At 59.7% G+C, this 55,897-nt stretch carries 55 protein-coding genes and 2 tRNA genes (2 of these 57 cut by a window edge); 21 read left to right on the forward strand and 36 right to left on the reverse strand.

The window, feature by feature from the left end; genetic code table 11:
* Positions 1-850: the 5' portion of an RNA polymerase sigma factor RpoH gene (gene rpoH, locus BMZ35_RS09070; RefSeq protein ID WP_093093170.1), read on the reverse strand. It extends 47 nt beyond the left edge of the window; 850 of the gene's 897 nt are visible here — the first part of the coding sequence; its start codon is at positions 848-850; the stop codon falls past the left edge of the window.
* 303 nt (positions 851-1,153) lie between these two features.
* Here rpoH and BMZ35_RS09075 point away from each other — a divergent pair, with 303 nt between their 5' ends.
* Positions 1,154-1,645 (forward strand): hypothetical protein, encoded by a 492-nt coding sequence (locus tag BMZ35_RS09075; RefSeq protein ID WP_093093172.1) that lies wholly within the window; start codon positions 1,154-1,156, stop codon positions 1,643-1,645.
* 23 nt (positions 1,646-1,668) lie between these two features.
* On the opposite strand, the gene BMZ35_RS09080 is transcribed toward BMZ35_RS09075, so the two are convergent.
* Positions 1,669-2,706: an RluA family pseudouridine synthase gene (locus BMZ35_RS09080; protein WP_093093174.1), complete on the reverse strand. Its 1,038-nt coding sequence runs from the start codon at positions 2,704-2,706 to the stop codon at positions 1,669-1,671.
* On the opposite strand from BMZ35_RS09080, the gene BMZ35_RS09085 reads away from it, so the two are divergent.
* Positions 2,705-2,998, forward strand: a complete 294-nt coding sequence (locus BMZ35_RS09085) for a DUF6476 family protein (protein WP_093093176.1) — start codon at positions 2,705-2,707, stop codon at positions 2,996-2,998. The two genes, BMZ35_RS09080 and BMZ35_RS09085, sit on opposite strands and share 2 nt — an antisense overlap.
* A 255-nt stretch (positions 2,999-3,253) precedes the next feature.
* Here the strand turns inward: BMZ35_RS09085 and BMZ35_RS09090 are convergent, their stop codons facing one another.
* The 4 genes from BMZ35_RS09090 to BMZ35_RS09105 form a co-directional block, all read right to left on the reverse strand.
* Positions 3,254-3,712 (reverse strand): hypothetical protein, encoded by a 459-nt coding sequence (locus tag BMZ35_RS09090; protein ID WP_093093178.1) that lies wholly within the window; start codon positions 3,710-3,712, stop codon positions 3,254-3,256.
* Positions 3,713-3,813: 101 nt separating this feature from the next.
* Entirely contained in the window at positions 3,814-3,993 is a 180-nt protein-coding gene (locus BMZ35_RS09095; protein WP_093093179.1) for a PKD domain-containing protein, read from the reverse strand.
* Positions 3,994-4,356: 363 nt separating this feature from the next.
* Positions 4,357-4,433 (reverse strand) — tRNA-His (locus BMZ35_RS09100).
* 44 nt (positions 4,434-4,477) lie between these two features.
* A complete protein-coding gene (locus tag BMZ35_RS09105) occupies positions 4,478-4,969 on the reverse strand; it encodes a GNAT family N-acetyltransferase (protein WP_093093181.1) in 492 nt (163 codons plus the stop codon).
* 69 nt (positions 4,970-5,038) lie between these two features.
* On the opposite strand from BMZ35_RS09105, the gene BMZ35_RS09110 reads away from it, so the two are divergent.
* Positions 5,039-5,227, forward strand: a complete 189-nt coding sequence (locus BMZ35_RS09110; protein ID WP_093093183.1) for a DUF6324 family protein — start codon at positions 5,039-5,041, stop codon at positions 5,225-5,227.
* An 84-nt stretch (positions 5,228-5,311) separates the two neighbouring features.
* Here BMZ35_RS09110 and BMZ35_RS09115 read toward each other — a convergent pair whose 3' ends face one another.
* Positions 5,312-5,764 carry an MmcB family DNA repair protein gene (locus BMZ35_RS09115; RefSeq protein WP_093093185.1) on the reverse strand — a complete coding sequence of 151 codons (453 nt, stop codon included), beginning with the start codon at positions 5,762-5,764 and terminating at the stop codon, positions 5,312-5,314.
* Positions 5,765-5,873: 109 nt separating this feature from the next.
* Here BMZ35_RS09115 and BMZ35_RS09120 point away from each other — a divergent pair, with 109 nt between their 5' ends.
* The 3 genes from BMZ35_RS09120 (at position 5,874) to BMZ35_RS09130 (ending at position 9,281) form a co-directional block, all read left to right on the forward strand.
* Positions 5,874-7,385, forward strand: coding sequence for a trimethylamine methyltransferase family protein (locus BMZ35_RS09120; protein ID WP_093093187.1), 1,512 nt, complete (start codon positions 5,874-5,876; stop codon positions 7,383-7,385).
* 275 nt (positions 7,386-7,660) lie between these two features.
* The gene (locus BMZ35_RS09125) at positions 7,661-8,488 is read left to right on the forward strand and encodes a M90 family metallopeptidase (protein ID WP_093093188.1); all 828 of its coding nucleotides are present in this window, start codon (positions 7,661-7,663) and stop codon (positions 8,486-8,488) included.
* Positions 8,489-8,588: 100 nt separating this feature from the next.
* A complete protein-coding gene (locus BMZ35_RS09130) occupies positions 8,589-9,281 on the forward strand; it encodes a nitroreductase family protein (protein ID WP_093093190.1) in 693 nt (230 codons plus the stop codon).
* On the opposite strand, the gene BMZ35_RS09135 is transcribed toward BMZ35_RS09130, so the two are convergent.
* From BMZ35_RS09135 to ribB, 4 genes are all read right to left on the reverse strand, one after another.
* The gene (locus tag BMZ35_RS09135; protein ID WP_093093191.1) at positions 9,282-9,590 is read right to left on the reverse strand and encodes a hypothetical protein; all 309 of its coding nucleotides are present in this window, start codon (positions 9,588-9,590) and stop codon (positions 9,282-9,284) included.
* 107 nt (positions 9,591-9,697) lie between these two features.
* Complete coding sequence (gene nusB, locus BMZ35_RS09140) at positions 9,698-10,168, reverse strand: transcription antitermination factor NusB (RefSeq protein WP_093093193.1); 471 nt, start codon at positions 10,166-10,168, stop codon at positions 9,698-9,700.
* Positions 10,165-10,716 (reverse strand): 6,7-dimethyl-8-ribityllumazine synthase, encoded by a 552-nt coding sequence (locus BMZ35_RS09145; protein WP_093093195.1) that lies wholly within the window; start codon positions 10,714-10,716, stop codon positions 10,165-10,167. Before BMZ35_RS09145 ends, nusB begins: the two co-directional genes overlap by 4 nt.
* A 3-nt stretch (positions 10,717-10,719) precedes the next feature.
* Positions 10,720-11,841 (reverse strand): 3,4-dihydroxy-2-butanone-4-phosphate synthase, encoded by a 1,122-nt coding sequence (ribB, locus tag BMZ35_RS09150; RefSeq protein WP_093093197.1) that lies wholly within the window; start codon positions 11,839-11,841, stop codon positions 10,720-10,722.
* A gap of 219 nt (positions 11,842-12,060) precedes the next feature.
* Between ribB and BMZ35_RS09155 the strand changes: the two genes are divergently transcribed.
* A complete protein-coding gene (locus tag BMZ35_RS09155; protein ID WP_093093199.1) occupies positions 12,061-13,113 on the forward strand; it encodes a proline racemase family protein in 1,053 nt (350 codons plus the stop codon).
* 117 nt (positions 13,114-13,230) lie between these two features.
* On the opposite strand, the gene BMZ35_RS09160 is transcribed toward BMZ35_RS09155, so the two are convergent.
* Positions 13,231-13,821, reverse strand: a complete 591-nt coding sequence (locus BMZ35_RS09160; RefSeq protein WP_093093201.1) for a riboflavin synthase — start codon at positions 13,819-13,821, stop codon at positions 13,231-13,233.
* Between the two features lie 146 nt (positions 13,822-13,967).
* On the opposite strand from BMZ35_RS09160, the gene BMZ35_RS09165 reads away from it, so the two are divergent.
* The 3 genes from BMZ35_RS09165 to BMZ35_RS09175 all read left to right on the forward strand — a co-directional run bounded on the left by BMZ35_RS09165 (position 13,968) and on the right by BMZ35_RS09175 (position 18,501).
* Positions 13,968-15,260 (forward strand): capsule biosynthesis protein, encoded by a 1,293-nt coding sequence (locus tag BMZ35_RS09165; protein ID WP_093093203.1) that lies wholly within the window; start codon positions 13,968-13,970, stop codon positions 15,258-15,260.
* A gap of 96 nt (positions 15,261-15,356) precedes the next feature.
* Positions 15,357-16,505 (forward strand): polysaccharide biosynthesis/export family protein, encoded by a 1,149-nt coding sequence (locus BMZ35_RS09170; protein ID WP_242654746.1) that lies wholly within the window; start codon positions 15,357-15,359, stop codon positions 16,503-16,505.
* Between the two features lie 10 nt (positions 16,506-16,515).
* Positions 16,516-18,501, forward strand: a complete 1,986-nt coding sequence (locus tag BMZ35_RS09175) for a capsular polysaccharide biosynthesis protein (RefSeq protein WP_093093207.1) — start codon at positions 16,516-16,518, stop codon at positions 18,499-18,501.
* Here the strand turns inward: BMZ35_RS09175 and ribD are convergent.
* The 15 genes from ribD to BMZ35_RS09250 all read right to left on the reverse strand — a co-directional run bounded on the left by ribD (position 18,498) and on the right by BMZ35_RS09250 (position 34,389).
* Positions 18,498-19,577, reverse strand: a complete 1,080-nt coding sequence (gene ribD / locus BMZ35_RS09180; protein WP_093093209.1) for a bifunctional diaminohydroxyphosphoribosylaminopyrimidine deaminase/5-amino-6-(5-phosphoribosylamino)uracil reductase RibD — start codon at positions 19,575-19,577, stop codon at positions 18,498-18,500. The genes BMZ35_RS09175 and ribD overlap by 4 nt on opposite strands.
* A 20-nt stretch (positions 19,578-19,597) precedes the next feature.
* The gene (gene nrdR, locus BMZ35_RS09185; RefSeq protein WP_093093211.1) at positions 19,598-20,065 is read right to left on the reverse strand and encodes a transcriptional regulator NrdR; all 468 of its coding nucleotides are present in this window, start codon (positions 20,063-20,065) and stop codon (positions 19,598-19,600) included.
* Positions 20,066-20,280: 215 nt separating this feature from the next.
* Positions 20,281-20,688 carry a secondary thiamine-phosphate synthase enzyme YjbQ gene (locus tag BMZ35_RS09190; protein WP_093093213.1) on the reverse strand — a complete coding sequence of 136 codons (408 nt, stop codon included), beginning with the start codon at positions 20,686-20,688 and terminating at the stop codon, positions 20,281-20,283.
* Between the two features lie 38 nt (positions 20,689-20,726).
* Entirely contained in the window at positions 20,727-21,131 is a 405-nt protein-coding gene (locus BMZ35_RS09195) for a hypothetical protein (RefSeq protein WP_093093215.1), read from the reverse strand.
* 49 nt (positions 21,132-21,180) lie between these two features.
* Positions 21,181-21,615 carry a hypothetical protein gene (locus BMZ35_RS09200; RefSeq protein ID WP_131814346.1) on the reverse strand — a complete coding sequence of 145 codons (435 nt, stop codon included), beginning with the start codon at positions 21,613-21,615 and terminating at the stop codon, positions 21,181-21,183.
* Positions 21,616-21,734: 119 nt separating this feature from the next.
* Positions 21,735-23,711 carry an RNA polymerase sigma factor RpoD gene (gene rpoD, locus BMZ35_RS09205; protein ID WP_093093218.1) on the reverse strand — a complete coding sequence of 659 codons (1,977 nt, stop codon included), beginning with the start codon at positions 23,709-23,711 and terminating at the stop codon, positions 21,735-21,737.
* Between the two features lie 119 nt (positions 23,712-23,830).
* On the reverse strand, positions 23,831-25,777 hold the full coding sequence (gene dnaG / locus BMZ35_RS09210) for a DNA primase (RefSeq protein ID WP_093093220.1): 1,947 nt from the start codon (positions 25,775-25,777) through the stop codon (positions 23,831-23,833).
* Between the two features lie 43 nt (positions 25,778-25,820).
* Positions 25,821-26,126 (reverse strand): hypothetical protein, encoded by a 306-nt coding sequence (locus BMZ35_RS09215; protein ID WP_093093222.1) that lies wholly within the window; start codon positions 26,124-26,126, stop codon positions 25,821-25,823.
* Between the two features lie 40 nt (positions 26,127-26,166).
* Positions 26,167-26,718: a sarcosine oxidase subunit gamma gene (locus tag BMZ35_RS09220; RefSeq protein WP_093093349.1), complete on the reverse strand. Its 552-nt coding sequence runs from the start codon at positions 26,716-26,718 to the stop codon at positions 26,167-26,169.
* A complete protein-coding gene (locus tag BMZ35_RS09225; RefSeq protein ID WP_093093223.1) occupies positions 26,711-29,641 on the reverse strand; it encodes a sarcosine oxidase subunit alpha family protein in 2,931 nt (976 codons plus the stop codon). Before BMZ35_RS09225 ends, BMZ35_RS09220 begins: the two co-directional genes overlap by 8 nt.
* Positions 29,638-29,910 carry a sarcosine oxidase subunit delta gene (locus tag BMZ35_RS09230; RefSeq protein WP_093093225.1) on the reverse strand — a complete coding sequence of 91 codons (273 nt, stop codon included), beginning with the start codon at positions 29,908-29,910 and terminating at the stop codon, positions 29,638-29,640. Before BMZ35_RS09230 ends, BMZ35_RS09225 begins: the two co-directional genes overlap by 4 nt.
* A gap of 58 nt (positions 29,911-29,968) precedes the next feature.
* Complete coding sequence (locus BMZ35_RS09235) at positions 29,969-31,225, reverse strand: sarcosine oxidase subunit beta family protein (protein ID WP_093093227.1); 1,257 nt, start codon at positions 31,223-31,225, stop codon at positions 29,969-29,971.
* Positions 31,226-31,361: 136 nt separating this feature from the next.
* Positions 31,362-32,324: a hypothetical protein gene (locus tag BMZ35_RS09240; protein WP_242654747.1), complete on the reverse strand. Its 963-nt coding sequence runs from the start codon at positions 32,322-32,324 to the stop codon at positions 31,362-31,364.
* A 30-nt stretch (positions 32,325-32,354) separates the two neighbouring features.
* Positions 32,355-32,954 (reverse strand): DUF6151 family protein, encoded by a 600-nt coding sequence (locus tag BMZ35_RS09245; protein ID WP_093093229.1) that lies wholly within the window; start codon positions 32,952-32,954, stop codon positions 32,355-32,357.
* Between the two features lie 4 nt (positions 32,955-32,958).
* Complete coding sequence (locus BMZ35_RS09250; protein ID WP_093093231.1) at positions 32,959-34,389, reverse strand: Glu/Leu/Phe/Val family dehydrogenase; 1,431 nt, start codon at positions 34,387-34,389, stop codon at positions 32,959-32,961.
* Between the two features lie 334 nt (positions 34,390-34,723).
* Here BMZ35_RS09250 and BMZ35_RS09255 point away from each other — a divergent pair, with 334 nt between their 5' ends.
* From BMZ35_RS09255 to BMZ35_RS09265, 3 genes are all read left to right on the forward strand, one after another.
* The gene (locus tag BMZ35_RS09255) at positions 34,724-36,370 is read left to right on the forward strand and encodes a TadE/TadG family type IV pilus assembly protein (protein ID WP_093093233.1); all 1,647 of its coding nucleotides are present in this window, start codon (positions 34,724-34,726) and stop codon (positions 36,368-36,370) included.
* Positions 36,367-36,903 carry a TadE/TadG family type IV pilus assembly protein gene (locus BMZ35_RS09260; RefSeq protein WP_093093235.1) on the forward strand — a complete coding sequence of 179 codons (537 nt, stop codon included), beginning with the start codon at positions 36,367-36,369 and terminating at the stop codon, positions 36,901-36,903. Before BMZ35_RS09255 ends, BMZ35_RS09260 begins: the two co-directional genes overlap by 4 nt.
* A gap of 70 nt (positions 36,904-36,973) precedes the next feature.
* Positions 36,974-37,462, forward strand: a complete 489-nt coding sequence (locus tag BMZ35_RS09265) for a hypothetical protein (protein ID WP_131814347.1) — start codon at positions 36,974-36,976, stop codon at positions 37,460-37,462.
* Here BMZ35_RS09265 and BMZ35_RS09270 read toward each other — a convergent pair.
* From BMZ35_RS09270 to speB, 3 genes are all read right to left on the reverse strand, one after another.
* The gene (locus BMZ35_RS09270; RefSeq protein WP_093093239.1) at positions 37,459-37,929 is read right to left on the reverse strand and encodes a hypothetical protein; all 471 of its coding nucleotides are present in this window, start codon (positions 37,927-37,929) and stop codon (positions 37,459-37,461) included. The genes BMZ35_RS09265 and BMZ35_RS09270 overlap by 4 nt on opposite strands.
* A gap of 106 nt (positions 37,930-38,035) precedes the next feature.
* A complete protein-coding gene (locus tag BMZ35_RS09275; protein ID WP_093093241.1) occupies positions 38,036-39,079 on the reverse strand; it encodes an aldo/keto reductase in 1,044 nt (347 codons plus the stop codon).
* A gap of 141 nt (positions 39,080-39,220) precedes the next feature.
* Complete coding sequence (speB, locus tag BMZ35_RS09280; protein WP_093093353.1) at positions 39,221-40,180, reverse strand: agmatinase; 960 nt, start codon at positions 40,178-40,180, stop codon at positions 39,221-39,223.
* Between the two features lie 100 nt (positions 40,181-40,280).
* Here speB and BMZ35_RS09285 point away from each other — a divergent pair, with 100 nt between their 5' ends.
* The 4 genes from BMZ35_RS09285 (at position 40,281) to BMZ35_RS20755 (ending at position 45,286) form a co-directional block, all read left to right on the forward strand.
* On the forward strand, positions 40,281-40,901 hold the full coding sequence (locus tag BMZ35_RS09285) for an ImuA family protein (protein ID WP_165610034.1): 621 nt from the start codon (positions 40,281-40,283) through the stop codon (positions 40,899-40,901).
* Positions 40,902-40,985: 84 nt separating this feature from the next.
* Positions 40,986-42,257: an MFS transporter gene (locus BMZ35_RS09290; protein WP_093093243.1), complete on the forward strand. Its 1,272-nt coding sequence runs from the start codon at positions 40,986-40,988 to the stop codon at positions 42,255-42,257.
* 78 nt (positions 42,258-42,335) lie between these two features.
* Positions 42,336-44,063, forward strand: coding sequence for a methionine--tRNA ligase (gene metG / locus BMZ35_RS09295; RefSeq protein ID WP_093093245.1), 1,728 nt, complete (start codon positions 42,336-42,338; stop codon positions 44,061-44,063).
* Between the two features lie 275 nt (positions 44,064-44,338).
* Entirely contained in the window at positions 44,339-45,286 is a 948-nt protein-coding gene (locus BMZ35_RS20755) for a hypothetical protein (protein ID WP_131814348.1), read from the forward strand.
* A gap of 401 nt (positions 45,287-45,687) precedes the next feature.
* Here BMZ35_RS20755 and BMZ35_RS09300 read toward each other — a convergent pair.
* The 3 genes from BMZ35_RS09300 to BMZ35_RS09310 form a co-directional block, all read right to left on the reverse strand.
* Positions 45,688-45,775, reverse strand: a tRNA-Leu gene (locus tag BMZ35_RS09300).
* A gap of 76 nt (positions 45,776-45,851) precedes the next feature.
* Positions 45,852-46,406: a tetratricopeptide repeat protein gene (locus BMZ35_RS09305; protein ID WP_093093357.1), complete on the reverse strand. Its 555-nt coding sequence runs from the start codon at positions 46,404-46,406 to the stop codon at positions 45,852-45,854.
* 37 nt (positions 46,407-46,443) lie between these two features.
* On the reverse strand, positions 46,444-46,917 hold the full coding sequence (locus BMZ35_RS09310; protein ID WP_165610035.1) for an Lrp/AsnC family transcriptional regulator: 474 nt from the start codon (positions 46,915-46,917) through the stop codon (positions 46,444-46,446).
* A gap of 105 nt (positions 46,918-47,022) precedes the next feature.
* Here BMZ35_RS09310 and putA point away from each other — a divergent pair, with 105 nt between their 5' ends.
* From putA to BMZ35_RS09325, 3 genes are read left to right on the forward strand one after another with little or no spacing between them, the layout of a single operon-like run.
* Positions 47,023-50,451, forward strand: a complete 3,429-nt coding sequence (gene putA / locus BMZ35_RS09315; protein WP_093093359.1) for a bifunctional proline dehydrogenase/L-glutamate gamma-semialdehyde dehydrogenase PutA — start codon at positions 47,023-47,025, stop codon at positions 50,449-50,451.
* Positions 50,452-50,482: 31 nt separating this feature from the next.
* Positions 50,483-51,229 (forward strand): rhomboid family intramembrane serine protease, encoded by a 747-nt coding sequence (locus tag BMZ35_RS09320; RefSeq protein ID WP_093093249.1) that lies wholly within the window; start codon positions 50,483-50,485, stop codon positions 51,227-51,229.
* Positions 51,229-51,597 (forward strand): GFA family protein, encoded by a 369-nt coding sequence (locus tag BMZ35_RS09325; protein ID WP_093093251.1) that lies wholly within the window; start codon positions 51,229-51,231, stop codon positions 51,595-51,597. The genes BMZ35_RS09320 and BMZ35_RS09325 overlap by 1 nt, the downstream gene beginning before the upstream one ends.
* A 78-nt stretch (positions 51,598-51,675) precedes the next feature.
* Here the strand turns inward: BMZ35_RS09325 and BMZ35_RS09330 are convergent, their stop codons facing one another.
* Entirely contained in the window at positions 51,676-52,467 is a 792-nt protein-coding gene (locus BMZ35_RS09330; protein WP_093093252.1) for an inositol monophosphatase family protein, read from the reverse strand.
* 186 nt (positions 52,468-52,653) lie between these two features.
* Here BMZ35_RS09330 and BMZ35_RS09335 point away from each other — a divergent pair, with 186 nt between their 5' ends.
* Positions 52,654-53,694: an NADP-dependent oxidoreductase gene (locus BMZ35_RS09335; RefSeq protein ID WP_093093254.1), complete on the forward strand. Its 1,041-nt coding sequence runs from the start codon at positions 52,654-52,656 to the stop codon at positions 53,692-53,694.
* Between the two features lie 202 nt (positions 53,695-53,896).
* On the opposite strand, the gene BMZ35_RS09340 is transcribed toward BMZ35_RS09335, so the two are convergent.
* Together BMZ35_RS09340 and BMZ35_RS09345 are read right to left on the reverse strand one after the other, a co-directional pair.
* Positions 53,897-54,931, reverse strand: a complete 1,035-nt coding sequence (locus BMZ35_RS09340) for a Hint domain-containing protein (RefSeq protein WP_093093256.1) — start codon at positions 54,929-54,931, stop codon at positions 53,897-53,899.
* Between the two features lie 151 nt (positions 54,932-55,082).
* On the reverse strand, positions 55,083-55,897 hold the 3' portion of the coding sequence (locus BMZ35_RS09345; RefSeq protein ID WP_093093258.1) for a LysR family transcriptional regulator. 82 nt of this gene lie beyond the right edge of the window; 815 of the gene's 897 nt are visible here — the last part of the coding sequence; its start codon lies beyond the right edge, outside the window — the gene reads right to left on this strand; it ends in the stop codon at positions 55,083-55,085.

A 55,897-nucleotide genomic window follows, 5' to 3' on the forward strand; every position in this document is an offset into this window, starting at 1 on the left:
GCTTCTGCAGCTTCTCGAAAGCGCGCACTTCGATCTGGCGAATACGCTCGCGGCTCACGTCGTACTGACCACTCAGCTCTTCAAGGGTCACGGCATTGTCCATCAGGCGGCGCTGAGTAAGGATGTCCTTTTCACGGTCGTTAAGTACTTCCATTGCCTCGGCCAGCAACTCGCGCCGCGCGGCAAGCTCGTCGCGCGCCTCGTAGTCCGACGCCTGGTCTGCGCTTTCATCCTCAAGCCAGTCCTGCCATTCCATCGAGCCTTCGCCGTCGCTGCCGACCTGGGCATTGAGCGACGCATCCCCGCCCGACATGCGACGGTTCATCGACACGACTTCGTCTTCGGTGACCCCAAGGTCGTGGGCGATCCGCGCCACGTTGTCGGGGTGCAAATCACCCTCTTCCAGCGCGCCGATCCGGGCCTTGGCCTTGCGCAAGTTGAAGAAAAGCTTCTTCTGCGCGCTGGTTGTGCCCAGCTTTACCAATGACCACGACCGCAGGATGTACTCCTGAATGCTCGCGCGGATCCACCACATGGCATAGGTTGCAAGCCGGAAGCCCTTTTCCGGATCGAACCTCTTGACCGCCTGCATCAGGCCTACGTTTGCCTCCGAGATCACCTCAGCCTGCGGCAGGCCATAGCCGCGATAGCCCATGGCGATCTTGGCGGCCAACCGCAGGTGGGAGGTGACCATCTTATGCGCCGACGCTGCGTCCTGTTCCTCGACCCAGCGCTTGGCCAGCATGTATTCTTCTTCCGGTTCCAGCAGGGGGAACTTGCGGATTTCCTGAAGGTACCGATTAAGCCCGCCCTCTGGTGTCGGAGCGGGAAGATTCGCATAGTTGCTCAAAGCTCTCGGCCTCCCAATGTTTATTCCCTTAACATGGATTTAGTGAGCGCTAACGCCCATTCAAGTCGTCTTGCGTTAATTTCCTGTTAATTCTATCGCCGGATTGCTCTCTCCCCCACACCCCAAGAGAAAAATCACGCACTTGTGTAAGAGCTGACGCATCATGGGCCCGGTATTGCCAAAATGCTACCCTTCCGCTGCCCTTTTGGTGTTGCAGGTATTTCTTCGGGTTCACGGGCGCAAATGCGCCTTTGATAAGGTCAAAACAGCGGCCAAAGCGCCGATCTCGGGCAGGAGACAGACATGAAACCCCATTTGGGCGCCCTTCTGGGGCTTTTGATTGCATCCAGCGCAGCCGCCGAAGGGTTGGGACCGGATCGAATCTACATTCCGCTGGCGTCGCATCATTACAATCTCACACCGCCCAATCCCGGACAGAACAGCTGGAATGAATTCAATCCGGGGCTCGTTTTCACATGGGAAAACCGCTTTGTCACGCTTGACTACAGCGTGGGCGCCTATCTCAACAGCTACGAAAAGATTTCTCCCATGGTATCCGTGGGCAAGTTCTGGGACGTCGGAAAAGTCGCTTTTGGCGGAGTACTGAGTTTCGTCGACTACGGCAGCAATGCCCGCCATTTCGACGTCACGCTGGGCAACAGCAATATCACCATCCTGCCCGCCATCCAGATCAACTACAAAAACGCCTTCCTTCAGGTCGTTCCGGCTCCGCAATTCCAGGGTGAATCCGGCGCCGTGTTCGGCGTCGGGGCGACTTTTGCCCTCGGGCAATAACGCGCCCCGCACCCGGAAACGCCTCAGCGACCCCGCTCACCCCCAAGCGCAACAAGCAGGTCCGACATGTCTTGCGGCATCGGCGCTTCGAAACGCAACGACTCGCCCGTGACAGGATGCTCGAACCCGAGAACAGCCGCGTGCAGCGCCTGGCGCGCAAAGCTGCGCGCCGCCAGCGCACCACCTGTCCCGATCGCCTTTTCCGCCAGCTTGCGCCGCCGGCCATAGACCGGATCCCCGATCAACCCGTGTCCGGCATGAGCCATATGCACCCGGATCTGGTGCGTGCGTCCGGTTTCCAGCCAGCATTCCACCAGCGCGGCCACCGCCGGTTGCCCCAGCGGCTCCACGATCCGCACCCGCGTCACCGCATGCCGCCCGCCCTCGAACAGAACCGCCTGCCGCTGACGGTCGGTCTTGTGGCGAGCAAGGTGCGTGTTGATGCGCATGATATTACCGGGTTCGAAACTCACGCCCCGCACCCCCCGCAGGCGCGGATCGTTGGCGTCGGGCACACCGTAACAGATCGCCCGGTAATAGCGCTCGACACTGTGCGCCTCGAACTGCGCTGCAAGCCCCTGATGCGCCGGGTCGGACTTCGCCACCACCAGAAGGCCGCTGGTGTCCTTGTCGATACGGTGCACGATACCCGGACGTTTCATGCCACCCACGCCCGAAAGTTTGTCGCCGCAATGATGCATGAGAGCATTGACCAGCGTGCCATTCGGCGTACCGGGTGCCGGATGCACGACCATGCCCGCAGGTTTGTTGATGACGATCAGGTCGTCATCCTCGAACACCACATTCAAAGCGATATCCTCGGGGCCGATGTGGCTCTCCTCAGCCTGCGGCACCGAGATTTCCACTGTGTCGCCCTCCGTAATCCCGGCCTTGGGATTACTGATAACCACCCCATTCACGCGCACCGCCCCCTCCGCGATCAACCGCGCCAGCCGCGTCCGGGACAGGGACGCCGCCTCTGGCACATCGCGCGAAAGCGCCTTATCAAGGCGCTTGGGCGGGTTCTCCGCAATCTCGAAAGATACAAGGGCATCGGACATGGATCAGTCTCCGGAACCGGTCGAACCGGCCAATCTGAAGGTCCTGCGCCTCATGGTGACGGGGCTGACAGGGGTGATGATTGTCGGGCTTGTAGTGGTGGTTGCCCTGATTGTCATCCGTTTCCGTGACAGCGGCCCGGTCCTTCCCGAAGACATCACCCTGCCTGACGGCGCACGCGCCCACGCGGTCACGGCGGCCGAAGGGTGGTTTGCGGTGGTGACGGATGATGACCGCATCCTGATCTTTGACCGCATCACCGGCGCACTTCGACAGGAAATCGAGGTGAAATAGGGGCGCTGTCCCATCGCGGCAAGACCGCGATTCCCCGAGATATTTTTAAGTAAAGAAAGACAGGAGCCTGAATACGGCTTCTGTGCCTCAGCCGTGAAAATCAGCCAGATAGATGGGCACAGGATTGGTGTATCCTTTGATACTCCATGGGGGGATGTTCACTGATGGCAAGATCGGCATCCGCCAGGTCCGACGTCGCGCGATCCACCAGAACCTGCCAAGGTCCCGCCTTGCCGCAAAGTCGCGTGGCAAGGTTTACCGTAGATCACAACACCGAATAATCCATCCGCGAGCGCGCTCCCATCGCCCCCAGAACCACGTGGCCCAAGGCTTTGCTCCCCACGGCCAGCTTCTGGCAAAACCCTGATCCGAAACCAGCATCGGAATATCCGAGTCTTCGAGGCTGAGTTGCAACGCCACGACCCCTTCAAGCTGCTCCATTCCCAGCGTCAGAAGCGGCACTTTCTGAGCCATGTCGAGATCAGGATTATCGACCCCCGACCGGATCACCATCAATGGCAACGCCAGCGCCCCTGATAATAGCTGCCAAACACGCCCCGCGCCTCGGCCGCACCCCCGGTGAGGTCCTCTTTGGCTGCGCTTTTTCAACTGGTCCCGGGTAATCTGGACAAGGTTATGACCAACCTGCGACAGCGGCACCACTGCCACCAGTGCAGCGAACAGGAAGAACTTGAGCGGAAGTGAAAAGCGCATCAGTTTTGAGACAGCTGCCGGAAGCGCGCGATGATCCGCGCCGTATCCGTGGCCACACCACAGGCCAGCCCCGTACTGTCGCGCGCCGCCACCGTAACGGATTACTCTCCGGCGCTGGCAAAGCGACGCCGCGCCACCGCACCGGCAACATTGGTCAGATCACCGAAATCCCAGCTGATCAACAGGCCCTGCCCGTCCGGGTCGCGTGCGGCGCTGGCGTCAAAGCGCAGAATGACATGTGCCGCCCCGACCGGGGTTTCCCTGTCCGGCCCTGCATCCACCGCGGGCGCGCATCCAGCCCTGCTGCCGCACTGCCGATCAGCACCGGCACCGCGATCAAGCCCACTACACTGGCCGCGCGCCCTATTCGTTTTCCAGTCGCAGGGCCAAACGTTCCTGCACTCCCGCCAAAATGCGTGTTCAAAAAGCTTTTAAGGTTTTCATCCGCTAGCTTGCATCGTTCGGCAAATGCGACAATTTGGTAAGTTTTTCACGACTGCCGCTTCTCGAGAAACATTGACGAAAACAAAAGCCCAAGGCTCGGACCATTGGGTCAGAATTGGAAAAAAACTCCGCAAAAACCTGCACTTTATCAAAGCACAGATGTCGTCCCGACGGGGTGGCTGTTCCGCATTTTGTAGGAATGGTACCGCCTCCCCGGCTTGAACGGGGGACCTCTGGATCCACAATCCAGCGCTCTAACCAACTGAGCTAAGGCGGCACTGTTCGGGCGATTTATCGCCCCCCGCGCGCGAATGCAAGCACCTAAAATGCGATTTCCCAAGTTTGTTCGACCAGATCGACCCCGAAAGAGCGCACCGGCTTTGAAGACGTCACTTGCCAACCGTGCCCGGCATAAAGCGCACAGGCCGCGCGATGACTTTCATGCGTCCAGAGCCGCATGCCGCGATACCCTTTGTCTCGGGCAAACGCCATGCAGGTGCTCAGAAGCTTACGCCCCAACCCCAGCCCACGCGCTTCTGGCAACACAAGAAACAGGCGCAGCTTGGCTTGCCCCGACTGCGGCCCTCGGACACAGAAAACACTGCCCAGCCGTGCGCCCGCACGCTCGGCAATCCAGCTGCTTTCGCACGCCGGGTCATGCGATTGCAGATAGTCCTGCAGGATATCGCGCACCAGCGGACCGAAGGTTTCATCAAACCCCTCGTCCTGCGCATAAAGCCGGGCATGGGCCTCGACCAGCCATTCCAGATCTCCCGCTTCAAACGGGCGCAACACGATATCGCTCTCGGACATGACACTTCCGCACTTCTTGCCAATCCCACGCTTTCACGCTACCCGAAAGTCAGTCACAGGAGAACCGTTATGGGCATCAACACCGAACGCGATATCGAGGCCAATCTTCAGATCGGACCGACCGACCAGGGGTTCGTGCGGATCTTTGTCGAAGCGGACGGGATCGAGATCCCCATGGATTTCGACCCTGACGAAGCCCGCGAAATCGCCGAAGAAATCCTCGCCGCGATTGCCGCCGCCGAAAAAGTCGGGATGTAAAACCACCGGACTCGGGGCGCTGCCCCAACGCGGCGCGGCCGCGATTCCCCGGGATATTTCTGGCAAAAGGAAAACAAGGGCGCGTTACGCGTCATCCGGCAGAGCTGGCAGTCTGGGATCGCGGAACCGATGCAAGCGGCGGGCCGCGTCCATGGCAAATTTTTGAATCAGTTTCTTGCGCCGCGCGGTGGCCAGCTTGTCTTCGGGCCCCATGCGGATGATCTCGGCATCATAGGCATCGGCCATGATCAACCCGGTCCCTTCGGGCAAAAGATCGGTGGGAAAAGCGATATCCACCGCCCAGAAATAGCGGTCACACCACTCCAGATAGCCCTGCCATTTTGAATCCGTCTGGAAATCGGCACGGCTGGATTTGCATTCGACCACCCATAGTTCTCCCTTTGGACCAAGCGCCATCACATCCACGCGCAATCCCCGCGCCGGAACGAATTCCTCGATCGACACAAAGCCGTGGCTGCGCAGGTGGCGGCTGACACCGCGCGCCAGAAGCTGTCCGGGTTGCAAGTCCTGATCCATTTCCCATTGGTGAACAATTCATGAACAAAAGGCAAGCCCCGCATGTCGCAAACGGGCCAGAAACACGTGCCGGACGGCCTAGGCTGGTGCTGTTCAGACAGGAGACACCATGGCCCGCCGCCCTCGTCGCCAGCCAACGCCGCTTGTTCAGGATCGCCCTGAGTGGCGGCAGCTGCGTCACCCGTTTGCACCGCATGCACTGTTTTCGGATGACGAGATCGCCGGAATCCACGCCATGGCGTTGCGCCTTTTGGAAGAGCTGGGGCTGTCGATCCTGCTGAAAGAGGCGCGCGATATCCTTGCAATAGGTGGCGCGAGTGTCGAAGAAGATATGGTTTTCATCGGGCGCGACATGGTCGAGGCCGCCATAGCCTCGGCCCCCGCGTCTTTCCGTCTGTGTTGTGCCAATCCCCTGCGAGATCTCCAAATGGAAAACGGCGCGCTTCTGTTCGGCCCCGGCTCGGGCTGTCCAAACGCCTCGGACCGTATCCATGGCAGGCGTCCCGGCACCCAGGCCGATTTCGAAAACGCGGTGCGCCTAACCCAGAGCCTTGACGTTTTGCACACGCTTGGCCCTTGCTGCGAACCCCAGGACATCCCCGTGCATCTGCGCCACTATGTGCTGATGCAGTCCCAGCTGACCCTGTCAGACAAGTTCCCCTTCATCTACGGGCGCGGGCGCGCGCAGGTCGAGGACGGGTTCGCGATGATCCGCACCGCGTTGGACCTTGATGAAGAGACCTTCCTCAACAACGCATGGGTCGAGACCGTGGTGAACACCAATTCGCCCCGCCTGATCGACAGGCCCATGGCGCAGGCGCTGATCGACTTTGCCCGCGCGGGACAGGTGGTGGTGATCACGCCCTTCTGCCTTTCCGGCGCCATGGCCCCTATCACCGTCGCCGGAGCCCTCGTCCTGCAACATGCCGAAGCGCTTGGCGCTCTTGTGTTGAACCAGCTGGCCTGCCCCGGCGCCCCTGCTGTAATCGGCGGTTTCGGGTCCAACGTGGACATGAAATCGGGTGCCCCGGCCTTTGGCACGCCGGAACATGTGCAAATGTCGATTGGAACCGGGCAACTCGCCCGACATGTCGGCCTCCCGTGGCGCGGCGCGGCCGGAGCGGCCAGCAACACCGCCGACATGCAGGCCGCCGGCGAGACCCACATGTCGCTCTGGGGCAATCTGATGGCCAATGCCGGCATGGTCAAACATGCTGCGGGCTGGCTCGAAGGCGGGCTGACATTCGGCTTTGAGAAGTTCATCAACGATGTCGAGGCGCTGCAAACAATTGCCACGCTCTGCACCCAACCTGACACCAGCGCCGACTCACTCGGCTGGGACGCGCTGAACGAGGTCGCACCGGGCGGCCACTTCTTTGCAACAGCCCAAACCATGAACCGCTATGAAACCGCCTTTTACCAGCCGCTTGTTGCGGATCTCTCCAACCACGGCGCATGGGAAAAGAATGGCAGCCTGCGCTCGGACGAGCGCGCCACCGCAATCTGGCAACAGATACTCAAGGATTTCACCCCCCCACCGGGAAGCACCGAACGCGCCGCACGGCTGGAGCCATTCATCGCCCGGCGTCGCGCCGAGGGGGGCGCGCCGATTCTCGACTGACGCCCCTTGTGCGGCGCACGCACCCCGACTAGATAAGTCTTTGGCGGGTTCTGCCCTTCTCGTGATACGGTTGCATTCCGGTGGCCTTAAGCAATTCCGAGGGAGCTGGCTCTGTTCAGGTCCTGGCCTGATTACCTGGCGCCCACCTGTATATACAGGTCCTCGGGAATGAGATAACCCCACGGCTGCGTTTGCGGGCCCGCCACTTCCCCTTTGCGTTTTGACGGTTGTTTTCGCTTTCGCGATGCCTAGCTTGAACAGGCAAACGCACAGAGATGATCACCGTGCCCACACTTGTCTTTTTCCTGAGTCTCCTGGTTGCGATTGGCGTTGGCCAACAATTCTGGACCCGTCGCCAGCATCGAAAAAGCCTTTTCACCACCCCTCTTTCCCAGGATGCACGCGACATCGTCGCCGCGCAGGTTCCGCTGACCCGCAAGCTTCCGCCCGACATTCGCGTCAGGTTCGAAGGCAAGATGAACGCCTTTCTGGACCAGGTAGATTTCATCGGCTGCAACGGACTGGAGGTCAGCGAGGAAATGCGCCTCTCCATCGCCGCGCAAGCCTGCCTGCTGATCGCCAATACTGACACGTGGTACCGACACCTGACCACGATCCTGATCTACCCCGGTGCCTTCAAATCCCGCCAGGTCCGTCAACATGGCTTTGTCGTGACGGAACGCGAAATCGTGCAAACCGGGGAAAGTTGGTCACGCGGGCCGGTGGTGCTCTCTTGGGCACATACCCAGCACGGCGCGCTGGATGACACCGATGGACATAATGTGGTGCTGCACGAATTTGCCCACCAGATCGACGACCTGTCCGGGAATACAGACGGTGTGCCCAATCTCGATCCCGCGCAAAGCTATACCGCCTGGGAGCGCGCCTTTCTCCCGGCCTACAACGCGCATGTCAAAAAGGTGATGGCCGGACATCGCACTGTTCTTGACCCTTATGGGGCCGAGGGACACGAGGAGTTCTTTGCCGTCGCCGTTGAAGCTTTTTTTGAAACCCCGGTCACTCTCAAACAGGGCGAGCCGGACATCTACAAACAACTCTCCTTGTTGTTCCGCCTTGATCCCGCGACGTGGAACGCGCCTTGAGACGCAGTCGGGTCCGCAAATCGTATTCAATCCAGCCTTGCACCTCGCCACGTTTGGGCACACGTTCTGGGCACCCCACGCCAACTGCGAGCCAAGCGACATGTTTTCCCGTGACCACCTCACCTTTGAGCCGATCCCCTTGCCCGACCACATCGACCTGAGCGATCCGGAAATGCGGGCAGCTTCCCAAGCCTTCTTCGACACCATGTCCAAACGCCACACGGTGCGCGATTTTGAGACGACACCCATTCCGCGTGACGTGATCGAAACCTGCATCGCTACAGCAGGCCGCGCCCCGTCTGGCGCCAATCACCAGCCATGGTCCTTTGCCGCGATTTCCAACCCCAAGCTCAAGGCGCGCATCCGTGCCGAAGCCGAAGAAGAAGAGCGCCGGTTTTACGCAGGCGGTGCAGGTGATGAATGGATCAAGGCGCTGGAACCGATCGGCACCAACGACCAGAAACCCCACCTGACCGATGCCCCGTGGTTGATCGTGGTCTTTGCCCAGCGCTATGGCGAATTCGAGGACGGCACCCGCTACAAGAACTACTACGTGCCCGAGAGCGTCGGGATTGCCTGCGGCTTCCTGATTGCGGCCCTGCATCACGCGGGCCTTTCGGTGCTCACCCACACGCCCAATCCGATGAAATTTCTCAACGGCACGTTGGAGCGTCCGGCTTCCGAGAAACCGATCATGATCCTTGCCGTCGGGCGCGCGGCGCAACACGCGACCATCCCGACCGTGGCCAAGATCAAGAAGCCCCTGTCGGAAATCCTGTCTGTCTGGGAATGATCACCGCCGCTTGGCTGCTACCTTAACCGGCGCCATCTCGCGTGGCATCACCGGCAGGTCATCTCGCTTTCCGCCGCCCGGCGTGTCGTCCCCAGCCATGCGCATGATCGTGATCCCGAACTGCACCCCCGCAAAGACGATGCCGTTGAAAACCCAAAGCATCACGACCGCCACGATACCGCCCGAGGTTGTGCTCACCAGGTGCCAGAGGTTGCCCACATTGACGTAAAGCAGCAATCCCACGAACAGGGCCGACAATCCGAACCCGGCGATAACTTGCGTGATGTAAAGGCGAATGAGCTTGGGCATGACAACGACTCCGCTGGAACAGGATCAATGATATTCCAGTAGCCGCATATGGCAAGCCACTTCCGCCTGATGGCCCCATCCGCGCGGCTTCCCGCCGCGCAGATGCCTCAGAATGCCTCGGGCTTGGCCTCGCGTGCCATGTGATCGAGCACCGCGTTGACGAATTTCGCCTCTTTGCCCTCGGGAAAGAACGCCTGCGCAATCGAGACATATTCCACGATCACCACCTTGGGCGGCGTGTCCGACTGCAACAGCTCCGCACCGGCGGCCCGGAATAGCGCCCGCAATGTCGGGTCGATCCGGTTGATCGGCCATTTCGCCACCAGGGCCCGGTCGGTCATCTGGTCAATCGGCGCCTGAAAATTCACCGCGTCTTCCAGTGTCTTGATGAACAGCCCCTGATCGCCCTCGATCATGTCCGTGCTGTCATCCACCGCCGCGCCAAAGCGATAGTCGAGGAACTCCACCCGCACCTGGTCCACGGTCTGGCCCGAGCTTTCCATCTGGAACAGCGCCTGCACGGCATAAAGCCGTGCGGCAGATTTCATCTTGCGTTTCTGGTTGCCGGAAAGGGTCATGCGGTGGGGTTGTCCTTCAACTCGCCAGCGATCTTGTACTCTTCGGACTCGGGCAGAAAACCCACGCCCTTGCGCTGGCCGCCCCACTTACGGGCAAGCGCGATCAGATGCAAGGCCGCCGCAGCCGCCCCGCCCCCTTTGTTCTGATCTGCAGGATCAGCGCGCACTTCGGCCTGCGGACGGTTCTCCACAGTCAGGATGCCGTTGCCAATGCACAAGCCCTGCAAACCCAACATCTGGATCGCGCGGCTGCTGTCGTTACACACGGTTTCATAGTGCGTGGTCTCGCCACGAATGACACAGCCCAGCGCCACGTAACCGTCGAAATTGCTCATCCGTTCGGCAATGCCGATCGCCGTCGGAATCTCGAGCGCACCGGGCACCTGCACAACCTCATAAGTTCCGCCAGCGGCCTCGATCTCGGCCTTGGCCCCGGCGAGAAGGTTATCGGCAATGTCCTTGTAGTAAGGCGAAATCACGATGCACAGCTTGACCGGCGCATCGAACTTGGCGCGCGGCATGATGTAATGTTTCTCTGCACCTGCCATCTCTTACCCTTTCGTCAGAATCGGGCGCGTGCCCACGATGCTCAGACCATAGGCATCCAACCCAAGGTACTTGGTCTGCGGCGAGTCCGTCAGCAGTACCAATGCGCTCAGCCCCATGTTCGACAACATCTGCGCACCAAGCCCGGTATGCTTGATGGTGCGCGGCCCTTCGTCCTCATCAGCATAGAGGCTATGCCGCGGTTCCCGGAACAGGCACACAACTCCGCGCCCCTCTTCCGCGATCAGGCGCATGGCCGAAGGGAGTTCATTGACCGATTTCGGCCCCAGCCCCAACACGTCGCTCGCCTCGTGCAACGCATGGGTCCGCACCAGAACCGGTTCAGGTGTGGTGATGTCGCCCTTGATCAGCACGACATGTTCAACGCCATGGATCTGGTCGGTAAAGATCCGCATTTCCCAGTCGCCGCCATATTCCGACGTCACCGTCGTGCGCGAGGTTTCAACAACGAGGTTATCATTGCGCGACCGGTAGGCGATCAGGTCGCTGATTGTCCCGATTTTGAGACCGTGCTTCTTGGCGATCTCCACCAGCTCCGGCAAACGCGCCATCGTGCCGTCTTCGTTCATGATCTCACAGATCACGGCACTCGGATGCAGCCCAGCAAGGCGCGAGATATCCACCGACGCCTCGGTATGCCCGGCCCGCACCAATACCCCGCCCCGCTTGGCGCGCAGCGGGAATACATGCCCCGGCGTGGCAAGGGACGCCATGGTGTTCTGTTCGTTGATCGCCGTGGCAATGGTCAGCGCCCGGTCGCCGGCTGAGATGCCTGTCGATACGCCCTCGCGCGCCTCGATCGACACCGTAAAGGCGGTTTCATGACGCGACGAATTGTTCACCGCCATCATCGGCAGCCCCAAACGGTCGATCCGCTCCGCCGTCATCGGCAGACAGATCAGGCCGCGTCCATGGGTGGCCATGAAATTGACAGCCGCCGCATCGGCAAACTCTGCGGGAATGATGAAATCACCCTCGTTCTCGCGATCTTCGTGATCCACAAGAATATACATGCGCCCGTTGCGCGCATCCTCGATGATTTCCTCGATCGGGCTGATCGCATCGCGCAAGCTCTGCTCGACGGGGCCCGGCTTTTCAAAGGACATATGTGTTCTCCGGCCAGTATTGAGGCCCAGATAGCCCAAGCCCCGCGCGATTGCCAGTCCCGGCACGGCCAAAGCGCGGCGAAACGCGACGGAACACCAGACTTTCTTTTTCTGGAAATACCCCGGGGGTGAAGTTTGGAAATCCCGGATTTTCAAACGAGGGGGCTGGCCCCCTCCCAGCCCCACAGCCTAAACTTTTCCCACCCAAAGGAGGTTCCGATGCGCACGACCCGTCTTCTCACCACCGTCGAAGCCCACGCCGAAGGCGAACCGGGCCGTGTGATCACCGGTGGCCTGCCACATCTTCCGGGGCATACCGTATTTGACAAGATGCGTCACATGCAGACCCACCATGACGACATTCGGCAGCTGATGCTGCGCGAACCACGCGGCCACCCAGCCCTCTGCTGCAATGCGCTGGTCCCGCCCTGTCACCCGGATGCGGACATGGGGTTCATCATCATGGAGCAAAGCGAATACCCGCCAATGTCCGGGTCGAACACGATTTGCGTGGTCACGGTGCTGCTGGAAACCGGAATCCTGCCCATGGTCGAACCGGTCACCGAATTGACCCTCGAAGCCCCCGCCGGCCTTATCCGCGTCCACGCCACCTGCGTACATGGCAAGGTGACATCCGTCACCTTCCGCAATGTGCCTGCCTTTGCGATCCATCTCGACGAACGCATCGACGTGCCGGGGATCGGCCCGGTGACGGTCGACATCGCGTGGGGCGGAATGTTCTTCGTTCTGGCCGAGGCCGCGCCGCTCGGCATCGACCTGGACGGCGACAATGGCGCGGAAATCCTGCGCGTCTCCGAAGCCATCCGCCACGCCGCCGCCGAGCAGCTCCCCGTCGCCCATCCCGACAACCCGGCCATCATCGGCCCGACCATCACCAACCTCTGGGGCCCACCCACCGATCCCGCCACCCACGGGCGCGGCGCCATCACCCTGTCCACGGGGTCTTTCGACCCGGCCAGCCCGCACACCGCCTCCGGCATCCTCGACCGGTCTCCCTGTGGCACAGGGACCTGTGCGAAAATGGCTGTGCTGCACGCTCGAGGTGCACTTGGTGTCGGTCAGGATTATGTCATTGCGGGGCCGCTGGGCACCACCTTCACCGGGCGCATCGTCGAGGAAACCACCGTCGGGCCCTACAATGCCATCGTTCCCACCCTCTCAGGACAAGGCTGGATCTACGGCACATCGGGCTTCATGCTCGATCCAACCGATCCGTTTCCCAAAGGGTACACAATTGGCGACATGTGGTGAGGTACACATCCGCACCGCACGCGTTAACCTTCGGTTCGCGCCCGAACCCGTGACCGATGCAATACCGACACGATACCGACGCAATACCGACGTGCCGTTCGGGGGCCTCAGGTCGTGTTAACCATTCATCTCTGCGAGCCGGGCCACGTATCGCGCCAGGGTGTCGATCTCGAGATTGACCAGATCCCCAACTCGCGCGTCACCCCAGGTTGTCATTGCCTTGGTGTGCGGGATGATGTTCACACCAAAATTGCACCCGTCCACCTCGTTTACCGTCAGGGACGTGCCGTTGAGCGCGACGGACCCCTTGGGTGCAATGAACTTTGCCAGCGCTTCAGGCGCGCGGAAGGTGAAACGCGTGCTGTCGCCTTCATCCGTCATGGCAACAATCTCGGCCACGCCATCCACATGGCCCGAGACAATATGCCCGCCCAGTTCATCTCCGACCTTCAACGCGCGCTCAAGATTGACACGCTTGCCCGCAACCCAGCCGCCGAGGTTGGTCTTCGAGACGGTTTCCGCACTGATTTCAACATCATACCAGCCATCGCCCAGCGCGATCACGGTCAGGCAAACGCCGTCACTGGCAATAGATGCCCCAAGGTCTATGCCCCCCGTGTCGTACCGCGTCGCGATCCGTGCCCGCAGATCGCCGCGCTTTTCCAAGTCGCGGATTTCTCCGATATCCGTGATAATCCCAGTGAACACAGGCCAATCCCCTCGTTTGATTGCCCAAGAACTATCCCTGCGAACGCGCCATGACAACCCGCCAGGCTCAGGCATAATGTCCCCTTAATTCTGACGCAACTTACCGCTAAGGTCCTGTCAAACCCTCATGGACAATACAGGCAACCATGGCACATTCGAGTGGAGACAACCGGGTATTTCTGTTCCTACAAGGGCCGCACGGGCCCTATTTTGCAGGACTGGCCCGCATGTTGAAACGCTCTGGCGCTACGGTCTGGCGGGTTGGTTTCAACGCCGGAGACCGTGCGTTCTGGCGCGACCGAAGCAGCTATATCGCCTTCACAGAGACACCAGAAAACTGGCCATCAACTTACGAGTCGATCCTTGCAGACAAGGGCGTGACCGACATCGTTCTTTATGGTGACACACGTCCGATTCACGCACAGGCTGTCGCAATAGCAAAGGCCGCCGGTGTCACTGTGCATGTCTTTGAAGAGGGGTATTTGCGCCCCTACTGGGTGACATATGAGCGTGGCGGCTCGAACGGCAACTCCCGGCTGATGCGGATGACGATCCCGCAGATGGAACAGGCGCTCGAAGGGTCCGACATGGAAGCGCCCCTGCCCCCCGGACACTGGGGCGACATGCGCCAGCATGTTTTTTACGGCGCGCTCTATCACTGGTTCGTCATGTTCGCGAACCGCACCTACCGCAATTTCCGCCCGCACCGCGCGCTTTCGGTAACGCGTGAGTTCCAGCTGTATCTGCGCCGCCTCATCTTGATGCCTGCTCAAGGGATCGAGCGCCGATTGGCCACGATGCGCATCCGCTATGGTGGGTTCCCGTATCACCTCGCACTTTTGCAGCTCGAACATGACAGCAGCTTCCAGATGCATTCGCCGTTTGCCTCCATGACGGATTTTCTTGCGCTGGTCATCGAGCAATTTGCGGCCGGGGCCCCGCGACATCACCACCTTGTCTTCAAGGCGCATCCGCTGGAAGACGGACGCGTCCCCCTGCGCCACGAGATCGCCCGACTTGCTCGGGAGCATGGCATAAAAGGGCGGGTCCACTACGTCCGTGGCGGAAAACTGGCGCAACTTCTGAACGATGCCCGCACCGCCGTAACCGTGAACTCAACTGCGGCACAACAGGTTTTGTGGCGGGGTATTCCCATCAAGGTGTTCGGCAACGCAGTTTATAACCAGCCCGAATTCGTCAGCACCCAGCCTCTCAACGACTTCTTTTCCGGGGCCAGCCGACCAGACAACACCGCCTACAAAACATATCGACGTTACCTGCTCGAAACCAGCCAGGTACCCGGCGGGTTCTACTCCGCCCGCGGACGCCGACAGCTGCTTCGGCAGGTGGTCGACATGATGCTTTCGCCGCATGATCCTTATGATGCGCTGGAAACCGGAACAGCGGCTCCGAGGCAACAGTTGCGTCTGGTGAAGTAGGACACACAAGGTCTAGCGCTGGATTTTTGGTTCCGATTCCGGTAACTTGTCGGGAAAACCTGAGGCAGAATAATAACAGGTCGAGGAGACCGAGCAGTGAAACCCTTAGAAACTCGATGGGCGAAGTGCGCCGCCATCGTGGCCTTGGCGGCCATGGTGTCTTCCTGCACTCTTGTTCCGCGTTCTGGTCCGAACAAGCGTGAAATCTATGCCGGGTCCGTGCAGCAAGAAGGCGACGCCTTTGTCGTTGCCGTCAATGACCGTGTCACGCGCGCAACCGCTGTTGTGCCGGCTTTGGGCTTCAGCCCGGAATTCCAGCGCGCCGGACAATTGGGCTCCGACACTATTCGCCCAGGGGACATCCTGTCGCTGACCATTTGGGAAAACGTCGACAAACCACTACTCGGTCCTGAAGGACAGGTCGCCGCGATTCTGGAAGAGGTGCAAGTTGACGGCGCCGGGTTTATCTTCGTGCCCTATGCAGGGCGCATCCGAGCTGCCGGGAACACGCCCGAGAGCATTCGCAATATCATCTCCTCCAAACTGGAAGAGCAGACTCCTGATCCGCAGGTCGAGGTGCGCCGGGTCGCGGGCGACGGATCGACGGTATCCCTTGTCGGCGCTGTAGGCGCGCAGGGTGTCTACCCGATCGAGCGCCCCACACGCACGCTTTCCACCATGCTGGCCAATGCCGGGGGTGTGACCATCGTGCCCGAGATCGCGCAGATCACAGTTTTGCGTGGCAAGACAACTGGCAAAATCTGGTTTCAGGACCTTTACGATCACCCCGAATTGGACATTGCACTTCGCGGCGGAGACCGCATTCTAGTCGAAGAAGATACGCGCGCCTTCACCGCTCTGGGCGCCACGGGGACACAAAGCCGCGTGAACTTCACGACCAAGGACCTCTCGGCCATCGAAGCGATTGCACAGGTCGGCGGGCTTTTGACTACCAGCAGCGATCCAACCGGTGTTTTTGTGTTCCGGAACGAGGCCGAACCAATTGCCAATCAGGTTCTGGGCCGCTCCGACCTTAGCGGCGCGCAGCGGATGGTTTATGTTCTGGACCTGACAAAACCAAACGGCATGTTCGTTGCCCGCGACTTCGTAGTGCGCGATGGTGACACGCTTTATGTCACCGAAGCGCCGATCACGACGTGGAACAAAACCATCGCCGCAATCACGGGTACTCTGACATCGGCAGACTCGCTGCTTAGCCTGGGTGCCATCGGTGGCGGAACCTGATCTAGGCCAAATGCAAACAGCCGCCGGGGATCCTTCCCCCCAGCGGCTGTTCGCCTTCAACGGCGGCTTCTATACCCAACGCCGCCTTCGCCGAATTTTGACACTTTCCGGGTACAAGCTGAGCCTGGGACGCCCGACAAGCGATGATCAGATTGCCGTCTGGGGGCAAAGCCCAACGTCGGGGCGCGGTCATGCGATGTCCCGGAAAACCGGCGCGGAGTTGTTGTTCGTCGAAGACGCGTTCCTGCGGTCCGTGCACCCGGGACGGGTCGCCAAAGAACCGCCTCTGGGTCTCTTCATAGACAACAAATCCCCCCATTTCGACCCGGGTACGCCAAGCGATCTCGAGACATTGCTTGCAACTCACCCTTTGGACGACAGTGCGCTTTTGAACCGGGCACGCGCGGCCATCGCCCGTATCCGTGAAAACCACCTGACGAAATATTCCGGGGTCGATCCCACCCTGCCCGCGCCCGATCCGGGCTATGTCCTCGTGATCGACCAAACCCGCGGTGACGCCTCGGTCACGGCCAGCCAGGCCGATGACGCGCGTTTTCGCGAGATGCTGGTCATGGCGCAGGAAGAGCATCCCGGCTGCCCGGTCGTGATCAAGACTCACCCGGAGACAGCACACGGCCATCGCACGGGCTTTTTTGGAACCGAAGACATCTCGGAACGGGTCAGACTGTGCACCGCGCCAATCAGCCCATGGGTTCTGTTCGAGGGCGCAGTCGGCGTTTACACGGTTTCTTCGCAAATGGGATTCGAGGCCATTTTCGCAGGCCACAAACCCCGAATATTCGGCCAACCCTTCTATGCGGGATGGGGCCTGACGGTCGACGAGTTCCCCGTACCACGCCGCCAACGCAAGCTGACCCGCGCGCAACTTTTCGCAGCTTCCATGATTCTCTATCCAACGTGGTACGACCCATGTCGCGATCGCCTGTGTTCACTTGAGGACGCCATCAGCCAGCTGGAAGCCCAAACCCGATGCTGGCGCGAGGATCGCCACGGCTGGAACGCCCATGGCATGCGCCTGTGGAAACGCAAATCGCTTCAGAAGTTTTTCGGAAGCGTCAAACCCGTTGTTTTCGATAAAACCACCTCGGACCGGCCGGACATGACCTGGGCCAGCAAACCCGGCCCGAAAGGCGCCGTGCGGATCGAGGACGGATTCTTGCGGTCGCGGGGGCTTGGCGCAGAACTGGTGCCTCCCCTTTCGCTCGTCTGTGATGATCTGGGCATCTACTATGATCCCGCTCGGGAAAGCCGACTTGAACGCCTCATTGCAATGCGGAATGAACTGCGCCCGGACCAACGGAATCGCGCCGAAGATCTCATAACCGCGATGCGCCGGGCTGGGCTCAGCAAATACAACCTAGATGGCGCCCGATTTGACCTCCCAGTTGGTCGCAAGGTTCTTGTCCCCGGTCAGGTCGAAGATGACGCCTCCATCCTCTCAGGCACGGAGACGATTACCAGCAATCGCGCACTACTAGAAGCCACACGCGCCGCAAATCCCGATGCCGTTTTGATCTACAAGCCTCACCCGGATGTCGAGGCAGGGTTGCGCAAAGGCAATGTGCCAAACGCGGGCGATCTGGCGGATTTGGTTCTGGAGCATGCCGACATGGCTGCCCTTCTCGAACAAGTGGACGAAGTCTGGACCATGACGTCGCTCACTGGATTCGAAGCCTTGCTGCGTGAGTGCCGGGTGGTGACGCTCGGCGCCCCATTCTATGCCGGGTGGGGGTTGACCGACGACCGGGGCATCGTACCCGAGCGTCGTAAGGCCACGCCGGATCTTGCCGGGTTGGTGCACGCCACGCTGATCGACTACCCACGCTATTTCGATCCAAAGAGCGGCCTGCCCTGCCCGGTCGAAACCGTACTTGAGCGTCTCTCAACAGGCGACATTCCGCATCCGGGTTGGATCAACCGCGTGGTATCAAAAATTCAGGGACGATTTGCCAGTTATCAATCGCTTTGGCGCTAGACGGTTTCCTGTCGGTGCCAAACCGACATAATGTCGTCGCCGATGTCCCTTTGGGACACCCTCTCGAACCGGGGCGCGGCCAGCAGGCGCTCTACCCCCATGGCGCCAATTGCAGGATAGCCCTCTGCGCCAAGAATAAGCCCGGCCGAGAAGGTTACCAATTCGTCAACCAAATCCGCCGCAAACAACGATGCCGCCAACGCCCCGCCCCCCTCGCAGAACACGCGGGTGATTCCCCTGTCACCCAGCGCGGCAAGGACCGACGCAGGCGAAACATGTGCCCCTTCCAAAGCGCAAGGTAGCAATTCTGCCCCGAGGTCCCGCCATGTCGCACGCAGTTCCGGGCTTGCATCGGGGCCGTGGGCGATCCACACCGGAATATCTTTGGCCGTACGCGCGAGGTTGCTCATCAACGGCATGTCAAGGCGCCGTGAGACCACGACACGCACCGGTTGGTGCCGCGCCCCCAGATCACGCACGGTCAACGACGGATCATCCGCGCGCGCAGTGCCTCCGCCGACCATGACTGCGTCGTGACGCATGCGCATCGCGTGAACTTGACGGCGCGCTTCAGGTCCGGTGATCCACTGGCTTTCGCCTGTGGCCGTCGCGATCCGGCCGTCAAGGCTACTGGCCAGCTTGAGCGTCACAAAGGGGCGACCAAGGTCGGTCTTGAGGAAGAAGCCCTGCAGATCTCGCGCGGCCTCGTCTTCCAGTACCCCAATCACGACCTCGATCCCGGCGGCCCGCAGCATCTCCAGCCCTTTGCCCGCGACGCGTGCGTCACTGTCTCTGACTGCGACGACCACGCGGGCAATCCCTGCCGCGATCAGCGCGTTCGCACACGGCGGGGTTTTTCCGTGATGTGCACAAGGTTCCAATGTCACATAAGCCGTGGCGCCCTTGGCAGCGGTTCCTGCCTGGGCCAAGGCCTCTGTTTCCGCGTGCGGACGCCCGCCCGGTTGCGTCCAGCCGCGCCCTACGATGCGTCCTTCACGTACGACAACGCAGCCCACGGCCGGATTGGGCCAACAATGCCCTTGCCCTCGCCGCCCAAGCTGCAGGGCCAGCGCCATATAGCGTGTGTCAGACAGAGTTATTCCTCGGGTTGGGTGTCCGGGCGCAGCTCGCTGACAAACTTGTCAAAGTCATCTGCCGCCTGGAAGTTCTTGTAAACACTGGCAAACCGCACATAGGCCACGGTGTCGATCCGCGCCAGCGCTTCCATGACGATCTCACCGATGGTTTTGGATTGAATGTCAGTTTCGCCCATGCTTTCCAGCCGCCGGACGATGCCGGATATCATCTGGTCAATGCGATCCGGCTCGACCGGACGCTTCTGCATAGAGATACGAATAGAGCGTTCCAGCTTGTCCCGGTCAAAGTCCTCTCGACGCCCATTGGACTTGACGACGACAAGGTCGCGCAACTGCACCCGTTCATAGGTGGTAAAACGTCCGCCGCATGCCGGGCAGAACCGCCGCCGCCGGATCGAAACGTGATCTTCCGCGGGTCGTGAATCCTTGACCTGAGTGTCGATATTTCCGCAAAACGGGCAGCGCATGGGCTTTCCCCCTGTCCGATAGTCTGTGTTTTCCGCCGTGATATGGGGTTTGCCCCCACTTATCCACAGGCACTATAGGACAGCTACAACTCTTTGGGTAGTGGTCAAATGGCACCGCTATATCGGCCACGAACGGTAGAAATCGCCTTGTCAGCTATTCCATTTGGGCCAAGGCGACCTATTTCAATCTCGAAGGCCATCCCAAGCCTCGCAATTCATGCAGACAGATGCGCCGCCACGGTTCGACTGTGCGGCGCATTTCTGTGTTCGAAGAGATAGATCCCTTGCCAAGTGCCCAGCGCCAATCGCCCCTTCGTGACAGGTATGGACAGGGAAACCGGCATCATCACCGCCTTGATATGGGCAGGCATGTCGTCAGGACCTTCATAAGTGTGCGAGAGATACGACATCGCCGGGTCCGTACTGGGCGGCACCAATCGGTGGAAGAAGTTGCGCAAATCCGTTTGCACCTCGGGATCCGCGTTTTCCTGGATCAAGAGACTGCACGAGGTGTGGCGCACAAACAGCGTAAGCAGGCCGGTTCCCAGTACCCAGCGCTGTACCTCGCGCGTAAATTCGTAAAGCCCCTGGCCGTGCGTCGATATCTGAAACTGAGTCTGCATTCACACAAGGTGACGTGCTCAGCTCAGCCCCGCAAGGCTCAGCCGTCGATTTCAAACACGCAATATCCCGTGCCTTGCCCAACTGTCATGTTGTTGCCAACATGAGACAAAGACAGTGTGCGCGGCCCTTTGAGCGATGCTGCAGCCTCCAGCACCGAATTCGATGGTCGGATAGAAAAGGAGACGCCATCAATACCCGGCTTTGACAGGCTCATCCCGTACCCTCGTATGACGTATATGCGTTCGGTTGCGGCGGCTCCACGACTGCGCGCGGCCCGTGCAGCGTCACACCAAATCCGCGCGGTATCGGTGCCAAGCCGATCAACCACTTCGAATCCTTTGTTTCCAGGCAGATCATAAACCGGATTGAGGAACAGCGCTTGCGCGACCGCTAGCGTTGGAAAACAGAAAACAGACAGCAGAATGAGTGACAGGCGTTTCATGGCTCCTCCGCGCAATATACCAATATTACGCGGTGAGAGCGTGTTCGGATCAGTAGGTGACACCCAAATTGCAGAACCCACGTGCGTGGCCGATGCTGAGGTTGTAGCCAACTCGTTTCACCGAAACCGAGTAATTGCCCCCATCTCCGGGGCGATTAGCCTGTGCCAACACTTCCTTCGTTGGATTGATCGTGAAACCGACGCCATAGCGGTTTTTCTGACTGCGCGCCTTTCCAAGCGGGTAGAGAATATACATCCGGTCCGTCGCCCCAGCCCCCAGTCGCACCGCATAATTTCCGGCTTCGCACCAGAAGCGCTGTGGTCCGGTGCTTGGCCCTTCAATGACCTCGAAATTGCCTTTCCCCGGCAGTGGATTGACCTGAAGACGAGCGACCGCGCCAAAACCAATGCCGAACCCCTGCGCAACTACAGCGCCTGCTGCTACTGAAAAGACAGCGCCAGCAATGATCTGTTTCAAAGCCATCTCGAACCAGTCCCCTTTGAATGCCTCAGCATAGGCCCCAAGACGCGCTGCTGTCCAACCAAAGACACCCAACCAAAACATGATCGCAAACGAAAAAGGGGGCCGAAGCCCCCTCCCGTCTATTGATCCAGGAAGCTCCTCAACTTCCGGCTCCGGCTCGGGTGTTTCAGTTTCCTGAGCGCCTTGGCCTCGATCTGGCGAATACGTTCGCGGGTCACGCTGAACTGCTGGCCAACTTCTTCCAGCGTGTGGTCAGTGTTCATGCCGATGCCAAAGCGCATCCGCAGAACCCGTTCCTCGCGCGGTGTGAGGGATGCCAGAACCCGGGTCGTGGTTTCCTTGAGGTTTTCCTGAATTGCGCTGTCGAGCGGCAGTACGGCATTCTTGTCCTCGATGAAATCGCCCAGCTGCGAGTCTTCTTCGTCGCCAATTGGCGTCTCCAGCGAAATCGGTTCCTTGGCGATCTTCATCACCTTGCGAACCTTTTCGAGAGGCATCTGCAGCTTTTCAGCCAGTTCTTCCGGAGTCGGTTCGCGACCGATCTCGTGCAGCATCTGGCGGCCGGTCCGCACCAGCTTGTTGATCGTCTCGATCATGTGCACCGGGATACGGATGGTGCGCGCCTGATCGGCGATGGACCGTGTGATCGCCTGACGGATCCACCAGGTCGCATAGGTCGAGAACTTGTAGCCGCGGCGGTACTCGAACTTGTCCACCGCCTTCATCAGGCCGATGTTGCCTTCCTGGATCAGGTCGAGGAATTGCAGGCCGCGGTTGGTGTATTTTTTAGCGATCGAGATCACGAGGCGCAGGTTGGCCTCGACCATTTCCTTCTTGGCCTGACGCGCTTCCTTCTCACCCTTCTGGACTTGCTGCACGATGCGACGGAATTCCGAGATATCCAGACCGACATACTGGCCAACCTGAGCCATGTCATTGCGAAGCTCTTCGACCTTTCCAACCGAGCGCTCCATGAACATCTGCCAGCCACGCCCCGGCTTCTGCGCCATATCATCCAGCCAGGTCGGATCGAGTTCGCGCCCACGATAGGCTTCGATGAACTCACGACGATTGATGCGCGCCTGATCGGCAAGTTTCACCATGGCCGAGTCAATCTGCATCACCCGGCGGTTGATCCCATAAAGCTGATCAATCAGCGCTTCGATCCGGTTGTTGTGAAGGTGTAGTTCGTTCACCAGTTCGACAATCTCAGAACGAAGCTTCTGATAGGTGTCTTCTTCCTTGGAAGAGAACGAATCATCCTCGTTCAGCGTTGCCGAAATCCGGGCGTCCTGCATTTCACTCAGCAGGGCAAAGTCGCGCGCGATGGTATCCAAGGTCTCCAGAACGCGCGGCTTGAGCGCGGCTTCCATCGCCGCCAGCGACATATTCGCCTGCTCGTCCTCGTCGTCATCATCTTCTTTGGCAATCGGATTACCGTCGGCATCAAGCTCTTGCTGGTCTTCTTTCTTGGGCGCGGTGGCGACGTTGGCGGCCTCAACCACCGGCTCTTCTTCATCCTCGCCCATCTGGTTGCCAAAAGTGGTTTCCAGATCAATCACGTCACGCAGCAGAATGTCTTCGCTCAGGAGTTCGTCGCGCCAGATGGTAATCGCCTGGAACGTGAGAGGGCTTTCGCACAGTCCGGCGATCATCGTGTTGCGACCGGCTTCGATGCGCTTGGCAATCGCGATTTCGCCTTCGCGACTCAAAAGTTCAACCGAGCCCATTTCGCGCAGGTACATGCGCACCGGATCGTCTGTACGATCAAGCTTTTCGCTGGTCCCCGATGCCAGGGTCACACCACGATTGGCCGACGAGGTATCGACCACGGCGGTGGATTTCTGGTCCTCTTCCTCGGCCTCCTCGTCCTCAATGATATTGATGCCCATTTCGGACAGCATCGACATGACGTCTTCGATCTGCTCCGAACTGACCTGATCGGGCGGCAAAACCTGGTTGAGCTGATCGTAGGTGATGTATCCCTTTTCCCGAGCCTCGGCGATCATCTTCTTGACGGCGGCCTGGCTCATATCGAGTGAGATCTCGGCGTCCTGATCGGCGGGCTTCTGGTCGTCGTTGTCCTTGGCGGCCATGCGGGTGCTCCTGCAAATTCGGGCTGAGGGTGATTCGCGTAGAACGAATCAATATCGCGATAGGGTGATTCGCAACCCTGTTTACCCGTATTTCTTTACCTGTTCCTCACCAAAACGCGCTAGCCGCGACGCGGCTTGCCCCCTCGGGTGAAATCGATTCTCTCGGTCAGTGCATCCAATGCCGCTCTCTCATCCTTGTCGATGGGCGCTCCATTGGGCCCGACCTCGTATTCGCCGCTATCCTCCTGACGGCTGCGCAGCGCATTGTTGCGGGCTTCGGCAGCCTGCCCCAAGCGCCACGTCACGGCTTCATCAGCGACCCCGAGCAGGTCCTCTTCTGCCTCGGCGATCTCAGCAAAAAGTCCCCGTTCGGTCTTGAGCTTGGCAAACTCCTCGGTCAGCGTCATACGTGCGATATCCACGTCACCGGGATGTCTGACCGCCGGGGTGATGGCGACATAGGGGTGCCGGAGCAGCTTTTCAACAGCCTCGCCCCCCAAAGCGGCCTCAACCGCGGCGCGGGGGTCGGGATTGTTGGCGACGCGCAACAACACGTCCCGGATACGTGCATTGTCTGGATCCAGACACTCCATGGTTTCTATTTCGTATTCGAAATCATCCAGGACTTCTGGGCTCAGCAGGGCGACACTTAACACGACCGCTTCACGCAAACGGTGTTCAACCTGACCTTCGCTGGCGGCAAGCAACGACGACTTCGTGTGCATCTGCACTTTGGGTCCTTGTGCCCATTGCCCCCGACGCTGGGGGCTGCCCCCCCTGCGCGGTCGGAACAACTCCCAGCGCATATCTTTGATGGCCTGTCCGTAATGGGCCCGGATCGAAGGGTCCTTGATCAGCTTGATCTTTTCGCGCAGTGCCTTGTCCAAAGCAGCCTTGCGCTCAGGACTGTCAAAGATTCTGCCTTCTATCTCGCGCTGCCAGAGCAAGTTGACCATAGGCATCGCCTGATCCAGAACCTTCTGAACCGCATCCGCTCCTTTTGCCCTGATCAGATCGTCGGGATCTTGCCCCTCGGGCATGATGGCAAATCGGAGGGATTTTCCCGCTTCCAACAGTGGTAGCGCCAGATCAATCACCCGCATCGCCGCGCGCAAACCGGCGGTATCGCCATCAAGAGCGATGATCGGTTCGTCAGAGATGCGCCACAAAAGCTGCAACTGGCTTTCCGTGATCGCCGTTCCAAGCGGCGCCACCGAGGCCCCGAAGCCCGCCTCGACCAAGGCAATCACATCCATGTAGCCTTCGGCCACGATCAGGGGCTGCCCCTTCCCGGCCGCCTCGCGCGCGGGGCCGTGGTGATAGAGACTGCGTCCCTTGTCGAACAGCTCGGTTTCCGGCGAATTCAGGTATTTGGCATTGTCGCCGGGGTCCATGGCCCGGCCACCAAAAGCGATGCAGCGCCCCCGGGCATCGCGAATCGGGAACATGATCCGGTTGCGGAAGGTGTCATAAGGTTTGCCGCCCTTGTTTGACGGTTTCGCCAGTCCGGCCCCAAGGACCAGGTCGGGCGCCACCCCTTTGCCCGTCAGGTGATCCCACAGCCCCTGCCAACCCTCTGGTGCAAAACCGATCTCGAACCGACTGCGCGCCTTTTCGCCCAGACCGCGCTTTTCAAGATAGTCGCGCGCCGCCCCACCGGCCCCGGTGTTCAGCATCAGGCGGTAGTGCTGAACCGCCATTTCCATGACCTCGGCAAGCTGGGTGCGCCGATCGGCCTTTTGCTGCGCGCGCGGATCACGCTCGGGCATCTGCATGCCTGCTTCGTCGGCCAGAATGCGGATTGCTTCCATGAAACCCACGTTCTCAGTTTCCTGCACAAACTTGATCGCGTCGCCTTTGGCGTGGCAGCCAAAGCAATAGTAATAGCCCTTGCGATCATCCACGTGAAAAGAGGCCGTTTTTTCATGATGAAACGGGCATGGCGCCCACATGTCACCCTTGCCCTGATTGGATTTGCGCGCATCCCACATGACCTTTCGCCCCACCACCTGTGTTAGGCTGGTGCGGCTGCGCAGTTCATCAAGGAAGCCGGGAGGCAGACTCATGGCGTTCAATATAGGAAGGGGCCGGGGACAGAGTCCAGCCGCGTCAGTTGTTGATACAGGTATCCAGATACGCCGCACCAGGATCCTGCTTCAGCTGCTTCCGGCTCAGCGAGTTATAGACCCAGTCAACAATGTGCGGAACTGCCGGAAGGTATTTCTCGGCAACGGCTTCATCCTCGCCCGAAGTCATGATCGCCACAGCTTTCTTTTCGCTTTTGCGCTCCATGCGCAGTTCGGCAGCACGGGTTACGATTGCCGCCTGAAGCTCGCACTCTGCTTTCTTGCCTGCAAAGGCAGGGGCCGCCGCTGAGGCGGCAGCAACAATGGCAAATGCGGTCAGAAAGCGCATGGCAGAACTCCATTTCTCGGATCAGGTGATGACTTTGATGTCAGGATGCACGCCGCGCTGCAACCCCTTTCATCGCAATCTCCAACTCGTGAACCAGCGTTTTGGCCATTGAGCGGAACGCCATGATCTGAAACCGGGCATCGCCGACACGGGTGATGGAGACCATCATGTGCTGCAACTGGCTGCGTGCTGTGTGCCCCTTTTTGAAATGCTCGCGACGCAGGTCCAGTGGAACGAGCCGCGCAAGAACATCCTCAGCCCCCTCCCCTTCGAGCAGGACGACCGCCCAGGCATCGGACTGATCCGTGAGGGCAGCGTGATCTGCCAAAGACACCGCAGGGTCGGGCCCAATCAGCATCACCTGCCTTTGCCCGAACCAGACCGCGCGCGCGCCTTCTTTCCCGGCACTGCGGTTCGGCCTTGGCAAGGCCATCCCATGTTCAGTTTTCAAAACGTCCGACAATACCGCTTCCTGCCCGCGATATGGGGACAGCGATGTCATCGTTGCGCGCTTCGCTTCACTAAGGGTCAGACCGTCAACTTCCTTGGGCAGCAAACCCTCACAGGGCGATTTCGCCAACAATTCAGCCACGAACACGTCCTCCTTCAGGATCAAAGAACACCGGATCACAAACCTTGCAGCGGGTGGTTAGATTCCGAAGATGATCCACCATCATGACCTCCTCACCATGTCGCGCCCGCCCGTTCCGAAGGAAACCCAAACCAAGGAAGCCGTCCAGCGTGGGCGAGAACCCGACCGAAGTGGTGTAGCCTTGCGCGTTTTCGCGCGTCGGGGCGGCGCCCTTCTCAAAGAGATGCGCTCCGGCGGTGAGCTGCTTGACCGGACCAATCGGTTTCAGTCCCACCAGTTGCTCCCGCTCGGGTCCATTCAATCCGGGGCGTTCGCTCATTGTCTTGCCGATACAGTCCTTTTTCTGGCTCACCATCCGCTCCATCCCGATATCAAAAGCCGTCACCCGCCCATGAATTTCGGCATGCGTAATGAAGCCCTTCTCGATCCGCAGCACATTGAGTGCTTCCATCCCGTACAGCCCACCGCCCAGCGCTTCGGCACGCGCGGTCAGCTCCCGGAACAGGCCATTGCCAAATCGGGACGGCACGGCGATCTCATAGGCATGTTCGCCGCTGAACGAAATCCGGAACAGGCGGCCTCGCACGCCTTGGATGATGATGTCCCCGCATCCCATGAAGGGCCATGTGTCATCGTTGATGTCTTCATCCACCAGCGCATTCAGCAACGCGCGCGATTGTGGCCCGGCAACAGCGAACTGGGCCCATTGCTCGGTGACCGAGATCATCGACACATCCAACTCCGGACACAGGCATTGATGCACGTATTCAAGGTGCCGCATCACGGGACCGGCGGCGGCGGTGGTGGTGGTCATGACAAAGTGGGTTTCGCCAAGCCGAGCGGTCGTGCCGTCATCCATTACGGTGCCGTCCTCGCGGAGCATCAAGCCATAACGCGTCCGCCCGACCTTCAACGTCGAGAACATGTTGGTATAGACAAAATCCAGGAATGCACCCGCGTCCGGGCCTTGAATATCAATCTTGCCAAGCGTCGACACATCACAAACCCCGACGGCATTGCGCACCATATTGACTTCGCGGTCACAGGATTGCCGCCACGTGGTCTCGCCCGGCGCCGGGAAATAGCTTGGCCGGTACCAAAGCCCTGCCTCGATCATGGGGGCGCCGCGCTCCACGCTGGCCGCGTGACTAGTGGTGAACCTTTGGGGGGCAAAACCCGCGCCTTGCGCCCCTGCTCCCATGGCCGCAATCGACACCGGCACGAAGGGGGGGCGGAACGTCGTTGTACCGGTTTCGGGAATGCCCCGTCCCGTCGCATCCGCCAATACGGCCAGAGCGGCCACATTGGAATTTTTGCCCTGGTCCGGTGACATGCCCTGCGTCGTATAGCGCTTCATGTGCTCGACGCTTGCGAAGTTTTCCTTTGCCGCCTGTTTCACGTCCTTGACGGTCACATCATTCTGGAAATCGAGCCACGCCCGCCCCTTGCCAGCGACAGCCCAAAGGGGAGACACACGATAGGGCGCGTCCTCGGCTTCGGGGATGTCGATCTTGTCGAACGCAATGCCCAAGGCTTCCAGCGCCACCTGCGCCGCCGCAACCCCCTCCTGCAGGGCGCCATGGGTCGTCAAGGTTCCGCGACAGGCACCAGCAGTATCAAGCCCGGGAACCATCCCCTCAACTGGCACAAAGGACTGAATCGCTTCGCTCCATTGCGGGCGCCCGTTCATGTGGCAGGTCAAGTGCAGGCTCGGATTCCACCCGCCGGACACGGCAAGGCAATCGGTTTCAACCTTGTCCTCACCGCTCGCCGTTCGGAAAGTCACGCTCTCAAGCCCCCGGCGCCCGGACGTATTACAGACTTCCGCGCCCCGATAGATCGGATAAGCGTTGCTCTCTGGGACGTCGCGTCGGCTATCGAAAACAGCCGCTATGTGAACGCCTGCATCGACAAGGTCCCGCGCGGTTCGGTGTGCGTCGTCGTTATTGGCGAACAAAGTGATACGTCGACCCGGCGCCACACCATAGCGGTTCAGATACGTGCGCACGGCGCTTGCGGTCATAATGCCGGGCCGATCGTTGTTGCGAAACGCAATGGGCCGTTCAATGGCCCCTGCGCACAGGATTGCGCGCCTGGCGACGATCCGCCAGAAACACTCCAGCGGTTGCCCGCCGCGATCCGCAAGGTGATGCGCCACCCGCTCAAGCGCGCCATAGGTTCCTTGATCGTAGGCCCCGGTCACGGTCGTCCGGCGCATCAGCCGGACATTGGGCATCGCCTCCAGCTCATCCACGATGCTTTGGGCCCATTCCGCTCCTGGCATGCCGCCCACGGTTTCGACATCGCCGTTCAGACGCCCGCCGAACAGGCTGTCTTCGTCGGCAAGGATCACATCTGCCCCAGCCCGCGCCGCCGTCAACGCGGCTATCAACCCGGCAGGGCCTCCCCCGATCACCAGCAAGTCACAAAACGCAAAGGCTTTTTCATAGGCGTCCGGGTTGTGCTGGTGGCTCAGGGCGCCAAGTCCTGCAGAGCGGCGGATCACCGGCTCGTAGAGTTTTTCCCAGAAGGCACGCGGCCACATGAAAGTCTTGTAATAGAACCCCGCGCCCAGAAAAGGAGCGGCAAGGTCGTTCACGGATAGAAGATCCACCGTCAGGCTGGGCCAGCAGTTTTGCGGACGCGCCTCGAGCCCTTCGTAAATTTCCTGCACCGTTGCCCGCACATTCGGATCTTGCGCCGCTCCCGATCCGATGGTCACAAGCGCATTGGCCTCCTCGCTCCCCGCGCCCATCACGCCGCGCGGGCGGTGATACTTGAACGAACGCGCAACGACACGGATGTCATTGGCCAACAGCGCCGAGGCCAGCGTGTCGCCGGCAAACCCCTGATAGGTATGGCCATCAAAACGGAACGACACCGGCGCTTGACGATCGACCAGCCCTTTGCCCGCAATCCTCATCCCACGCTCCCTTTGACATCCGAGGCCAGAGCCGTTTCCAAAACCTCATGCGTCATCGTATTGCGGGTCACGACGATCCAAGCGCCGCAGCCCCCCTCATGTTGCCAAAGATCGCGGGTCACACCCGCCGGATTGTCTCGGTTGTGCAGGTAGTCATCCCACACCGCGTCACCAGCCTCTGGGTCAGGTCGCCGCAAGGCCACCGCATCCCCCATGTAATAGAACTCGCGCCGATCCCGCTCGCCGCACACAGGACAGGTCAGCCGCATGGCACCGCTCCCGCAACTTTATTTTGCCAAAAATGCTCAAAAACCGACATCTTGCCCCTCAATGCAGATTATGCTGAGAGCCGGTGCCCTCTTCGTCCATGATGCCGATCCCGGTGCGGAACCGGTCGAGCCGGTACTTCGCCGCCACTTCGTGCGGTCGATCCGTTGCCATCAGATGCGCCATGCACCATCCCGAGGCAGGCACCGCCTTGAACCCGCCATAGTTCCAGCCGCAGTCGATATAGAGACCATCGATCCCTTCCATCTTGTCGATGATCGGAGATCCATCGGGTGTCATATCCATAATCCCGCCCCACGACCGAAGTACCTTCGCCTTACCGATCATCGGCATCAGCGTCATCCCGGCCTCCATGACATGCTCTTTCATCGGGAGGTTGCCGCGTTGCGCATAGGACGCATAGAAATCGAGATCCCCTCCAAACACCAAACCGCCTTTGTCCGACTGGCTGATATAGAAGTGTCCCATGCCAAAACTGATCACATGGTCGATGACCGGTTTGAGCCCCTCGGTCACAAATGCCTGCAGGATGTGGCTCTCGATCGGCAGGCGCCGCCCGGCCATTGCCGCCACCTGCCCAGAACGCCCGGCGACAATGATCCCGACCTTCTTTGCCCGGATTGCACCTCTGGTGGTTTGCACCCCTTTCACGACACCGTTCTCGATGTCGATCCCCGTGACTTCACAATTCTGGACAAGGTCAACGCCACGGTCCGATGCACCCCGCGCATAGCCCCAGGCCACTGCGTCATGGCGCGCGGTGCCTCCACGGGGATGGTACAAGCCGCCATAGATCGGGAAACGGGTCTGCTCGAAATCCAGGTAAGGGAGGTGTTTGCGCACGCCATCTCGATCCAGCAGGATCGCATCATCCCCCTGGTTGACCATCATGTTACCCCGGCGCGCAAAAGCATCCCTTTGCCCGTCGCTGTGGAAAAGGTTGATCAGCCCGCGCTGGGAATGCATCACGTTATAGTTCAGATCCTCTTCGAGACCTTCCCAGAGCTTGAGAGAGTGCGAGTAGAACTCGGAGTTTCCCTGCAGGAAATAGTTGGCGCGCACAATCGTTGTGTTTCGCCCGACGTTTCCGCCGCCAAGGTAACCTTTCTCCAAAACGGCGATGTTCGTCATTCCGTGGTTCTTTGCCAGGTAATAGGCGGTCGAAAGGCCATGTCCGCCACCGCCAATAATCACCATGTCGTACTCGGGCTTGGGCTGGGCATCCCGCCAATGCGCCGACCAGCCCCTGTTGCCAGTCAACCCTTCCTTGATGACCTTCCAGCCTGAAAAGCGCATCCCTGTCCCCCGGGTGTTTGGATAACCTTACCCGTCATGAGTACAAACTGAGCTTCAAAAGACCAGAACGGAATCGACAGAAACGTGTCAATGGGCGACCACTGTCTGGAAATCGCCCCGCAAAGCGGTTCTCAGCTCAGAACATGAAGCGAAAGCTCAGACCAAGGATTGGTGCCACATCATAGGACTGGGAGCTGACAAGAGTACCGGCGGTGTTTTCCAGATTCAGTCTCCCATCGAGCTCTGCCCCTGCAAAAGCGCTGACCGAAGCTCCGGGATTGGGGGTATATACCAGCGACAGCACGACAGGCACGCTGGTGTCCTCGCCAACACCACCAGGCGCCAGACCGGCATTATCCAGCCTGAACCGGCTTTTTTCCGAGCGCGCGATAAATGAAATTCTGGTGCGATCAGTAGCTTGATAACTGAGTGTGACCCCCGGACCTTGGCTCGCCCCCAGACCGGTACCGGTGCTCAGGTTCCATCGGGGCGCCATATCCCAACTGACCAGAAGGGCCGGAAAAAGATCCAGATCGTTACTGCCCAGTTGTGAGAAGGCGCCGAACGCCGGCCCGATCTCGAGCGTGTCTGAGACCTCCCAACTCACACCGGCAAAAACTCCATAGGTCACGCCGTCCGATGCGCTCGCATCGTTCTCGTAGTCCCAGCGTACAGAGGGAGAGATCAGCACCTTGGCGTGCTCACCTACCCCGAAACGAATGGGCGCCGAGAGGCGAATATCCCGCACATCTCCCCAAAGTGCTGAACCGATCGAGTTGAAGTCGTAGGAAAACCGGCCAAAGCTCGCAAGGACACCAAAGCTTGCGCCCTCGGGCGAGCGGTAAAGCGCGCCGGCGCGCAAAAACTGGCGATCTACCGAAAAAGCCCCGCCACCGCTCAGGTCTGTTTCGGACTGATAGACGGCAAGCCCATCGACGATCGCCGCCCACCCCGTCGTCTGTTGTGCCTCTGCTGCATTTGAAACGCCGAGTGCTGCTGCTACCGTAGCCTTGAAAATCTCGCGTCTTTTCATTTTGCCCAATAGATCCTTCACCACATGAATGATTGCGTCCTGCTCATTCTTACGAAGGCCGATCAAACCTAGATGATCCGGATTACCAAAAAACTTTTAGAAACGCGTCGCTGCCCTGCGCTCATCCAAAGTAAGCACACGCGGCGAGACAATGGGCACGCCTCTTTCATCAAAAAGCGGATTGTCCCGCGCTGTTCCGCGCAGCTTCTCCAAAACGAGCCGCCGCATGATTTGCCACCCGGCCTTCAGGAAACCCCGATCCCGGAGCGTGCCGGGACCGGGTTGCGCACCGGACGTGTTGACCACGGCAATAACCGGGCCAATCGCTTCGGCCGCGCCGTCGGCCCGAAGGGTCGGTGTCGAAACACCGACAAAGGCGAGTCTCCCCCTTGGCAGGGTGTTGAAAAGCGGGGTATTGCAGCACCCCGCATACCAACGCATCAGTCCCTTCGGGGACAGACGCAGACACGAAAGATGCTCTGCGCCGTCTTCGATCGACAAACGAGAAGGTGTCGTGTGATAGATGTCCGAGCCGCCCCTTGGCTTGAGCGTATCATCGGCACCAAGGTGGCGAGCGGCGGCCTGACAATCCTTGCAGTAACACATCAGGTGCGACCCCGATCCCGGTCCGACACCGGTAAGACGCGCCCGAAACAGGCCGCAACTGCAAGTTATGTCGAGGTCGCCGCCCTGCATGAAATTACAGCCCCTTTGCCCTGTAGCTTGCCGCCACCTTCCCAATCGACACGAGGTAGGCGGCGGTGCGCAAATCCTCCACATCGGCTCGGTCATGCCACACCTCTCGCATGGACTGGTAGGCGATGCGCATCGTGTCATCCAGCCCCGACCGCACCAGTTCCAGTTCATCCGCCCCGCGCAGATATTTCTGTTTGAACTCGGGGGACAGGGTGTAGGGAATTGCCGCCGCCTTGCTCAACTTTTCCAGCTCATCCACGACCAGCTGGTGCCGCGCTTCTTCCTGGCGGCGCTGCATGCGGCCAAACCGAATGTGGCTCAGGTTCTTGACCCACTCGAAATATGACACGGTCACACCCCCGGCATTGGCGAACATGTCCGGAATGATAACTGTCCCTTTGGCGCGCAAGACATCATCCGCCCCTGCCGTAATCGGACCGTTGGCGGCCTCGATGATCAGCGGGGCCTTGATGTTCTTGGCATTTGACAGGTTGATAACCCCCTCAAGTGCTGCCGGGATCAGGATATCGCACTCCTCTTCGAGCACCGCGGCCCCCTCGGCGGTGTGGGTCGCATCCGGGTATCCCGCCACACCGCCGTGTTTCACCAGCCATTGATAGACGGCATCCACGTCGAGCCCGGCCGGATTGAACAAGGCTCCGTCACGTTCGATGATACCAATGATCTTGGCCCCGTCTTCGTCGCTCAGGAACTTGGCCGCGTGGTATCCCACGTTACCCAGCCCTTGCACGATCACGCGCTTGCCATCCAGTTTTCCACTCAACCCGGCCTTGGCGACGTCGCGCTCATCCCGGAAGAATTCGCGCAAAGCGAATTGAACACCGCGCCCCGTCGCTTCAACGCGGCCAGAGATGCCACCTGCATTGAGCGGTTTGCCGGTAACACAGGCACGCGCATTGATGTCCGTTGTATTCATCCGGGCGTACTGATCGGCGATCCACGCCATTTCGCGCTCGCCGGTTCCCATGTCCGGAGCAGGCACGTTCTGGCTGGGGTGGATCAGGTCGCGCTTTGCCAGCTCATAGGCAAAACGCCGCGTGATCTGTTCCAACTCATGCTCATCATACTGTCGCGGATCAATGCACAAGCCGCCCTTGGAGCCACCAAACGGCGCTTCGACAAGGGCACATTTGTAGGTCATAAGCGCCGCCAGCGCCTCGACCTCGTCCTGGTTCACGGACGGCGCATAACGAATGCCCCCCTTGACCGGCTCCATGTGTTCGGAATGCACCGAACGATATCCTGTGAATGTTTGAATCTTGCCACGCAGCCGCACACCGAACCGCACCGTGTAAGTGGCATTACACACTCTGATCTTTTCCTCGAGGCCGGGCGGCAGGTCCATCAGGGCAACCGCCCGGTTGAACATAAGGTCCACACTTTCGCGAAAACTCGGCTCTTTGACTGCGCCCATAAATCCTCTCCTGACACATTACCGACTGCGACTCGCTGCCGCAGCCCTATTAGATCGGACACTAAGCCCATTACCGCATCATTGACGAGGGAAGATTATTTTTTGGGCAGTTTTTTGAGGTTGGTTTCGACACTCGAAACAAACCCGCACCAGATGCAGGAATTGTCTACAAGTGGCTGTATCGAAAGGTCTTATTTAGAAGGGATTCCCAACCTCAACCGCTCTTTCGCCCAATTTTGGCCCAATTCCTAAAGGACATTGACTGTGGCGCATAGTGCCCCCTTGCGGGCGGCACACCCCAAAAACGCGCCGACGCGAGGTACCGAAGATGCGAATGAGTAAACGCCTTTTTCTGCAGGGCAACTGCGCAACAGAAACCGGGCAGCCGCTGGGCCGGTTGCAGGATCGCACCGCAAACTGGATGCACCGTTTTATCCGGGAGGAAGACGGCGTCATCGTTGGATTCGCAATCGCTCTTTTCCTGATCATGCTGATGGTCGGCGGGATGAGTGTTGACCTGATGAACACAGAGCGACAACGCACCAAATTGCAACACACACTCGATCGCGCCGTTCTTGCTGCTGCCGACCTCGATCAGGAAAGGGAACCGATCGAAGTAGTCGGTGACTATTTCGTCAAGGCTGGTCTCAGCGAGTATCTCAACAGCGTGACCGTCAATGAGGGGATCGGCTTTCGTGAAGTCACGGCCAAGGCCGCCGCTTCCGTGGATACCGAATTCATGAAACTCGTCGGCGTCGATACCCTAGCCGCCCCGGCAGGAGGTACGGCGAGGGAAAGTATTGGCAATGTCGAAGTGTCTCTGGTTCTCGACATCTCGGGTTCCATGGGCTGGAACAGCCGCCTCACCAACCTGAAGGTGGCGGCAAAAGACTTTGTTGAGACAATGCTCACCACCGCCGAGGCCGGGACTGTTTCGATCACGATCGTCCCCTATGCCACGCAAGTGAACGCCGGCGCGCAAATTCTGGATCAGTTGAATGTGTCCAGCGAACACAGTTACTCGCATTGCGTGAACTTTGTGTCGGACCAGTTCAGCAAAGCCTACTTCACGCCAAACGAGCCGTTGGAACGCACGGCCCATTTCGACCCGTTCACCACGTCTGAAGATCCAATTCAACTGCCCGTCTGCCCGACGCGTGCAGGCTCGCAAATTCTGCCGTTTTCCAACGACAAGGCAGAGATTGATGCATTCATCGATTCCATGTCGGCCGGCGGCAACACGTCCATCGATCTTGGAGTGAAATGGGGATCTGTGCTTCTGGATCCAAGCACGCGCGACATTATCGACGGCTTGATCACCGCTGGGTCCGTCGACGCGAATTGGACTGGTCGCCCCACCGACTACACAAACCCGAATGTTCTCAAGGTTCTTGTCGTAATGTCGGACGGCGAAAACACTGATCAGTACATGCTCAACCCGTCGATGCGCACAAGCATGTCGGATGTTTGGTACAATGCTGAGGCGGACGTGTATTCCGTGTACCATTCCAATGGAACCTACAACTATTTTTGGCCACACATGAATGGCTGGTACGATCATCCTTATGGCGCGGGGGAAATGTATGTCTGCGACGAGAACTACAACTGTGCAATGCACCCCGAACCGGGAGATGCCGTTCAAGTGACCAACCAGGATTTGCTGGCACGTGCGTCCTTGAAGTGGATTGCCAGCAATCTGTTCTCTTTCAGCAGCAGCGCCTATGCGGACTGGTACACGTCGGCGTTTTCCAAAAAAGAATCCACGGCAAAGGATCAGTACACCAAGAATATCTGCGACATAACCAAGGATCAGGGAACGCTGGTGTTTGCCATCGGGTTCGAAGCACCGCAGCGCGGACAGCGTGTGTTGCAGGACTGCGCAAGCTCCGACAGCCACTACTTCGACGCACAAGGGCTGGAGATCTCTGACGCCTTTGACGCCATCGCAACATCCATTCGCACGCTGAGGTTGACCCAATGATGTCGCTTGTTGGAAAAATCGCCCGCCGGTTCAAGAAAGACGAAACCGGTCATGTGACCGTCGAATTCGCCGTCATGGTGCCCGTGTTTCTGGTACTTCTGCTTTCCTCGGTTGAGGCCGGTATGCTGAACTTGCGCAATTCGTTTCTGGAGCGCGCGCTGGATGTCGTTGTACGGGATATCCGGCTGGGAACAGGCTACGAGCCTACACATGACGAGATCCGCGACCGGATATGTGAAGAAGCGCATTTCATTCCGAACTGCACCTCGAACCTGATGCTGGAGATGATCCAACTCAATCCGCGGGCCTGGACGGGCGTTCCCCCCGGAGCGACCTGCACGAACCGCGCCGAAGAGGTGCAGCCGGTCACCGAATTCCACGCGGGTGAGAGCAACGAACTCATGATCTTGAGGGCCTGTGCCAAGACCGAGCCGCTCTTCCCCACCACCGGCCTTGGCTACCATCTGGTCAAGGACAGCGCCGGTGACGTCTCAATGATCGCCATCTCCGCCTTCGTTCAGGAGCCCAAGTAACATGATGCCCTTTTCTCATATGAAGTCCTTCCTGGACCGGTTCCGCAAAGACACTTCGGGAACTGTGGCCGTGGAAACCGTTATCCTGGTGCCCATTCTGTTCTGGGCTTTTCTTGCCACGATCATGTTCTTCGACCTGTACAAATCGCGTTCCGCCGCGGACAAGGCCGCCTTTACGATTTCCGACATGCTGTCCCGTGAAACGGTGGCGATCAATCAGACCTATCTCGACAATACGCTCGACTTGTTCAACAATTTGGCGCGTTCAGATGGGCCCACCTCGCTGCGGGTATCGGTGTTCACTTACAGCAAGAAGGGCAACAAGTATCGCCTTGACTGGTCGCACGCCAGCGGCGGAGCGCAAACCCTGTCGAATACCGACCTACCGACATACGTGCCGAACATTCCTACCCTGCTTTCCGGAGAACGCCTGATTCTCGTCGAGACATTCGGCAGGTACGATTCACCGATCGACATTGGTATCGGAGCCCTTGACATCAATACCTTTGTGTTCACGCGTCCCCGCTTCGCGCCGCTCCTTGCCTGGGAAAGGGTCTAGTCCCTTTCCGCAAGAAGGGCTTCGAGCATCTGCGCCATCACCTTGGATTGCGAACCGGGCGTAACGCCGCCAATGCCGACCCGGCGGCCCATCGCCCACCAAAGCCCCGGTTGCCACCTGCGCGACCGGGGTTCTTTCAAGCGCAACAGGAACCCGTTCGACGGTTTCATCGCAAAAGTCCCGCGCTCGACACGGGCAATCTGATCCACCGACGCAATCTCTTCACCAGACGAACTGCGCAATCCCTTTGAGGTCAGCTGCACCTCGTGTTCCGTTGCTTTGCGGGTCGTTTCGGCCAGCCAGAGGGCCGCCACCCCGAATACGATCAGGAAAACCTGCCACCCCAAAGACGGGGGTGTCGACAAGGCCAGGTAAATCAGCAGCCCTCCCAGCACCGCCATGACGCCGATCCCGAACCACCGTCGCGGCGCCGACGCGCGCACCACTGCCAAAACTTCGTCTTGCATTGTATTCTCCCGACCCAACTGCCCCGCCCTAACGCGGCACGCATCGCAAAAGCAAGTCCACTCCTGCTTCTCAATGGTCTCAAATACCCAATTCGTGACATCACCGCTAGTAAGGCATCGGATGAGATTTGTGCGCGTCGTCAATCTCCAACAACACCTCGTCACTCAATCGCAAACCATCAAGCGCCAGAACATGTTCGAGCTGGTCGAGATGCGTTGCCCCAAAAATCGAACTGCTCAGGAAGGGACGATGCAGTGTGAAGGCCAGAGCCATGTGCACCGGATCAATGCCGTGGTGTTGCGCGATGGCAAGATAGGCATCAATTGCATCGAATACACGCGGGGTGATCCGTCCGCCGAGGTTTTCAACCAGGGACTTGCGGGACCCTTCCGGGACGGCGCCATGCTGGTATTTGCCGGTAAGCAGACCGGCCGCGAGCGGCGAAAACGCCAACAACCCAACGTCTTCGTTGACGCTCATCTCCGCCATATCCGTATCGTACAAGCGGCACAACAGCGAATACTCGTTCTGCACCGATGCCACGCGGGGCAAACCGTTGGCCTCGGCAATACGCACCCATTGCGACGTTCCCCAAGCGCTTTCATTGGACAGACCGAACGCGCGAATACGTCCGCGATCCACTTCGCGCTGCAGAGCCCCAAGCGCATCCTCCATGTGGGACATCGTATCCGCATGATCCTGTTTCGAGGGATCATAGCGCCAATTCTGACGAAACATGTAGGATCCGCGGTTGGGCCAGTGGAACTGATAGAGATCGATATAGTCCGTCTGAAGCCGTTTCAGCGACCCGTCAATCGCTTCCGGGATGGTCTTCGAGGTGATCGGGGCGCCATTGCGCACATGTGCCAATCCCTGCCCCGAATGCTTGGTCGCCAAGATAACGTCAGCCCGCCGCCCGGTGCGCGCGAACCAGTTGCCAATGATCACTTCACTGCGCCCTTGCGTTTCCGCGCTGACCGGGTTGACCGGGTACATTTCCGCCGTGTCCACGAAATTGATCCCCGCCGCCAAGGCCATGTCAATCTGGGCGTGTGCCTCGGCCTCGTCGGTCTGAGTTCCGAAGGTCATCGTGCCAAGGCAGAGTTCGGACACGGTCATCCCGGTGCGGCCAAGAGGATTCATTTTCATGGCAGGTCATCCTGATATCTGTGCGTTTCCGACAGCCTAGGGATTGGGTCGCCAAGTGCAAGCGGGTTGGGGGCGTTGCCCCCGCCGCCCCTGCGGGGCGACTCCCCCAGGATATTTCTGGCAAAAGGAAAAGCGAACGGATCAGGTCTGGGCACGGGCGTGGAAGATGAACCCCAGGAAGTTGAGAAGCACCTGTGCCGCGAGGATCGAGGTGGAACCGGTCGGATCGTAATCCGGGGCCACTTCGACGAGATCGATCCCGACCACCTCGTGCCGTTGCGCCAGCTGTTGCAGCATCTCGAGTACGTCATAGTAGAGAAACCCGCCATGGCTCGGCGTGCCGGTTCCCGGAGCGATCGACGGGCAGAACGCGTCGATGTCGATGGTCACATAAACCCGCACACCCTCGGGGATGTGTGCAATGACGCCTTTGGGACCAAGGGCGCGGGCCTGCCGGACACTGAGGATGTCGCTGCCCATGTTGCGGGCATCTTCGTACCCCTCGCGGGCGGTGGAACTAACATTGCGGATTCCGACCTGCGTCAATCCGGTGACATAGTCCTTCTCCGCAGCCCGCCGCATCGGGTTGCCGTGGCCGTGGCGTACACCGTGACGTTCATCCACAAAATCGAGATGCGCGTCGATTTGCAGGATGTGGATGTCACCCTGCCCGTCAAACGCGTTGATGCAGGGAATGTTGACGGAGTGGTCCCCGCCAATCACAACGGGCAGTGCTCCGGCCTGAAGAATGGCGCGGACCCCCTGTTCGATATTCGCGTGGCTTCTTTCGGTATCCGTGTGCACGATGTCCGCATCGCCGATATCCACCATCCGCACGGAGGCCGGAAGGTAGGTGGCATCGTCCTCGTGGTCATAGGCGCCGGCATGACCAAAGCTGAACAGGGTTGAGGCTTCGCGCACGGCGCGGGGACCGAAGCGGGCGCCGCTGCGCCATTGAGTGCCGAAATCGAATGGCGCTCCCATGATCGCGACATCGGCATCCAGCGTGGCCCAGTCCTCGACATACGGACGCTTGCCAAAAGTCGATATTCCCACAAATGGCAGGTTGAGCCTGCCGCCTTCATAAGCGTGCGTTCCCATGATGCGCTCCTTTGTTTCGGGGTCGACGGTGGCGGAATTTCCGCGTTGGGTAAAGCCCTGCCGGATTGAGAACAAAGTGGGAACTTGCTATTCTGAAGTCATGGCGACTCATCTGCTCAAACGCGCGCCCGAACGCTCCCGCCCCATTCTCAACCCCGCGCCGGGGGTGGCATTGGCGTTGGCACGACTGCATGAAGCCTGTGGTCCGGCGCGCTACAGCTTTGCGTTATGGATGGCATCACAACGCCCCGGGCCGGTGTTCTGGATCGCCCCGGAATGGGGCGCTTCGCCGCTTAATGCGGATGGCATGGCGCGGTTCGTGCATCCCGGGCGGGTGATTTTCATCACCCCCCGCCGCCCCGAGGATGTGCTGTGGTGCATGGAAGAAACGTTGCGTGCCGGGCAGGTGCCGCTGGTGGTGGCCGACCTGCCCGGCCTGCCCGCCCTGACCCCGGTACGCCGTCTGCACCTGGCTGCCGAAACCGGGACGCGAGAGAGCGGGCAGGCTCCGCTCGGGCTGATCCTGACACCCGGTGAGGGCGGCGCGCAGGGGATCGAAAGCCGCTGGCATATGACGCCCGCCCATACTGCGGGCGCCGAGGGCTGGCGTCTGACCCGTCTGCGGGCGCGCACTTCCCCGCGCCAGTCCTGGCTCCTCAGTGGTTTACCGGACAAACCGCGGCTGAGCCCAACCGAACTGCACGAGAGCCTAAGCGCCTGAGCAAACAGCGCGTGGACCAAAAACGACGCCCGAACGTCGAATAACCGCTTGCCACGCCGAGCCTGCCCGCGATGCTAGGGACTTATGCGCATGATGATTTCCTTTTCCGCCCTGTTCCTCTCCGTGATCTTTCTCCAATTGAGCACGGGCGGGGTGGGACCGCTTGATGCCCTTTCGGGCATCGCACTGGGCTTCACCACTTCACAGATTGGTCTCTTGGGGTCTGCGCATTTCCTTGGCTTTTTCATTGGCTGCTGGTGGGCCCCCCGCCTGATCGGCAGTGTGGGACATTCCCGCGCCTTTGCTGCCTTCACCGCAGCAGGCGCGATTGGCCTGATGGCGCATTTCATCATCATTGATCCCACGGCATGGGCCATCATGCGCGTTGCCTCGGGGTTGTGCGTCGCCGGGTGCTACACCGTGGTGGAGGCATGGCTGCAATCCAAGGTCACAAACGAGACCCGTGGTCGGGCGATGGGGACCTATCGCGTCGTGGACATGGGAGCTTCCCTCGCCGCACAGCTGGTAATCAGCGTTCTGGAACCCGCCATGTACCTGTCCTACAACATCCTGGCGATCCTGTGCTGCGCCGCGATCCTGCCGCTCACCCTGACCAAATCGGAACAGCCGGAAACTCCGCATGCGCCCCGCTTGCGCCCGATGCTGGCGGTGGCCCGCTCGCCTCTGGCTGCGGCCGGGGTGGTGGTGGCCGCGCTGAGCTCGGCCAGTTTCCGCATGGTCGGTCCGGTCTATGGCAAGGAGGTTGGATTGCAGACGGACCAGATCGCCTGGTTCCTTGCGGCCTTTGTTCTGGGCGGCGCATTGGCGCAGTATCCCGTGGGGTGGCTCGCGGACAAGTATGATCGCCGCTGGGTGCTGATCTGGTTGTCGGCGGCGGCGGTATTGTCTTGTTTTGCAACGATTTCCATAGGCGGCGGCAGCACCGCACTGGTCATGGGCAACGCCGTGATCTTCGGCCTGACCGCATTCCCGATCTATTCCGTGGCCGCCGCGCACGCCAACGACTTTGCCACGTCTGAAGAGCGCATCGAGCTGTCGGCGGCGCTGATGTTTTTTTACGCGATTGGCGCGATTGCAGCGCCGCTCTTTGCCTCAGGGCTGATTCAACGCTTTGGCCCTGCGGCCCTCTTCGTGATGATCGCCGCCGGACACGCCGTCCTGATCGTGTTCGGCCTGAGCCGGATGCGTGCCCGTCCCACGGTCGGACACCGCACACGTTATGTCTATGCGCCACGCACCTCTTTCATCATCGGACGATTGATGCGGCGGCAGCGGGAAGAACCGACGCGGGTTGAGGAAGAACACAGCCGCGACGATGGCAAACCCTCCGGCTGAGCGAGCGGCGCTCGACCCTCTGGCACTGCGCGCCGCTTTGGTCTAGATGGAGCGCAACAACACATCGAGGGAAAAGACATGGCGCGCCACCTGATCACTTCGGCCATTCCGTATATCAATGGCATCAAGCATTTGGGCAACCTCGTCGGCAGCCAGCTGCCGGCCGATCTTTTTGCCCGCTATCAGCGTGCGCGCGGCAACGAAGTGCTGTTCCTGTGTGCCACCGATGAACACGGCACCCCGGCGGAACTGGCTGCGGCCAAAGCAGGTCAGCCGGTCGCGGAATACTGTGCCGAGATGCACGCGATCCAGTCAAAAATCGCCGAGGGTTTCCGGCTGAGCTTTGATCATTTCGGGCGCTCCTCCAGCCCTGAAAACCACAAGCTGACCCAGCACTTTGCCGGGCGTCTGGCCGATCAGGGTCTGATCCGAGAAGTGTCGGAAACCCAGATGTATTCGCATGCGGACGGGCGCTTCCTTCCCGACCGGTACATCGAGGGCACCTGCCCCAATTGCGGTTTTGAATCCGCGCGCGGCGACCAGTGTGACAACTGCACGAAACAGCTTGATCCCACCGACCTGATCAATCCCTATTCAACGATCTCCGGGTCAACCGATCTGGAAGAGCGCGAAACCAAGCATCTATACCTGCGCCAGTCGGAGATGCGGGAAAAGCTGCAAGCGTGGATCGACAGCAAAACCGATTGGCCCGTTCTTACCACGTCCATTGCCAACAAATGGTTAAACGACGGTGACGGGCTGCAGGATCGCGGCATCACCCGTGATCTGGACTGGGGCATCCCGGTCAAACGCGGCGACGAAGACTGGCCCGGCATGGAGGGCAAGGTCTTTTATGTCTGGTTCGATGCACCTATCGAATACATCGCCTGTTCGCAGGAGTGGGTCGACGCGGGCAAAGGCAGTGATTGGGAAAGCTGGTGGCGCACTGACAAGGGCGCCGAAGACGTGACCTATACCCAGTTCATGGGCAAGGATAACGTACCGTTCCATACCCTTTCGTTCCCTGCGACGATCCTTGGCTCGGACGAGCCATGGAAGCTGGTCGATTACATCAAGTCGTTCAACTACCTGAACTATGACGGCGGCCAGTTCTCGACCTCGCGCGGGCGTGGCGTGTTCATGGATCAGGCACTGGAAATCCTGCCCGCCGACTACTGGCGCTGGTGGCTCTTGTCGAACGTGCCGGAAACGTCGGACAGCGAGTTCACCTGGGACAACTTCCAGGCGGGCGTAAACAAGGACCTCGCGGATGTTCTCGGCAACTTCGTCAGCCGCGTGACCAAGTTCTGCCGCTCGAAATTCGGCGAGGAAGTCCCGGCTGGCGGAACTTTGGGCGAAACCGAAACGGCCCTGATCGAGGAACTCACCACCCGCATCCGCGCCTATGAAGGCCACATGGCCGCCATGGAGGTGCGCAAATCGGCACAGGAGCTCCGCGCGATCTGGGTGGCGGGCAATGAATATCTGCAAACCGCCGCGCCGTGGTCGACCTTCAAGGAAGACCCGGAGCAGGCCGCAGCGCAGATACGCCTCGCGTTGAACCTGATCCGGCTTTATGCCGTGCTGTCATCGCCGTTCATTCCAGATGCAAGCGAGACCCTGATGGGCGCAATGCAAAGCGACGATTGGACGTGGCCGGATGACGTCCCGGCGGCGCTTGAAACCCTCGCCCCCGGTCACGCCTTTACCGTACCTGATGTGACCTTCCGCAAGATCAGCGATGACGAGCGCGAGGAGTGGCAGGAGCGGTTTGCTGGTGTTGGGGGGGTGACGGTTGCCCATTAGGTGAATGTGGTTCATTTATGTCGCGCCGGGATCGGATACAGCAGGAGCGTCCGGCAAGGTTGTTACCGTCAATGATCCTGCAACCGACGTTCGCGCCATGGATGCCGAGTCGCCTCCGCTTGCGGAAGCGACAGAAATGGTGAATCATCGTCAGCAATAGCGAGAGGTCATGCACCTAGAATCCTCATGGCACACGGTTTTTCTTCACCGTCAGCGGAGCAAGATTAGAATTGTTAATATTACATATCGGCTTTGGAAAATGCGGAACCACCAGCTTGCAACGCCATGTTTTTTCAAATTTGGTCGAATTTGGATTGATAGATGAATACAATCCTTTGGAAATCAAAGATAGCCTCGGACTATTCCGACGAGGTGACAGGGCTCAAATTCCCTTACTGAACAAATACTTCAAAGATCACCGCAACGAAAGAACGCTCATATCATTGGAAAGCCTCATAGGATGGAACCCCGCGATTTGGAAGGAACGCTTGGCGATGAATCGCGAAGCCTTCCCGCGTGATACAACCATTCTGATCACCATCCGCGAACCGGGCTCATTTATGCGCAGCTGTTTCCAGCAAAAATGGCACTCCGGTCACATTGTGCCGCCAGAAGATTACTTTTTGTCGCACAAAGATTACGACCGGGCGCGCCTCACGGCCCGCTATCAAATTGACGAGATATTTGGTGTCGATGATATGAATTATCGCCAAATTATTTCTGACTATGCGAATGCTTTCCCAAAGGTTGTCGTTGTTCCAACGAAAAAGGTTAACGACCTTCAATTCTTAAATGAGATTGGATTGTCGCCCAGCGCTGAACAAATTGAACAGCTGCAAGAAAAGATTGTTCGAGGCTCTCGAGAAAACCGGGCATTTTCTCAAACCGCCATGAAATTGACGCAAAGCCGCGAGAGATTTTTGAACGGTTTGGGGCTGAAATCCCTTAGTTCTCTTGATCACGATCATCGAAAGCGCTTTTTATCCCGACAAACGAAACTTTCACACCCCAGCTTGTTGACTCGAGTAGTTCGACGGGGTCTTACGTTATTTAGGCTACCACGGTGGCGTTGGTTAATGCATAATGTGGTCGACCGTATATGGCCTTACAAACCCTACTCTCTACCACCTGAGATCGTCCGAGGTCGCCATTTTTCTGAAAATAGGAGATTCGTGGAAGAAGTTCAAAGTTTACCACAGGGAATAGCCGTATTTGAAAGGTGATAAATTCAGGAGAAAACTCTTCTGTCTTGCTTGTTGTTCGTGTTTCCTATTTCAGATGGCCTCATGCATTTCCATACCAAACTGCGCCACGACAATCATTTACATTAATGGGATTATCAAAATAGGCGTCTTCAAGTCTTCACCAAGTACCCCCGCCGAAAAACGAAAGTGCTTCTCTGAAATGTCCGCGCTTCGTGTTTGGGCTTTTCTGCAACTCCGCAGAAAGGCGACGAGGAGAAACCGCTCCAACAAAGCGCACATCGCCGCCACTCTCAAACAGTGCTGAACGTCGCAAACCTGGGTTACAATAATACAGGGATGGCTGAAATTCCGAACGCTCTAGAACAGCACCATCTGCGGCACCGCACCGCTCTAATGTGCGCCCATGCCCCCCAACTCATTGGTACCCGCGGCCGGACTCGAACCGGCACGACCCCTTCGGGCCTGGAGATTTTAAGTCTCCTGTGTCTACCATTCCACCACGCGGGCACTCACAACCGGCCGATCCCGAAAAATCGGTTGCGCGACAATAGCGGTAATAAGACGGGTGTAAAGCGGCGAAACCCTACAAATCCTGACCGGATTTGTGTCTATTTTCCGGAGCCTGTAACAGGACACGTTCAGGGAGCCACGGGTTCAGTTCAAGTGCCTCAGCCAAGGCGTCTTGCGCCTCGGCATCACGGCCCAATCCGATCAGCGAAAGCGCCCGCCCAGAGAGGGCCCCAATGTGGCGCGGTGACAGTTCCAGTGCACGGTCCAGATCCGGCAGCGCCGCCTCAAAATCCTGCCGCAGGAAATTGACAAAGGCGCGTTGGTTGTAGCCTTCGGCATAGTCCGGGCAGTAGGTCACGAGCGTGTCGAAATCCTCCTGCGCTCCGAGCAAATCCCACGCGGCACGTTTTCGCATGCCCCGGTCGAGAATTTCCTGGGCCGTGTCGTCCGGCGCATCAGCCCAATAGGCCCACATGTCATTGAGGTGTTGCTGCGCCGCGCCTTCGTTCGGAGCGGCCTGCACTTTTTCGATCAGCGCATTCAGCGCCTGTGAATGATCCGGACCGTCCGGACAGGCAAGGGCAAAACCCGGCAGGCACATGAATATCGACAATACCACGCGTTTCATGGCACAAGCCTGCCATGCGACGCGCAAAAGCACCAAGTCACATCTCTGCGAGGCCGGTATCCTTCACGGCTTCCATCGCTACGTAGGTCGAGGTGCTCGCCACATGCGGCAAGGCCGAGATCGCCTCGCCCAAAATGGCGCGATAGGCGGCCATGTTGGAGGTGCGGACTTTCAGAAGATAGTCGAAATGGCTTGCAATCATGTGTGCCTGTTCGATCTCGGGCACCTTGGCCACTGCGGCGTTGAAGGCGCGCAGAGCGGCTTCGCGGGTGTCGGTCAGCTTGACCTCGACAAAGGCGACATGGTCCAGCCCCAATCGCACCGGATCGAGCAGCGCCCGGTAGCCGGTGATCACGCCTTCTTTTTCAAGACGTCGCAATCGCGCCTGTGTCGGGCTTTTGGACAACCCAATCGCCTGCGCAAGATCCGTGATTGAAATGCGCCCGTCCGAAGCCAGGATTTCCAGAATCGCCCGGTCGAACCGGTCCAGCGCCACCTTGTCGTTTTGCACTGTCTACTCCCATCATTTCAGACGAAATGCCCTGTCATTCAGCTCTCTTCAGGCAATCTGCCTGACTTCATCTCCGTATACTAGGGAAAACCAATGGAGTGTGCCATGCCCCAACCCACGCAAGCCCGCCGCCGGATTGACACTGATACCTACCACGATGAAGCCGCTCTCTTGCAACAACTGGTTGCCGAGGCCGGGCTGAGCCCAGAGGATCGCGCGCGCATTGCTGATCAGGCCACGGACCTGGTGCGTGCCATTCGCGAGGCGACTAATCCGGGGCTGATGGAGGTTTTCCTTGCCGAATATGGCCTGTCGACCGACGAAGGCATCGCATTGATGTGTCTGGCCGAGGCTTTGTTGCGGGTGCCCGACGCGGAGACCATTGATGCGCTGATCGAAGACAAGATCGCTCCGTCCGACTGGGGACGTCACCTTGGGGCGTCAACTTCCTCGTTGGTCAATGCCTCGACCTGGGCGCTGATGTTGACGGGCAAGGTATTGGAGGATCGCGAACCCGGATTGATCGGCACTCTGCGCGGGGCGGTCAAACGTCTGGGCGAACCGGTCATCCGCACGGCCGTTGGGCGGGCAATGAAGGAGATGGGGCGGCAGTTCGTATTGGGCGAAAGCATCACCTCGGCCATGGACCGCGCGGCCAACATGGAGAAAAAGGGCTACACCTATTCCTATGACATGCTCGGCGAAGCGGCCAAGACCGACGCTGACGCGATGCGGTATCACCTTGCCTATAGCCGCGCGATCACAGCGATTGCGGCGGCCTGCACCCACGAGGACATCCGCCAGAACCCCGGCATCTCGGTCAAGTTGTCGGCCTTGCACCCTCGTTACGAGGTCGCCCAGCGCGCACGGGTGATGGACGAGCTGGTGCCGCGTCTGCGCTCGCTGGCGTTGTTGGCGAAATCGGCCGGCATGGGGCTCAATATTGACGCGGAAGAGGCCGACCGTCTGTCGATTTCAATGGATGTGATCGAAGCGGTCCTTGGCGAACCCGCACTGGCGGGCTGGGACGGGTTCGGGATCGTGGTTCAGGCCTATGGTAAACGCGCGGGCGCCACACTGGATTATCTTTACGAACTGGCAGTGCGGCTGGACCGGCGCATCATGGTGCGACTGGTCAAGGGCGCCTATTGGGATACCGAGATCAAGCGCGCCCAGGTGATGGGGATCGATGGATTCCCGGTGTTTACCCAAAAAGCGGCCACCGATGTCAGCTATATCGCCAACGCCCGCAAGCTTTTGCGCATGACAGACCGCGTCTATCCGCAGTTTGCCACCCATAACGCGCATACGGTAGCGGCCATTCTGGACATGGCCGACGACAATTCTTCGTTTGAGTTCCAACGCCTGCACGGCATGGGCGAAGCATTGCATGATATCGTTCTGAAGGCGCAGGACACACGCTGCCGGATCTATGCACCGGTTGGAGCACACCGCGACCTCTTGGCATATCTTGTGCGGCGGTTGCTTGAAAACGGCGCCAACAGCTCCTTCGTGAACCAGATCGTCGATGAGGACGTGCCCGCGGAGGACGTCGCCCGCGATCCTTTTGAACAGCTTGACGACCCCGCCCCGACAATCGCGCGCGGACCTGCGCTTTTTGAACCCGAGCGTGTGAACTCAACCGGGTTCGATCTGTCCGACACACCGACGCTGGAAACGCTGGAAAACGCCCGCGCGCCGTTCCGGAGTGCTGTATGGCATGCTACGCCTCTCATTGCGGGAGATGCCAAGCCAGAAGCCGCCGACGCGGTCGACAATCCCTATCTGCCATCAGACTCGCCGGGCAGTGTTGCCACGGCAAGTGCGGCGGATATCGAGACTGCTCTGGCCGCGGCGACGCCCTGGAATGAAAGCCCGCAAGCACGCGGAGAGATCCTGAACCGCGCTGCGGACCTGTATGAGGTGCATTTTGGAGAACTTTTCGCCCTGCTTGCGCGCGAGGCGGGCAAGACGCCCTTCGACGCAGTGGCGGAGTTGCGCGAGGCGGTCGATTTCCTGCGCTACTACGGCGCCAATGCTCCCGAAACCCCACCCGCGGGCGTGTTCACTTGCATCAGCCCGTGGAACTTTCCGCTGGCCATCTTCTCTGGACAGGTGGCCGCCGCGCTGGCTGCCGGAAATGCTGTACTCGCCAAGCCTGCGGATCAGACCCCGCTCATCGCCTATCGCGCGGTCGAGCTGTTGCATGAAGCGGGTGTTGCGCGCACGGCGCTGCAGTTCCTGCCCGGTGCTGGCGCGACGGTTGGTGCCGCGCTGACCTCCGATCCGCGCGTGAACGGTGTTGCCTTCACCGGCTCGACAGCGACCGCGCAACGCATCCGCGCCACCATGGCCGACCATCTTGCCCCCGGCGCGCCGCTTATTGCCGAGACCGGCGGACTGAACGCGATGATCGTGGATTCGACCGCCTTGCCTGAACAGGCCGTTACCGCGATCATCGAAAGCGCGTTCCAATCCGCCGGCCAGCGCTGCTCGGCCCTGCGTTGCTTGTACGTGCAAGAAGACATTGCCGACGGGCTTTTGACCATGCTCAAGGGTGCCATGAAAGAGTTAACGCTTGGTGATCCCTGGGCGCTTTCCACCGATAGCGGCCCGGTGATCGACGACACCGCGCGTCGGGGCATCGCTGATCACATCGCGCAGGCGCAGGTTGAGGGGCGGGTTTTATTCCAGCTTCCGACGCCACAAACCGGCACGTTCATTGCCCCGACCCTGATCAAGGTTGGCGGGATTGCCGATCTTGAACGCGAGATTTTTGGTCCTGTCCTGCATGTCGCCACTTTCAAATCCGATGAGCTGGATCAGGTGATCGAGGCGATCAATGCCACGGGTTATGGGCTGACTTTCGGGTTGCAGACCCGGATCGACGATCGGGTACAGCATGTGTCTGACCGCATGCATGCGGGCAACATCTATGTGAACCGGAACCAGATCGGTGCCATCGTGGGGAGCCAGCCCTTTGGCGGTGAAGGGCTTTCCGGGACCGGTCCCAAGGCGGGTGGCCCGTTTTACCTGAGCCGTTTCGCCAGCGTGGAGCGGCGCAGGGTGAACGATGGTTGGGACGGGCCGATGCCAACAGACGTGCTGGTGCAAAAGATCGCGCTGGCCGATCCCGGCGCCCCCGAAACGACCACCACACTGCCCGGACCAACCGGAGAGTCGAACCGGCTGTCCACCTTTGCCCGCCCCCCGGTGTTGTGCCTTGGACCGGGACGCGAGGCGGCCGAGGCACAGGCCAGCGCCGTGCGCGCGCTTGGCGGACGCGCCGTCGCCGCCACGGGACCGGTGCAGCCGGGCACGCTTGAAACGCTGGTCGGCATCTCTTCGGTGATTTGGTGGGGAGAGGCGGATATGGCGCGGATCTATGATCGGGCGCTGGCACGGCGTGATGGCCCGATCGTGCCGCTGGTCACCGGCATGCCAGACATGGCGCGGGTGCGTGGCGAACGGCATGTTTGCGTTGATACAACGGCGGCAGGCGGGAACGCCGCGCTTCTGGGCGGGGCGGCTTGACGCCCCACCCGTTTGGCCTCAGGGTCAGCGCATGTTTCCAATTCGTGACCACAACCCGTCAGGGCGGACGCCCTATGTCGTCTACGCCCTGATGATCCTCAATATCGCGATCTTCCTGAGTTACTGGCACCTGATGGGGGATGACCTGCGTCTCGCACTTTTCTTCCAAAAATGGGCGCTGATCCCCGGTGAAGTGACGCATGGCTACAGCCTGCATACGCTGATCACCTCGATGTTCCTGCATGGCGGTTTCATGCATCTTGCGGGCAACATGCTGTTCCTGTGGATCTTTGGCGACAACTTGGAAGACGAGATGGGCCATGTCGGTTTCCTCGTCTTCTACCTGCTGTCGGGGCTGGCCGCGAGCGCCGGACAGATCGTCGCCGCCCCCTTTAGCAACATTCCCATGGTCGGTGCGTCGGGCGCAATTGCAGGGGTGATGGGCGGATACCTGTTGATGTTCCCAAAGGCGCGCGTCGACATCCTTTTCATCATCATCATCTTTTTCAAGATTTTCACGGTTCCGGCCTGGCTCATGCTGGGCCTCTGGTTCACCTTCCAGATCTTTGGCGGCGCGGCGGCTGACATGGCGGGCGGCGGCGTGGCTTATTGGGCGCATGCAGGTGGGTTCGTGGCCGGAGCGATTCTTGCGCTGCCACTGTGGCTGCGCCGGGGCGGACCGCGTTTCTGGGCGGTCAACGAGGGCAAGCCGCCGCATCCCGAAGCCAAGTACCGGCTCTCGCAAAGTTCCATTCCAATCGTCCGGAGACGCCGCTGATGAGCCATAAACTGACTTGCCATTGTGGCGCCGTGGAACTGCGGGTGACGCTGAGCGATGGGCTGGAAACTGCGCGTCGCTGTGATTGCTCCTTCTGTCGCCGTCGGGGGGCGGCAGCCGTGTCTGCGCCGCTGGATGGGATCGAGATTCTGAAAGGGGCGGAGAACCTGACGCTTTATCAGTTCAACACCGGAACCGCGAAACACTATTTTTGCAAGACCTGCGGGATTTACACCCACCACCAGCGCCGCTCGAATCCGAATGAATACGGGGTCAACCTCGGCGCGCTGGAAGGGATCAATCCGCGTGATCTCGGCGACATACCGTGGGTGGATGGCGTGAACCATCCCAGCGATCAGACCGACTGATCCAATCTTTCTTTTTCCAGAAATACCCCGGGGGCGTCACAAGCCCGGCTTGTGACGGGGGCAGCGCCCCCTGCCTGCTCAACCGTTGCGGATGACCTTGGCGAATTGCGAAAAGATCGGCTCGTTGGAACAGACCACTTCGCCGTCTTCCAGAATATCCCCTTCGGGGTCAATCGGTTCGACGAACCCGCCTGCTTCCTTGACGATGATCATGCCTGCGGCAAGGTCCCACGCGTTCAGCGAGCGTTCCCAGAACCCCTCGTAACGTCCGGCGGCCACATAGGCCATGTCGAGCGCAGCCGCACCCCAGCGGCGCACACCTGCGGTGGCGGGCAAAAGCCGCGCGAGGTCCTGAAGGGTTGCAGGCAGGTCGGCGCGGCCCCCAAAGGGCAGGCCCGTGGCAAAGACCGACTCGATCATGCGCGAGCGGCCCGAAACCCGGAGGCGCTGGCTGTCGTTGAGCCACGCGCCCTCACCCTTTTCGGCATAGAACATCTCGTCCTTGGCCGCGTCAAAGATCACGCCCGCAACCACTTTGCCCTTGTGCTCGAGTGCGATGGAGATCGCCCAGTGCGGCAGGCCGTGCAGGAAGTTGGTGGTGCCATCCAGCGGGTCCACGATCCAGCGGCGTGTCGGGTCCTTGCCCTCGATCTCACCGCCTTCTTCGGCCAGCCAGCCATAGGTCGGGCGCGCGCCAAGAAGCTCTTCCTTGAGGATTTCCTCGGCCCGCAGATCTGCCTTGCTGACGAAGTCACCTGCGCCCTTCATCGACACCTGAAGGTTCTCGACCTCGCGGAAGTCCTTAACCAGCGACCGGCCTGCTTTGCGGGCGGCCTTCATCATGATGTTGAGATTTGCGCTGCCTGGCATGGCTGGGGCTCCTTTTGGCTCAGAGCGCGCGTATACGCCGCAATTCCCCTTTTGCCAAGGGCCTTAGCCCGCTTGCCGTGTGCGTCCGGAACGCCACGTCACATGCCCGTGCGTCAAGCATGCCCGGGCTTGCCAAGTGCCGCCGGGAAACCCACCCTTGCTTGCAGCAGATAAAGGAGAGACGCCATGACAGACCAGATGCAGCGCATTGTGCTGGCCAGCCGCCCGGACGGCGAGCCAAAAGACGAGAATTTCCGACTGGAATCCGTGGACCTGCCAACTCCGGCGGAGGGTGAAATACTTATCCGCAATCACTATTTTTCACTGGATCCCTACATGCGCGGACGCATGGACGATGCCAAATCCTATGCCGCACCCGTGCCGATTGACGGGATGATGGAAGCGGGCTCGGTGGGCGAAGTGATTGTTTCCAACCACCCGTCGTTCCAGCCCGGCGAGTTCGTGTTTGCCATGACCGGCTGGGCCACGCACGGCATCGCCAAGGGTGCGGAGACCCGCAAGCTTGACCCTACGCTGGCCCCGATCACTACCGCGCTTGGGGTGCTGGGCATGCCGGGCTTTACCGGCTGGTATGGTCTGACCGAGCTGGGCAAGCCCAAGGAAGGTGAGACGCTGGTCGTCGCCGCCGCAACCGGCCCGGTCGGCTCGATGGTGGGCCAGGTGGCCAAGATGCGCGGGCTGAACGTGGTCGGCATCGCCGGTGGTGCGGACAAATGTCAAATGGCGACAGAGGTTTATGGGTTTGACGCCTGTGTCGACCACCGCGCTTATGACAGCGCCAAGGAGTTGCGCGCCGCACTCAAGGAACACTGCCCCAACGGGGTGGACATCTATTTTGAGAATGTCGGCGGCAAGGTGCTGGATGCGGTGCTGCCAATGATGAACCCGTTCGGACGCATTCCCCTTTGCGGCATGATCGCATGGTACAATGCAGGCGCGCTTGGCGGCGATGCCTCGATGGAAGCACTCACCGGGCCGCGCTTGTGGCGCACGATCCTTGTGAATTTCCTGTCGGTCAACGGTTTCATCATCTCGAACCACTTTGATCGCTACCCCGATTTCCTTCGGGAAGTGGGCCCGGCTCTGGCCACCGGCCAGATCAAGTTCGTCGAGGATGTTGCAGAAGGGTTGGAGAACGCCCCGGCCGCGTTCCGCTCCATGCTCAAGGGCGGCAACAAGGGCAAACAGATCGTCAAGGTGATCTGATTAACGAGACCTTGCTGCGGCGCGCCGGAGAATTTCCGGCACGCCGCGTGCGAATCGGCTGATCGACCTTGGTTAACAGGCAAAACCGGCTTCGGTTTTGCATCGGTATCACGTCGGTATTGCGTCGGTATGCGTACCCAAAATCGTGCGATGAACGTATCGGGCCACGCGGTGTTCCGGCGTTAACCTTTTTCTGTTCGCTTCAATGCAACAGAAGCTGCGCCTCCCGCCCTCGCAGGCTGGTGCGGGCGTCCTGGCCATAGGCGGTCAGGCCGATCTCCCGCAACTCGGGGAACAGCGTATAGATCTCGTCGCGACAAGCTTCGCCCATTGCCGTCAGGCCCTGTTCACCGGGCATGAAGCTTTCGCTGGGGATACCCTCGGCATAGACGATTTCATGGCGGTCGAACATGATGTGCACATAGGTCACCTCCCCACCTTCGATCTGGCGCACCGATCTGTCGTTCACGAGGCTCATGGCCGGGACCAGAACTTCGCGTTCGCCGAAATGCATCTGGACGCGCCAGCCTGCGACCAGCATCCGGTGCAGGGGGGAGACACGCAATGGCCGATCATTCCCAAGCGCGCCGGGTTCGAAATGGATCGGGGCAAGTTTGCCCTGCGCGGGCACGGTGCGCTGACCGGTCCAGCGCAGTGGCTGAAACCCGTTATCCATGGTCAGGATCATGTCGCCCGGCAGAAGCTCTTCCACCGGGCGTTCGCCCTGCTGGGTGATGATCATGGTACCGGCGGTGAAACAGACGGCATAATCCCATTCCTGGCGACTGGACGTCAGCCCGCTCCAGGTATTGCCGATCAAGCTGTCCAGTGTCAGCGAGCGAATTGGCGCGGCTTCGAGCGCGGCCTGATCCGCATTGGCAGAGAATTCCGGCGCAAGGTAGGCGTTGCCATCGGTATCCTGAAACATCACCGCAGAAATCGTGGCAGTGGTGCCGTCGACATAGGTGATCGTGGCCGAATAGACCGACGTGCCGTCAAAGGTCTGGGGGGCGCCACCGTCGACCGTGAACTGGTCGGCGGGACTGTTGTCCATATCGTAGAAAGTGCCGGGATCGCCGCTGGCGGAGATTTCGACAAAATCATTGACGAGCGCGTCGCCAGCCGACCCGAATGTCAGGCCAACCAGCGCGCTGGCGTTCTCGGCGGTGTTGTTGCCTTCGGACGTGTCCATATCGGCAAGCGCGCCCAAGGAAATGGCGTTGAAGGTTGTTGGCATGTGTTTTCAAGGACCCGAAAGTCCTCCCCCGAATGTGCTTTTGTGCAGACAAGGAGGAACATGGCGGCCAACCGGGGCTTGCGTCAGGGGGAGAATGCCGAAAGATTCGTCACGGCACTGCAAGTTTCATTCAAAGAACATGAAGACGCGTCTAACGAAAGAGCGCCGCATAGCGTGGCGCAAAGAAGCGGACAAATGTCTTGACCTCGGGGCGGCGCCAGGCGTCCGGCGCCACAAGAATATCATGAGATGCGGTCAGTTCTTCCGGCGGATCGAAACAGCGGATCAGGGTCCCGGCCTCTACCTCGGGGGCGACCAGCCTTACATTCATGAGCCCCAGCCCCTGCCCCGCGCGCACGGCGGTATCCTTGACCGCGACTTCGGAATAGGAGCGGGAGGCGCGGTTGCCGGGAAGGTGGCGACAAATCCAATCATGTAACACCGGGGCGGTATCGTCGCGTTTCCATGACAGCACGGTATGGCCCGCCATCTCTTCGGGGCTGCGCGGCAGTCCGTATTTTTCTGCATAGGCCGGGGCGCCGAAGAGCGTGAATTGTGGATTGCTGACATGCCGACAGATCAGCGATGGGTCATGTTCCGACCAGGTTACACGCAGCGCAATATCCGCCTCGTTGGCCGTAAGATCGAGCAGATTCAAAACGGCGAGGAATTCGAACTGAACGTCCGGGTACAGTCCTGAAAACTCGCTCAGAATCCGGGCCGCTGCCCCTTCGAGATTGGCAACGAAACCGGTTACTCGAATGGGGCGCGGACCCGCGATTGCCTGCGCCTGGTCGGAAAAGGCGGCTATCGTGTTGGCGACGGCCTCGGCTGCAGGCAGCAGGGACTGCCCCTCGGGCGTCAGCCGAAACCCGCGCGTGTCCCTTTCAAACAGCGTCAGGCCCAAGGCGTGTTCAAGCGCATCAATGCGCCTGGCCACCGTTGGTTGCGCCATGCCTAGATCAC

This window comes from Shimia aestuarii (assembly GCF_900114635.1).
GTDB lineage: Bacteria > Pseudomonadota > Alphaproteobacteria > Rhodobacterales > Rhodobacteraceae > Shimia > Shimia aestuarii.

What these genes read in the sequence shown, in the direction of transcription:
- BMZ35_RS09075 (WP_093093172.1), top strand. Translation starts at nt 1,154, where the DNA reads ATGAAACCCCATTTGGGCGCCCTTCTGGGGCTTTTGATTGCATCCAGC.
- BMZ35_RS09085 (WP_093093176.1), top strand. Translation starts at nt 2,705, where the DNA reads ATGGATCAGTCTCCGGAACCGGTCGAACCGGCCAATCTGAAGGTCCTG.
- BMZ35_RS09080 (WP_093093174.1), bottom strand. Translation starts at nt 2,706, where the DNA reads ATGTCCGATGCCCTTGTATCTTTCGAGATTGCGGAGAACCCGCCCAAG.
- BMZ35_RS09090 (WP_093093178.1), bottom strand. Translation starts at nt 3,712, where the DNA reads ATGCGCTTTTCACTTCCGCTCAAGTTCTTCCTGTTCGCTGCACTGGTG.
- BMZ35_RS09105 (WP_093093181.1), bottom strand. Translation starts at nt 4,969, where the DNA reads ATGTCCGAGAGCGATATCGTGTTGCGCCCGTTTGAAGCGGGAGATCTG.
- BMZ35_RS09110 (WP_093093183.1), top strand. Translation starts at nt 5,039, where the DNA reads ATGGGCATCAACACCGAACGCGATATCGAGGCCAATCTTCAGATCGGA.
- BMZ35_RS09115 (WP_093093185.1), bottom strand. Translation starts at nt 5,764, where the DNA reads ATGGATCAGGACTTGCAACCCGGACAGCTTCTGGCGCGCGGTGTCAGC.
- BMZ35_RS09120 (WP_093093187.1), top strand. Translation starts at nt 5,874, where the DNA reads ATGGCCCGCCGCCCTCGTCGCCAGCCAACGCCGCTTGTTCAGGATCGC.
- BMZ35_RS09125 (WP_093093188.1), top strand. Translation starts at nt 7,661, where the DNA reads ATGATCACCGTGCCCACACTTGTCTTTTTCCTGAGTCTCCTGGTTGCG.
- BMZ35_RS09130 (WP_093093190.1), top strand. Translation starts at nt 8,589, where the DNA reads ATGTTTTCCCGTGACCACCTCACCTTTGAGCCGATCCCCTTGCCCGAC.
- BMZ35_RS09135 (WP_093093191.1), bottom strand. Translation starts at nt 9,590, where the DNA reads ATGCCCAAGCTCATTCGCCTTTACATCACGCAAGTTATCGCCGGGTTC.
- nusB (WP_093093193.1), bottom strand. Translation starts at nt 10,168, where the DNA reads ATGACCCTTTCCGGCAACCAGAAACGCAAGATGAAATCTGCCGCACGG.
- BMZ35_RS09145 (WP_093093195.1), bottom strand. Translation starts at nt 10,716, where the DNA reads ATGGCAGGTGCAGAGAAACATTACATCATGCCGCGCGCCAAGTTCGAT.
- ribB (WP_093093197.1), bottom strand. Translation starts at nt 11,841, where the DNA reads ATGTCCTTTGAAAAGCCGGGCCCCGTCGAGCAGAGCTTGCGCGATGCG.
- BMZ35_RS09155 (WP_093093199.1), top strand. Translation starts at nt 12,061, where the DNA reads ATGCGCACGACCCGTCTTCTCACCACCGTCGAAGCCCACGCCGAAGGC.
- BMZ35_RS09165 (WP_093093203.1), top strand. Translation starts at nt 13,968, where the DNA reads ATGGCACATTCGAGTGGAGACAACCGGGTATTTCTGTTCCTACAAGGG.
- BMZ35_RS09175 (WP_093093207.1), top strand. Translation starts at nt 16,516, where the DNA reads ATGCAAACAGCCGCCGGGGATCCTTCCCCCCAGCGGCTGTTCGCCTTC.
- ribD (WP_093093209.1), bottom strand. Translation starts at nt 19,577, where the DNA reads ATGGCGCTGGCCCTGCAGCTTGGGCGGCGAGGGCAAGGGCATTGTTGG.
- nrdR (WP_093093211.1), bottom strand. Translation starts at nt 20,065, where the DNA reads ATGCGCTGCCCGTTTTGCGGAAATATCGACACTCAGGTCAAGGATTCA.
- BMZ35_RS09190 (WP_093093213.1), bottom strand. Translation starts at nt 20,688, where the DNA reads ATGCAGACTCAGTTTCAGATATCGACGCACGGCCAGGGGCTTTACGAA.
- BMZ35_RS09195 (WP_093093215.1), bottom strand. Translation starts at nt 21,131, where the DNA reads ATGAAACGCCTGTCACTCATTCTGCTGTCTGTTTTCTGTTTTCCAACG.
- BMZ35_RS09200 (WP_131814346.1), bottom strand. Translation starts at nt 21,615, where the DNA reads ATGGCTTTGAAACAGATCATTGCTGGCGCTGTCTTTTCAGTAGCAGCA.
- rpoD (WP_093093218.1), bottom strand. Translation starts at nt 23,711, where the DNA reads ATGGCCGCCAAGGACAACGACGACCAGAAGCCCGCCGATCAGGACGCC.
- dnaG (WP_093093220.1), bottom strand. Translation starts at nt 25,777, where the DNA reads ATGAGTCTGCCTCCCGGCTTCCTTGATGAACTGCGCAGCCGCACCAGC.
- BMZ35_RS09215 (WP_093093222.1), bottom strand. Translation starts at nt 26,126, where the DNA reads ATGCGCTTTCTGACCGCATTTGCCATTGTTGCTGCCGCCTCAGCGGCG.
- BMZ35_RS09225 (WP_093093223.1), bottom strand. Translation starts at nt 29,641, where the DNA reads ATGAGGATTGCGGGCAAAGGGCTGGTCGATCGTCAAGCGCCGGTGTCG.
- BMZ35_RS09230 (WP_093093225.1), bottom strand. Translation starts at nt 29,910, where the DNA reads ATGCGGCTGACCTGTCCTGTGTGCGGCGAGCGGGATCGGCGCGAGTTC.
- BMZ35_RS09235 (WP_093093227.1), bottom strand. Translation starts at nt 31,225, where the DNA reads ATGCGCTTTTCAGGCTGGAAGGTCATCAAGGAAGGGTTGACTGGCAAC.
- BMZ35_RS09245 (WP_093093229.1), bottom strand. Translation starts at nt 32,954, where the DNA reads ATGCAGGGCGGCGACCTCGACATAACTTGCAGTTGCGGCCTGTTTCGG.
- BMZ35_RS09250 (WP_093093231.1), bottom strand. Translation starts at nt 34,389, where the DNA reads ATGGGCGCAGTCAAAGAGCCGAGTTTTCGCGAAAGTGTGGACCTTATG.
- BMZ35_RS09255 (WP_093093233.1), top strand. Translation starts at nt 34,724, where the DNA reads ATGAGTAAACGCCTTTTTCTGCAGGGCAACTGCGCAACAGAAACCGGG.
- BMZ35_RS09260 (WP_093093235.1), top strand. Translation starts at nt 36,367, where the DNA reads ATGATGTCGCTTGTTGGAAAAATCGCCCGCCGGTTCAAGAAAGACGAA.
- BMZ35_RS09270 (WP_093093239.1), bottom strand. Translation starts at nt 37,929, where the DNA reads ATGCAAGACGAAGTTTTGGCAGTGGTGCGCGCGTCGGCGCCGCGACGG.
- BMZ35_RS09275 (WP_093093241.1), bottom strand. Translation starts at nt 39,079, where the DNA reads ATGAAAATGAATCCTCTTGGCCGCACCGGGATGACCGTGTCCGAACTC.
- speB (WP_093093353.1), bottom strand. Translation starts at nt 40,180, where the DNA reads ATGGGAACGCACGCTTATGAAGGCGGCAGGCTCAACCTGCCATTTGTG.
- BMZ35_RS09285 (WP_165610034.1), top strand. Translation starts at nt 40,281, where the DNA reads ATGGCGACTCATCTGCTCAAACGCGCGCCCGAACGCTCCCGCCCCATT.
- BMZ35_RS09290 (WP_093093243.1), top strand. Translation starts at nt 40,986, where the DNA reads ATGCGCATGATGATTTCCTTTTCCGCCCTGTTCCTCTCCGTGATCTTT.
- metG (WP_093093245.1), top strand. Translation starts at nt 42,336, where the DNA reads ATGGCGCGCCACCTGATCACTTCGGCCATTCCGTATATCAATGGCATC.
- BMZ35_RS09305 (WP_093093357.1), bottom strand. Translation starts at nt 46,406, where the DNA reads ATGAAACGCGTGGTATTGTCGATATTCATGTGCCTGCCGGGTTTTGCC.
- putA (WP_093093359.1), top strand. Translation starts at nt 47,023, where the DNA reads ATGCCCCAACCCACGCAAGCCCGCCGCCGGATTGACACTGATACCTAC.
- BMZ35_RS09320 (WP_093093249.1), top strand. Translation starts at nt 50,483, where the DNA reads ATGTTTCCAATTCGTGACCACAACCCGTCAGGGCGGACGCCCTATGTC.
- BMZ35_RS09325 (WP_093093251.1), top strand. Translation starts at nt 51,229, where the DNA reads ATGAGCCATAAACTGACTTGCCATTGTGGCGCCGTGGAACTGCGGGTG.
- BMZ35_RS09330 (WP_093093252.1), bottom strand. Translation starts at nt 52,467, where the DNA reads ATGCCAGGCAGCGCAAATCTCAACATCATGATGAAGGCCGCCCGCAAA.
- BMZ35_RS09335 (WP_093093254.1), top strand. Translation starts at nt 52,654, where the DNA reads ATGACAGACCAGATGCAGCGCATTGTGCTGGCCAGCCGCCCGGACGGC.
- BMZ35_RS09340 (WP_093093256.1), bottom strand. Translation starts at nt 54,931, where the DNA reads ATGCCAACAACCTTCAACGCCATTTCCTTGGGCGCGCTTGCCGATATG.